At 54.6% G+C, this 57,671-nt stretch carries 50 protein-coding genes and 3 tRNA genes (1 of these 53 running past the window's edge); 15 read left to right on the top strand and 38 right to left on the bottom strand.

Annotation, left to right across the window (positions count from 1 at the left end; genetic code table 11):
- From HP566_RS07030 to doeA, 5 genes are all read right to left on the bottom strand, one after another.
- Positions 1–377, bottom strand: partial view of an aspartate aminotransferase family protein gene (locus tag HP566_RS07030; protein WP_249976551.1) — the start only. The gene continues 1,057 nt to the left of window position 1, outside the view; the window shows 377 of its 1,434 coding nt (coding positions 1–377); it begins with the start codon at positions 375–377; its stop codon lies beyond the left edge, outside the window.
- Positions 378–464: 87 nt separating this feature from the next.
- Positions 465–1,961, bottom strand: a complete 1,497-nt coding sequence (locus tag HP566_RS07025) for an NAD-dependent succinate-semialdehyde dehydrogenase (RefSeq protein WP_249976550.1) — start codon at positions 1,959–1,961, stop codon at positions 465–467.
- 204 nt (positions 1,962–2,165) lie between these two features.
- Positions 2,166–2,642 (bottom strand): Lrp/AsnC family transcriptional regulator, encoded by a 477-nt coding sequence (locus HP566_RS07020; RefSeq protein ID WP_249976549.1) that lies wholly within the window; start codon positions 2,640–2,642, stop codon positions 2,166–2,168.
- Entirely contained in the window at positions 2,639–3,682 is a 1,044-nt protein-coding gene (gene doeB, locus HP566_RS07015) for a N(2)-acetyl-L-2,4-diaminobutanoate deacetylase DoeB (RefSeq protein WP_249976548.1), read from the bottom strand. The genes HP566_RS07020 and doeB overlap by 4 nt, the downstream gene beginning before the upstream one ends.
- Before the next feature lie 26 nt (positions 3,683–3,708).
- A complete protein-coding gene (gene doeA / locus HP566_RS07010; RefSeq protein WP_249976547.1) occupies positions 3,709–4,908 on the bottom strand; it encodes an ectoine hydrolase DoeA in 1,200 nt (399 codons plus the stop codon).
- Between the two features lie 365 nt (positions 4,909–5,273).
- Between doeA and HP566_RS07005 the strand changes: the two genes are divergently transcribed.
- The 4 genes from HP566_RS07005 to HP566_RS06990 all read left to right on the top strand — a co-directional run bounded on the left by HP566_RS07005 (position 5,274) and on the right by HP566_RS06990 (position 9,273).
- On the top strand, positions 5,274–6,209 hold the full coding sequence (locus HP566_RS07005) for a 2-hydroxyacid dehydrogenase (protein WP_249976546.1): 936 nt from the start codon (positions 5,274–5,276) through the stop codon (positions 6,207–6,209).
- Positions 6,210–6,302: 93 nt separating this feature from the next.
- Positions 6,303–7,028 carry a hypothetical protein gene (locus HP566_RS07000; protein WP_249976545.1) on the top strand — a complete coding sequence of 242 codons (726 nt, stop codon included), beginning with the start codon at positions 6,303–6,305 and terminating at the stop codon, positions 7,026–7,028.
- Positions 7,029–7,961, top strand: a complete 933-nt coding sequence (locus HP566_RS06995) for a lysine exporter LysO family protein (protein WP_249976544.1) — start codon at positions 7,029–7,031, stop codon at positions 7,959–7,961.
- An 82-nt stretch (positions 7,962–8,043) separates the two neighbouring features.
- Entirely contained in the window at positions 8,044–9,273 is a 1,230-nt protein-coding gene (locus HP566_RS06990; RefSeq protein ID WP_249976543.1) for a nucleoside recognition domain-containing protein, read from the top strand.
- A 59-nt stretch (positions 9,274–9,332) separates the two neighbouring features.
- Here HP566_RS06990 and HP566_RS06985 read toward each other — a convergent pair whose 3' ends face one another.
- The 4 genes from HP566_RS06985 to HP566_RS06970 form a co-directional block, all read right to left on the bottom strand.
- The gene (locus tag HP566_RS06985) at positions 9,333–11,516 is read right to left on the bottom strand and encodes an OsmC domain/YcaO domain-containing protein (RefSeq protein ID WP_249976542.1); all 2,184 of its coding nucleotides are present in this window, start codon (positions 11,514–11,516) and stop codon (positions 9,333–9,335) included.
- Positions 11,517–11,618: 102 nt separating this feature from the next.
- Positions 11,619–12,935, bottom strand: a complete 1,317-nt coding sequence (gene argA, locus HP566_RS06980; RefSeq protein WP_249976541.1) for an amino-acid N-acetyltransferase — start codon at positions 12,933–12,935, stop codon at positions 11,619–11,621.
- A 148-nt stretch (positions 12,936–13,083) separates the two neighbouring features.
- The gene (locus HP566_RS06975; protein ID WP_249976540.1) at positions 13,084–14,349 is read right to left on the bottom strand and encodes an inorganic phosphate transporter; all 1,266 of its coding nucleotides are present in this window, start codon (positions 14,347–14,349) and stop codon (positions 13,084–13,086) included.
- Between the two features lie 10 nt (positions 14,350–14,359).
- Entirely contained in the window at positions 14,360–15,040 is a 681-nt protein-coding gene (locus HP566_RS06970) for a TIGR00153 family protein (protein WP_249976539.1), read from the bottom strand.
- A 136-nt stretch (positions 15,041–15,176) separates the two neighbouring features.
- On the opposite strand from HP566_RS06970, the gene HP566_RS06965 reads away from it, so the two are divergent.
- Positions 15,177–16,064: a CYTH domain-containing protein gene (locus HP566_RS06965; protein WP_249976538.1), complete on the top strand. Its 888-nt coding sequence runs from the start codon at positions 15,177–15,179 to the stop codon at positions 16,062–16,064.
- A 30-nt stretch (positions 16,065–16,094) separates the two neighbouring features.
- Entirely contained in the window at positions 16,095–16,946 is an 852-nt protein-coding gene (locus HP566_RS06960) for an ion transporter (RefSeq protein WP_249976537.1), read from the top strand.
- 69 nt (positions 16,947–17,015) lie between these two features.
- Here HP566_RS06960 and HP566_RS06955 read toward each other — a convergent pair whose 3' ends face one another.
- The 3 genes from HP566_RS06955 to HP566_RS06945 form a co-directional block, all read right to left on the bottom strand.
- Positions 17,016–17,792 (bottom strand): 5'-nucleotidase, lipoprotein e(P4) family, encoded by a 777-nt coding sequence (locus HP566_RS06955; protein ID WP_249976536.1) that lies wholly within the window; start codon positions 17,790–17,792, stop codon positions 17,016–17,018.
- Between the two features lie 241 nt (positions 17,793–18,033).
- Complete coding sequence (locus tag HP566_RS06950; protein WP_249976535.1) at positions 18,034–18,657, bottom strand: L-threonylcarbamoyladenylate synthase; 624 nt, start codon at positions 18,655–18,657, stop codon at positions 18,034–18,036.
- Between the two features lie 101 nt (positions 18,658–18,758).
- Complete coding sequence (locus HP566_RS06945) at positions 18,759–19,694, bottom strand: PHP domain-containing protein (protein WP_249976534.1); 936 nt, start codon at positions 19,692–19,694, stop codon at positions 18,759–18,761.
- A gap of 180 nt (positions 19,695–19,874) precedes the next feature.
- Here HP566_RS06945 and HP566_RS06940 point away from each other — a divergent pair, with 180 nt between their 5' ends.
- Both HP566_RS06940 and mnmC read left to right on the top strand, forming a co-directional pair.
- A complete protein-coding gene (locus HP566_RS06940) occupies positions 19,875–20,174 on the top strand; it encodes a YciI family protein (RefSeq protein WP_249976533.1) in 300 nt (99 codons plus the stop codon).
- 157 nt (positions 20,175–20,331) lie between these two features.
- Positions 20,332–22,332: a bifunctional tRNA (5-methylaminomethyl-2-thiouridine)(34)-methyltransferase MnmD/FAD-dependent 5-carboxymethylaminomethyl-2-thiouridine(34) oxidoreductase MnmC gene (gene mnmC / locus HP566_RS06935; RefSeq protein WP_249976532.1), complete on the top strand. Its 2,001-nt coding sequence runs from the start codon at positions 20,332–20,334 to the stop codon at positions 22,330–22,332.
- Here the strand turns inward: mnmC and HP566_RS06930 are convergent.
- From HP566_RS06930 to HP566_RS06915, 4 genes are all read right to left on the bottom strand, one after another.
- Positions 22,326–22,601, bottom strand: coding sequence for a YheU family protein (locus HP566_RS06930; RefSeq protein WP_249976531.1), 276 nt, complete (start codon positions 22,599–22,601; stop codon positions 22,326–22,328). The genes mnmC and HP566_RS06930 overlap by 7 nt on opposite strands.
- Positions 22,601–24,634, bottom strand: coding sequence for an NAD-dependent DNA ligase LigA (gene ligA / locus HP566_RS06925; protein ID WP_249976530.1), 2,034 nt, complete (start codon positions 24,632–24,634; stop codon positions 22,601–22,603). Before ligA ends, HP566_RS06930 begins: the two co-directional genes overlap by 1 nt.
- A 114-nt stretch (positions 24,635–24,748) precedes the next feature.
- The gene (zipA, locus tag HP566_RS06920; protein WP_249976529.1) at positions 24,749–26,650 is read right to left on the bottom strand and encodes a cell division protein ZipA; all 1,902 of its coding nucleotides are present in this window, start codon (positions 26,648–26,650) and stop codon (positions 24,749–24,751) included.
- A 457-nt stretch (positions 26,651–27,107) separates the two neighbouring features.
- Positions 27,108–27,989, bottom strand: coding sequence for a LysR family transcriptional regulator (locus tag HP566_RS06915; RefSeq protein ID WP_249976528.1), 882 nt, complete (start codon positions 27,987–27,989; stop codon positions 27,108–27,110).
- 99 nt (positions 27,990–28,088) lie between these two features.
- On the opposite strand from HP566_RS06915, the gene HP566_RS06910 reads away from it, so the two are divergent.
- Entirely contained in the window at positions 28,089–29,258 is a 1,170-nt protein-coding gene (locus tag HP566_RS06910) for a mandelate racemase/muconate lactonizing enzyme family protein (RefSeq protein WP_249976527.1), read from the top strand.
- Here HP566_RS06910 and smc read toward each other — a convergent pair.
- Genes smc through ccmA form a run of 10 tightly spaced genes read right to left on the bottom strand, consistent with a single transcriptional unit; the run spans position 29,255 to position 39,940 of the window.
- Positions 29,255–32,743 (bottom strand): chromosome segregation protein SMC, encoded by a 3,489-nt coding sequence (smc, locus tag HP566_RS06905; protein WP_249976526.1) that lies wholly within the window; start codon positions 32,741–32,743, stop codon positions 29,255–29,257. The two genes, HP566_RS06910 and smc, sit on opposite strands and share 4 nt — an antisense overlap.
- A gap of 33 nt (positions 32,744–32,776) precedes the next feature.
- A complete protein-coding gene (ccmI, locus tag HP566_RS06900) occupies positions 32,777–34,024 on the bottom strand; it encodes a c-type cytochrome biogenesis protein CcmI (protein WP_249976525.1) in 1,248 nt (415 codons plus the stop codon).
- Positions 34,021–34,491: a cytochrome c-type biogenesis protein gene (locus HP566_RS06895; protein WP_249976524.1), complete on the bottom strand. Its 471-nt coding sequence runs from the start codon at positions 34,489–34,491 to the stop codon at positions 34,021–34,023. Before HP566_RS06895 ends, ccmI begins: the two co-directional genes overlap by 4 nt.
- Complete coding sequence (locus HP566_RS06890; RefSeq protein WP_249976523.1) at positions 34,482–35,009, bottom strand: DsbE family thiol:disulfide interchange protein; 528 nt, start codon at positions 35,007–35,009, stop codon at positions 34,482–34,484. The genes HP566_RS06895 and HP566_RS06890 overlap by 10 nt, the downstream gene beginning before the upstream one ends.
- On the bottom strand, positions 35,006–37,012 hold the full coding sequence (locus tag HP566_RS06885; RefSeq protein ID WP_284041351.1) for a heme lyase CcmF/NrfE family subunit: 2,007 nt from the start codon (positions 37,010–37,012) through the stop codon (positions 35,006–35,008). Before HP566_RS06885 ends, HP566_RS06890 begins: the two co-directional genes overlap by 4 nt.
- A gap of 59 nt (positions 37,013–37,071) precedes the next feature.
- Positions 37,072–37,581, bottom strand: coding sequence for a cytochrome c maturation protein CcmE (gene ccmE, locus HP566_RS06880; RefSeq protein ID WP_249976522.1), 510 nt, complete (start codon positions 37,579–37,581; stop codon positions 37,072–37,074).
- The gene (gene ccmD / locus HP566_RS06875; protein WP_249976521.1) at positions 37,571–37,819 is read right to left on the bottom strand and encodes a heme exporter protein CcmD; all 249 of its coding nucleotides are present in this window, start codon (positions 37,817–37,819) and stop codon (positions 37,571–37,573) included. The genes ccmE and ccmD overlap by 11 nt, the downstream gene beginning before the upstream one ends.
- A complete protein-coding gene (locus HP566_RS06870) occupies positions 37,819–38,559 on the bottom strand; it encodes a heme ABC transporter permease (RefSeq protein ID WP_249976520.1) in 741 nt (246 codons plus the stop codon). The genes ccmD and HP566_RS06870 overlap by 1 nt, the downstream gene beginning before the upstream one ends.
- A 13-nt stretch (positions 38,560–38,572) precedes the next feature.
- Positions 38,573–39,271: a heme exporter protein CcmB gene (gene ccmB / locus HP566_RS06865; protein ID WP_249976566.1), complete on the bottom strand. Its 699-nt coding sequence runs from the start codon at positions 39,269–39,271 to the stop codon at positions 38,573–38,575.
- 48 nt (positions 39,272–39,319) lie between these two features.
- The gene (gene ccmA / locus HP566_RS06860) at positions 39,320–39,940 is read right to left on the bottom strand and encodes a cytochrome c biogenesis heme-transporting ATPase CcmA (protein ID WP_249976519.1); all 621 of its coding nucleotides are present in this window, start codon (positions 39,938–39,940) and stop codon (positions 39,320–39,322) included.
- A 272-nt stretch (positions 39,941–40,212) separates the two neighbouring features.
- On the opposite strand from ccmA, the gene HP566_RS06855 reads away from it, so the two are divergent.
- Together HP566_RS06855 and HP566_RS06850 are read left to right on the top strand one after the other, a co-directional pair.
- Positions 40,213–40,620, top strand: coding sequence for a LexA family protein (locus HP566_RS06855; protein ID WP_249976518.1), 408 nt, complete (start codon positions 40,213–40,215; stop codon positions 40,618–40,620).
- A gap of 32 nt (positions 40,621–40,652) precedes the next feature.
- Positions 40,653–41,270 carry an IMPACT family protein gene (locus HP566_RS06850; protein ID WP_249976517.1) on the top strand — a complete coding sequence of 206 codons (618 nt, stop codon included), beginning with the start codon at positions 40,653–40,655 and terminating at the stop codon, positions 41,268–41,270.
- 66 nt (positions 41,271–41,336) lie between these two features.
- On the opposite strand, the gene HP566_RS06845 is transcribed toward HP566_RS06850, so the two are convergent.
- The 3 genes from HP566_RS06845 to HP566_RS06835 all read right to left on the bottom strand — a co-directional run bounded on the left by HP566_RS06845 (position 41,337) and on the right by HP566_RS06835 (position 44,822).
- Positions 41,337–42,659: a sodium ion-translocating decarboxylase subunit beta gene (locus HP566_RS06845; protein ID WP_249976516.1), complete on the bottom strand. Its 1,323-nt coding sequence runs from the start codon at positions 42,657–42,659 to the stop codon at positions 41,337–41,339.
- 12 nt (positions 42,660–42,671) lie between these two features.
- A complete protein-coding gene (gene oadA, locus HP566_RS06840) occupies positions 42,672–44,471 on the bottom strand; it encodes a sodium-extruding oxaloacetate decarboxylase subunit alpha (RefSeq protein WP_249976515.1) in 1,800 nt (599 codons plus the stop codon).
- Positions 44,472–44,564: 93 nt separating this feature from the next.
- Complete coding sequence (locus HP566_RS06835; RefSeq protein WP_249976514.1) at positions 44,565–44,822, bottom strand: OadG family protein; 258 nt, start codon at positions 44,820–44,822, stop codon at positions 44,565–44,567.
- 127 nt (positions 44,823–44,949) lie between these two features.
- Here HP566_RS06835 and HP566_RS06830 point away from each other — a divergent pair, with 127 nt between their 5' ends.
- Positions 44,950–45,930 carry a tRNA dihydrouridine synthase gene (locus HP566_RS06830; protein WP_249976513.1) on the top strand — a complete coding sequence of 327 codons (981 nt, stop codon included), beginning with the start codon at positions 44,950–44,952 and terminating at the stop codon, positions 45,928–45,930.
- A 168-nt stretch (positions 45,931–46,098) separates the two neighbouring features.
- On the opposite strand, the gene HP566_RS06825 is transcribed toward HP566_RS06830, so the two are convergent.
- From HP566_RS06825 to HP566_RS06785, 9 genes are all read right to left on the bottom strand, one after another.
- Positions 46,099–46,175 (bottom strand) — tRNA-Arg (locus tag HP566_RS06825).
- 68 nt (positions 46,176–46,243) lie between these two features.
- Positions 46,244–46,320, bottom strand: a tRNA-Arg gene (locus HP566_RS06820).
- A 66-nt stretch (positions 46,321–46,386) separates the two neighbouring features.
- Positions 46,387–46,479 (bottom strand) — tRNA-Ser (locus HP566_RS06815).
- A gap of 125 nt (positions 46,480–46,604) precedes the next feature.
- Positions 46,605–46,793: a carbon storage regulator CsrA gene (gene csrA / locus HP566_RS06810; protein ID WP_039180068.1), complete on the bottom strand. Its 189-nt coding sequence runs from the start codon at positions 46,791–46,793 to the stop codon at positions 46,605–46,607.
- 193 nt (positions 46,794–46,986) lie between these two features.
- Positions 46,987–48,237: an aspartate kinase gene (locus HP566_RS06805; protein ID WP_249976512.1), complete on the bottom strand. Its 1,251-nt coding sequence runs from the start codon at positions 48,235–48,237 to the stop codon at positions 46,987–46,989.
- A gap of 96 nt (positions 48,238–48,333) precedes the next feature.
- Entirely contained in the window at positions 48,334–50,943 is a 2,610-nt protein-coding gene (alaS, locus tag HP566_RS06800; protein ID WP_249976511.1) for an alanine--tRNA ligase, read from the bottom strand.
- A 245-nt stretch (positions 50,944–51,188) separates the two neighbouring features.
- Positions 51,189–51,647 carry a regulatory protein RecX gene (locus HP566_RS06795; protein WP_249976510.1) on the bottom strand — a complete coding sequence of 153 codons (459 nt, stop codon included), beginning with the start codon at positions 51,645–51,647 and terminating at the stop codon, positions 51,189–51,191.
- Positions 51,648–51,691: 44 nt separating this feature from the next.
- The gene (gene recA / locus HP566_RS06790; protein WP_249976509.1) at positions 51,692–52,753 is read right to left on the bottom strand and encodes a recombinase RecA; all 1,062 of its coding nucleotides are present in this window, start codon (positions 52,751–52,753) and stop codon (positions 51,692–51,694) included.
- Between the two features lie 89 nt (positions 52,754–52,842).
- The gene (locus HP566_RS06785) at positions 52,843–53,376 is read right to left on the bottom strand and encodes a CinA family protein (RefSeq protein WP_249976508.1); all 534 of its coding nucleotides are present in this window, start codon (positions 53,374–53,376) and stop codon (positions 52,843–52,845) included.
- Between the two features lie 243 nt (positions 53,377–53,619).
- On the opposite strand from HP566_RS06785, the gene azu reads away from it, so the two are divergent.
- The 3 genes from azu to fdxA all read left to right on the top strand — a co-directional run bounded on the left by azu (position 53,620) and on the right by fdxA (position 57,441).
- Positions 53,620–54,066, top strand: a complete 447-nt coding sequence (gene azu / locus HP566_RS06780) for an azurin (protein ID WP_249976507.1) — start codon at positions 53,620–53,622, stop codon at positions 54,064–54,066.
- A 318-nt stretch (positions 54,067–54,384) separates the two neighbouring features.
- The gene (mutS, locus tag HP566_RS06775) at positions 54,385–56,961 is read left to right on the top strand and encodes a DNA mismatch repair protein MutS (protein ID WP_249976506.1); all 2,577 of its coding nucleotides are present in this window, start codon (positions 54,385–54,387) and stop codon (positions 56,959–56,961) included.
- Between the two features lie 156 nt (positions 56,962–57,117).
- On the top strand, positions 57,118–57,441 hold the full coding sequence (gene fdxA, locus HP566_RS06770; RefSeq protein ID WP_249976505.1) for a ferredoxin FdxA: 324 nt from the start codon (positions 57,118–57,120) through the stop codon (positions 57,439–57,441).
- The last annotated feature ends 230 nt before the right edge of the window (positions 57,442–57,671 follow it).

The raw sequence follows: 57,671 nt of genomic DNA, 5'->3' as shown, positions 1-57,671 counted from the left end.
TGGGTTTCGTTGGCATCACTGCCGGACATGCCGTAATACACCTTGGACATATTCATGCCCGCAATTTTCAGCACGCGTTCGGAAAGCTCGATTTGCGGCTCGTTAGAGTGGCCCACATAGGTGTGGTAGTAGGAGAGCTCCAGGGCCTGCTTGTAGATCGCCTCGGCCACTTCGGTGCGACCATAGCCGATATTGACGCAGTAAAGGCCAGCAAAACCGTCGATGAACTCGCGGCCATCCTTATCTACGATATGGATGCCCTTACCGCCGGTTATAACACGGCCGGGTGCATCGCCATGGGCGAAGTCACGCAGATGGGTGGAGGCGTGAAAGGTAACTTTGCGGTCGCGTTCAATCAGATCCTGATGCAAGCTCATAACGTTCTCTCTGTACGATAAACCTCCCCAACGTTGGGGAAGGTACTGAAATAATGTAAATCATAGCGGCGTAGGAGGTGATCGTCGCTAGCTTCCCGACACCGAGCCAAGTGCTCCCAGGCAGTAGTACTTCGTCTCCAGGTACTCATCAATACCCGTGGCGCCGCCTTCACGGCCAAGGCCGGACTGCTTCACACCACCGAAGGGGACGGGAGGCCCGGTCATTTTCACCGAATTAACACTGACCATGCCGTACTCCAGGGCGCGCATTAGCTTCCAGATACGGCGGATATCGTGGGTATAGATATACGCCGCCAAGCCGTACTCGGTGTCGTTAGCCAGTTCGATCACTTCATCGTCGGTACTATAAGCGGTAATACCCGCCACCGGGGCAAAGTTCTCTTCCCGCCACACTTTCATTTGCGGCGTTACACCGGTCAGCATCACCGGCATAAAGAAGTTCTCACCGGGCGCCTGGCTTTGATCACCAGCAACCAGTTTGGCACCGCGCGAGATGGCATCATCGACAATGGCAGCAGCTTTCTCGACTGCCTGACGGTGAATCAAGGGGCCAAGGTCCACTTCACCATGTAGCCCATTACCAACGGTCAGTGCCGCCATGCGCTCGGTGAAGTGCTCAACGAATGCATCATGAATCGATTCATGTACCAATATGCGGTTAGCCGCCAGGCAATCCTGCCCGGCTGTTTGAAATTTAGCCGCCACCGCCGCGAAGGCAGCTTCTTTTGGGTCCATATCCGGGCCAACAATAAAGGGTGCATTGCCCCCCAACTCCAGCGATAGACGCTTAACCGTGTGAGCGCTTTGCTCGATCAGTAAACGGCCCACGCGGGTGGAGCCAGTAAACGAGAGCGCCCGAATGCGCGGCTCACCGCATAGAATGTTCGAGACTTCCGCCGGGTCGCCCAAAACGACATTAAAAATACCTGCAGGAATCCCCGCACGTTCGGCAAGTTCCGCCAGCGCCAGCGCTGAAAAAGGCGTTTCATTGGCAGGCTTGATAACCACCGGGCAGCCTGCCGCCAAGGCCGCTGCTGCCTTGCGGGTAATCATCGCCAGGGGAAAGTTCCAGGGCGTAATCATCGCCGCAATACCAACCGGCTCTTTAATAGTGCCCAAGGCGGCATTGGGTATATGGCTGGGAATCGTTTCGCCATAAGTGCGCTTACCCTCTTCAGCGAACCAGCGCACAAAACTTGCGCCATACTCCACCTCACCACGGGCATCGGGCAGCGGTTTTCCCTGCTCCAGGGTCATAATGGTCGCGAGGTCTTCACGATTGGCTTGAATCAGGTCGTACCAGGCCAGCAACCGCTCGCAGCGTTCATCTGTACGCAGTGCACGCCAGTGCACAAAAGCAGCCTCTGCGGCATCTACCGCAGCGGTAATTTGTTCTGCTTCCAGCAGCGGAATATGGCCAATGGCTTCGTTGGTGGCAGGGTCATACACCGCTTCTTCGCGGCCACCTACTCCGTGGGTCCACTTACCGTTCACATAAGCGTACTGCCGAAACAGGCGCGGATCTTCCAGGCGCTTGGCGAGCGTGGTCGATAATGTGGTCATGGCAACCTCCCCTGTTTGAAGCCAATAGCGGGCATCAAAACGTTGTACGTTACAAATGATCGGCCTATCGCCAACCTGATGAGTTGTACCCAGGGTAAGGGAGATGCCGCACGAAGTGTTTTTGAAAGTGGCGCTTTATAACAGGAGTTTTTTTGCCAAAACGACGTTTACAGGTAGTTTTTTTGGGACATAGGGCAGCAGCCGCTACTGTATCTCGCCCATATCAATACCAATGGGCTGTCTTTTAACCGTCTTTGTCACGATATAGGTGAAGTAGCGCTCAATCCCCACTTCCGATACCAGCCATTTGTCCATCAGCCGCTGATAGCTATCAATGGTTCGTGCCTCAAACTTCACCAGGTAATCCACACCACCGCCAACGGCCACACACTCGGTGACATCAGGTGTTTGCATCACTAATGCTTCAAAGCGGGCAAAGCTTTCGGCATTATGCTGTTTCAGCTCGATCTGCACCCATACAGGATTACGCGGCACCAATACCTCAGCATTGATGCGCGCGCTGTAGCCCTGAATAACCCCCGCCTTTTCCAGCCGCTTCACCCGCTCCCAGCAAGGACTGACCGAGAGGTTGATGGCTTCAGCCAGCCTGGACTTGGTAATCCGCCCATCACGAGACAGGATATCGAGGATTTTCAGATCATAACGGTCAAGTTTCATCATGCCTTAGGAGACGCCTCCAGGCGTTCAACGATATCGGCAATCACCGCCAGGGTATCTCCCATATTAATTAATGAAGGTGCACGACGGGCCATTAAAATACCGTCCCGCTCCGCTTTATATGCAACTGGCGCGGTGCCACTACGGGTCATATCGTACACATAGGCGATGGTTTGGCCTCTCTTTACCTCATCGCCCAGCGCTACCAGCAGCTCCAACACTCCGGAGTGCTGGCTCTGCACATAACAACTGGCATCCGGCATATCCAGATACATCTGCCCACCCACAGGCATTTCCACCTCGCCTGCCACCAGGCCATAGTGGATCAGGAAGTTGTGCACACCGCGTTCGGCAATGGCCATGCTTTGGGGGGTTGAGGTGCCACCGCCACCAAGCTCGGTGGCCACAAACACTTTACCCTGCCGCTCGCAGGCGGTGTCGAACAGCTTCTCCGCATCCAGCTCAAACATCACCATGGCATAGGGGGCGCCAAAGGCTTTTGCGCCGTCCAGGGCCGCCTGCTGCTGGGCTTTATCATCCAGCACATGGGAGGCGCCAAACGGTAAAATATCCAACGTACGGCCACCGGAATGCAGATCAAGGACGACATCACTCATCGGTACTAATACACGGGTAAAGTAGTCGGCAATTTGCGACGTCACCATGCCGTTAGGGTCGCCTGGAAAGCTGCGATTGAGATTTCCCTTATCCATTGGAGAGGTGCGCTTGCCCGCCATCACCGCCGGGGTGTTCATACACGGTACGATAATCACCCGACCGGTTACATCCTCGGCCTTCAGCGTGGATGACAGCTTTAGCAGGGAGGTAATGCCTTCATACTCATCACCGTGGTTGCCGCCGGTCAGTAGCGCCGTGGGACCCTCACCGTTTTTAACCACGGTGACAGGAATCATCACAGCTCCCCAGGCAGACTCATCGGTTGAGATGGGCAGTTTTAAAAAACCGTGTTGCACACCATCAGCGTCGAAATCAACGGTGGCGGAAATAGGGCTGGGCCGCAGTTGGTTCGGTTGAAGGGTCATGATGCATTCCTTATATTGGCAAACGGCTACTTGACGAACAGCTGGCGCGGAAAATTGGCCAGGGTTTCGCAACCATCTTCGGTAATTAAAATACTTTCCGTAATTTCCAGCCCCCAGTCGTCAACCCATAGGCCGGGCATAAAGTGAAAGGTCATGCCGGGCTGCAGAATGGTTTCATCCGAGGGACGCAGGCTCATGGTTCGCTCGCCCCAGTCGGGCGGGTACGAAATGCCTATAGGGTAACCGCAACGCGCACCACCGCGGTCAAAACCGTATTTATCCATGGCGGCCCCCAACGCCATGGCAATATCCGCCGTCCGATTACCGGGTTTCGCCACGGCCAGGCCGTTTTCTATCCCTTCCAACAGGGCAGATTCCGCACGAATAAAGTCAATGGGCGGCGTGCCAAGGAACACCGTACGTGACATGGGGGCATGATAGCGCTTGAACACCCCGGCAATTTCAAAGAAGGTGCCCTCCCCATTACGGAAGGGGGTGTCATCCCAGGTCAGGTGTGGCGCTGCTGCATCTTTACCGGTAGGCAGCATGGGAACAATAGCAGGGTAATCACCACCAAATACCTTGCCGCTCTCATCCACAAAACCTTCGATCCCCACACGGTAGATTTCCGACACCAGCTTGCTTTTGGGCAAACCTGGTTCGATGACTTCCAAAATGCGCGAATGCATACCCTCCACGATTTTAGCAGCCACCCGCATATAAGCGACTTCTTGGGGAGACTTAATCGCCCGGCACCAGTTCACCAGCGAATTGGCATCCATAAAGCGTGCGTGAGGCAGCTCGCGAAGCAGGCTTTGGTACGCTTTTGCGGAGAAGTAGTAGTTATCCATCTCCATCCCTACCACACCAGTGTGCCAGCCGCGGTCAGGCATAATCGACTGCGCCAGATATTCCATCGGATGCATATCGGGGTTCTGAACGTAATAATCCGGGTAGTAGGTAATATTATCGGGGTGAATCCAGCAGGTGCGCAGCGCGCCGTTGGCATCCATTCGGCGGCCAAACCAGACAGGCTCGCCTTCAAGTCCAACCAGCACGCACTGGTGGACATAAAACGACCAGCCATCGTAACCGGTCAACCATGCCATATTGGAGGGATCACTGACGATCAACACGTCAATGCCTCGACCAGCCATTTCTGCACGCACCTTCCACAGGCGGGTAGCGTACTCTTCGCGCGTGAAGGGCAGGGAAACCTCAGTCATCGGGCAACTCGCCATCAAAGATCACTAAGAACCAGCGTACTACCCACCTTAGGCACACTACGCTGGGCCACAGGATCGACCTGGCCACCGCCGCAGTAGGCCCGCCAATGTCGTCTTAAGCCGATACTAGCACCGACCCTCGGTTGCCGGTCAAAGCCTTTATCGCAAAAGCTGCATGAAAGCATTGTAAAGGGTACACCCAGCACCGCTTTAACGCGCCAGACCAGAGGCATTCCCACTACGTGTTGCAGTTGAGCAGTGGTTAGCGCGACTCTCTGAGTGGGCAAGCGTATCCCTTGCAGCACTCACCCAACCTAACCCATGATAGCGGTTAACTCAGAACAGGTGACGCAATAGGAGGCAGCATGAAAATAGTGGTGCATATTAACGACGCCGCAGAGTGGCAGGCAGCGCTTTCCGAGGCATTGCCAGAAGCAACCGTGGTCACCAGCGATGCACCCGCAGAGGAGCGCAAAAATGCCGACTACCTTGCAGCCTGGAAAGCACCCGCCCACCTGCTGCAGGAACAAGCCCAGTTAAAAGGCATTATCAACCTGGGTGCTGGGGTGGATTACCTGCTGAAAACACCGGGGTTGCCCAAAGAGGTACCCATTGTAAAACTCCGTGATGCTGGCATGGGTGAGTTGATGGCGGACTATGTCCTCTACGGGGTCTTACACTTCTACCGCAGTATGGACCGCTATGCGCTGCAACAAACAAACGCCAACTGGCAACCCCATTCAGTTGTCGAAAAGTCCCAGTGGCCAGTGGGTGTTCTCGGCCTGGGCGCCATCGGTAGCTTCGTGGCCAGCGCCATTCAACAGGCAGGTTTCCCCGTTGTCGGCTGGAGCCGCACCCCGAAAACGCTTACTGGCGTTCGCTGTTTGCATGGTGATGATGGGCTGGATGAGTTGCTGAGCCAAGTGCAGAGCGTGGTGACAATTCTTCCTGATACTGCCGCCACACAAGGCATTCTCAATGCTGAACGGCTGAGCAAACTACCACAAGGGGCCAGCGTCATTAACCCAGGCAGGGGCAGCTTGATTGACGAGCAAGCGCTGCTGGATGCGCTAGGTAACGAAACACAAACAGGCCATCTGCGGGGCGCATTGCTGGATGTGTTCAGCGAAGAGCCGCTGCCGTCCCGTCACCCGCTATGGCAACACCCCCGTGTCATTGTGACCCCCCATATGGCAGCCCCTACGCCATTGAATGACGCCATTGATCAGGTGATCTCGTACTTGCGCGCCTTTGAGTCGGGAGAAAAACTGACCACCATAAATCCTGATGCAGGCTACTGACCTGATCAGACACGCTCGCTATACTGCTGGCGACTGGGAACCAAGCGCTGGCTAAAGGCTCTTAGGACAACATGACAAATGGAGAAAGAGCCTTTGCGTAACGTTTCGGTACGTTCCACGAAAAGTAAGGTAATCAGTGCAGCCTTCGCTACGGCTGCGATGGCATTTTGTAACGTTGTAACTGCCAATGATACGCCGGATGACGCCACCCAAGCGCTACCGGCTCCACACCCTTTTGAAGCTCAGTACCGGCTTGCTATACGTGGTTGGCCAAATGCCAATATCACCCACACCCTTAGCAACGAAGGGCTGCACTGGTTAAGCGACATGAGCTTCTCGGTGGCCGTTGCCCGTGGCCAGGAGCGCAGCCGCTTTGTTTTGGATGACACGACCACCCGATCACTGCTTTATAGCAGTAGCTATTCGCTCTTTGGCGTTGGAGACAGCTACCAGTTGAATGAGGGCGATATCAGCTCCCTTGACAGGCAAACAGCCCTCTTTGACCTCTCACGCCGTGCAGGCCATGAGAGCTGTACGGAAAGCGCTCCCTGCAATATCGAATTCGTTGACCACCGCGGACGCGATGAGCATTTTCTTTACTATGTCAACGAGCCCGGCACCATTCGCGTGCCGGCAGGCGAGTTTAACGCCAACCGCGTGACACTAATTGATGGGGAAAAGCCCGACCGTCATCTACAAATTAACTTCCATCCACAATGGCCTGGCTTGATTCTGTCAGCGGAGTATCAAAAAGAGGGGCGGCGCCAAACCCAACTCACCATGACCCAGTTTAACCCCACCGGGGGTGATGCACCTTAAATGTTCTCAGGTCTACTGATTGTTTTACTGCCCCTGCTGTTGGGCTATTTAGTCCGCGTTCGCTCCCTTCGCCTGATGAACGTTATCAACCGAGCCGTAACCGGCTCGGTGTACGCGATTTTGCTGTTTATGGGCGTAAGTCTGGCCGGGCTTGAGAACCTGGGCAACCAACTTTCGCGTTTGGGGGGCAATGCCCTGCTACTGTTTAGTATTACCACCGTGTGCAATCTTACCGCGTTGTGGTGGCTTTCCCGCCGGGCGGCCCTAAGGGCTGGCGGTTCCCCGGTGGTTAAAGATGCCCCTACCAGTAAGCTGGCTGCCATGCAGGGGTCATTAATGCTGGTAGCCGTAGTGGTCGGTGGCGTGATGATAGGCCTATTATTGGGCCCGCTCACAGGGGAGGTACTATTTACCACGGCGGATAAGCTGGCCGAGTGGGTGCTCTATGTGCTGCTGGTGCTGATTGGCTGCCAGCTGCGAAACTCCGGCATGCCTCTCAAGCAAATTCTGCTAAACCGGCTTGGGCTTGCCATTGCCATCACCCTGGCACTAAGTTCCCTGTTGGCAGGCTTGATAGCTGCCCCGCTGCTCTCGCTCACCTGGAACGAAGGCCTGGCCATGGCCTCAGGGTTTGGCTGGTACTCGCTTTCCGCCATTTTAATTGGTGACCAGCTTGGGCCATTGATGGGCGGGGTGGCATTTTTCAACGACCTTACCCGAGAGTTGCTGGCGTTTATTTTGATCCCCTTAGTGATTCACCGCCATACTGCACTGGCGATTGGCTATGGTGGTGCAACCTCCATGGATTTCACACTGCCGGTCATTCAACAGCACGGCGGTGTGGCCTGTGTACCCATCGCGGTCGTTAGCGGCTTTATCCTTTCGCTGCTCTCCCCGCCACTTATCCTGTTCTTTCTATCTCTTTCGGGTTAGCCGTAACGGCCACTCCTTGGGTAGGATAATGGGAAACTGACGTTATCCCATGGTTATTCACTATTCAGGATGCCCGCCCACCATGCTAAATGGAATTTGGTTAGGTTTTTTTATTGCCGCCTTTGTGGCTTCCCTATGGCAATGGCTGATCGGCGGGGATAGCGAAGTATTTGCCCGTTTAGTGCACTCCCTGTTCGATATGGCAAGGGTAAGCGTCGATATTATCCTGGTGCTGCTCGGCACCATGACACTTTGGCTGGGGTTTCTTTCCATCGCTGAAAAAGCGGGCATGATTCGTTTATTGGGGAGGATACTTGACCCGCTGTTTTGTCGCTTGATGCCGGAGGTACCCCGCGGCCATCCCGCCATGGGCCTGATCAGTATGAATTTCGCGGCAAATATTCTGGGGTTGGATAATGCCGCCACCCCCATTGGCATTAAAGCCATGCACTCCCTGCAAAGCCTTAACCCCAGCCGCGATACCGCCAGCAACGCGCAAATTCTGTTTCTGGTGCTTAATACCTCCTCATTGACACTCTTACCGGTAACCATCTTTATGTACCGTGCCCAGCAAGGGGCCGCAGAGCCTACTCTGGTGTTTTTACCTATTCTGCTGGCGACCACGGCATCAAGCCTCGCTGGCCTGCTGGCCGTCTCCGCTATGCAGCGTTTAAAGCTCTGGCAACCCGTAGTACTGGCTTACCTGCTCGCAGCAGCCATCGTACTGGGTCTTTTGCTTACCACCTTGGCGGGTATGTCCGCTCAAGCACTGGCAGCGGCCTCTACGCTTGTCGGTAATCTGACACTGTTTAGCATTGTGATGATGTTTTTAGTGGTGGGGGCGCTACGCGGGGTAAAAGTGTACGACGCCTTTATTGAAGGCGCGAAAGAGGGCTTTAGCTTTACCGTTACCCTATTACCCTACCTGATTGCCATGCTGGTTGCGGTAGGTGTATTGCGCTCTAGTGGCGTGCTGGATGCGGGATTGAGTGGCATTCGTTGGCTGGTAGATGGATTCGGGTGGGATACACGTTTTGTGGATGCATTGCCAACCGCCTTTGTAAAACCTCTTTCCGGCAGCGGTGCCCGCGCCATGATGATTGAAACCATGGGCACCTTCGGCGTCGACAGCTTCGCAGGACTGCTCGCGGCTACCATGCAGGGCAGCACCGAGACCACCTTTTATGTGCTAGCCGTCTACTTTGGTGCCGTAGGCATTACCCGAATCCGCCATGGCCTGGGGTGCGCGCTGGTCGCGGATGCGGCAGGCATCACCACCGCCATCGTGGTGTGTTACTGGTTCTTCGGATAGCAGAATGAATATAGAATAGCCCTCTGTTGGTCCATCAACGCGAACAGAGGGCTAAGGGCTTATATCACCGCGCTGGCCGCACGGGCCGCATGAAGCTTTTTGTAGCTCTCAATCAAACGCAGGTGTCGGTTGAGCCCTTCCAACTGCATATTAGTCGGGGTCAGCCCATGGAAGCGTACCTTACCGCTGACCGAGCCAACCACCGCTGTCATTGTCTCCTCGCCAAACATGCGCTGGAAGTTGGGCAGGTAATCGTCAAGCTCCAGTTCATCATCCAGGGTAATCTCTAACACGGCATTGACTGCCTGGTAAAACAGACCACGTTCGACAGTGTTGTCATTGTACTGCAGGAACATCTGCACGCAGTCCAGCGCCTCTTCATGGCGTTGCAGCGCCAGATAGATCAGGAGCTTCAGTTCCAGAATGGTCAACTGCCCCCACACGGTATTCTCATCAAACTCAATACCGATCAGTGTAATGATATCGGCGTGGTCATCCATCTGGCTCTCTTCCAGCCGCTCCACTAGATCAGTGAGCTGGCCGTCGTCCAGGTGGTGCAGGTTGAGAATATCCTCGCGGTACTCCAGCGCCTTGTTGGTGTTATCCCAAATCAAATCCTCAATGGGATACACCTCTGAGTAGCCCGGCACCAGAATACGGCACACCGGTGCGCCCAGATCTTCATGCACGGCCATATAGACTTCGGCCCCCAGGTCTTCGAAGATGCCAAACAGTGTTTCGGCCTCTTCGTCATTGCTGCCGGAGAAATCCCACTCGCAGAACGCAAAGTCGGGCCTTGCACTAAAGAAACGCCAGGACACAACGCCCACCGAGTCGATAAAGTGTTCGACGAAGTTGTTGGGTTCAGCGACGGTTTGCGAGTTAAAGGTTGGCAGCGGCAGATCATTCAGACCTTCAAAGCTGCGCCCCTGCAGCAGCTCCGTCAGGCTGCGCTCCAGCGCCACCTCAAAGCTGGGATGAGCACCAAAGGAGGCAAACACCCCGCCAGTACGCGGGTTCATCAACGTGACGCACATCACCGGAAACTGCCCGCCCATGGAGGCATCTTTCACCAGTACCGGAAATCCCTGCGCTTCCAGGGCATTAATACCTTCCACGATACTTGGGTACTTAGCCAATACGTGGTGGGGTACATCCGGCAAGGCCAGTTCCTGCTCCAGTATTTCCCGCTTTACCGCCCGTTCGAAAATTTCCGAAAGGCACTGCACCTGGGCTTCTGCCAGCGTATTACCGGCGCTCATGCCATTACTCAGGAACAGGTTCTCGACCAGGTTGGAAGGGAAGTAAACCGTTTCTCCATCCGACTGACGCACAAACGGTAGTGAAACAATGCCGCGATCCACCCGGCCGGAATTGGTATCAATCAGATGCGAGCCACACAGTTCGCCTTCCGGGTTATATACCTCCAGGCAGTGCTCATCAAGAATTTCAGCGGGCAACTCATCGTTGGGGCCTGGCTGAAACCACTTTTCATTGGGGTAATGAACGAAAGGACTGTTAGCAATTGCTTCGCCAAAAAACTGATCGTTATAGAAGAAGTTACAGCTTAACCGCTCGATAAACTCGCCCAATGCCGAGCACAGCGCACTCTCTTTGGTGGCGCCTTTGCCATTGGTGAAGCACATGGGCGAGGCCGCATCACGGATATGCAGCGACCACACGTGAGGGACGATATTCCGCCAGGAGGCAATTTCGATTTTCATTCCCAAATCTGCCAGCATCGCACTCATGTTAGCGATGGTTTGCTCCAGGGGCAGATCTTTACCAGGAATATAGGTGCTGCTGCCCTCCGGTGCTCCCATCAATAGCGCCTGGGCGTCTTCATCGATATTTTCGACCACCTCAATCTGAAACTCGGGGCCGGTTTGCACCACTTTCTTTACCGTACAACGATCGATAGAGCGCAAAATACCTTCGCGGTCCTTGGCGGAGATATCCTCCGGTAGCTCTACCTGGATTTTGAAAATCTGCTTGTAGCGGTTTTCCGGATCAACAATGTTATTCTGGGAAAGGCGAATATTCTCAGTGGGAATATCCCGTGCATTGCAGTACACCTTTACAAAATAAGCGGCGCACATGGCCGAGGAAGCCAGAAAGTAGTCAAAAGGTCCTGGCGCCGAACCATCGCCCTTATAACGAATCGGCTGGTCTGAAATAACCGTAAAATCGTCGAACCTGGCCTCCAACCGGAGGTTATCAAGATAGTTGACTTTAATTTCCATGAGCGGGTGTCCGGGGTAATGTATGTGCCTGAGCATTAAAATATAGGCTGGCAGGCGAATTGCGGCCCATTATCCAGTTTTTCACCCGCTTCGTCTTGGGGATTATCCTCCCAGTGTTTTCACCAGCACCTTGGATTTACGGGCGTGGTTATAGGTTTCCCGTTTGAGGGGTGGAAGATCCTCCAGGCTGGCGGTGCGAAAGCCGCGCTCCACAAACCAGTGAGCCGTATGTGTGGTAAGCACAAACATCTCGGATAGCCCCTGCTGCCGGGCACGGCGCTCTAACGCCTCCACCAGGCGCTCGCCCCGCTCACCGCCACGGTAATTGCTGTGTACCGCAACACAGGCCAGCTCACCCACAGTGGTGCCAGGAAAGACATGCAGCGCGGCACAGCCAATCACCATACCGTCACGCTCGATGACCATGTAGTCGTCGATTTCATGCTCCAGACGCTCTCGGGAGCGGGCCACCAGCATGCCACGGTGTTCGAGTGGTTCGAGCAGTTCCAACAAACCTGCCACATCATTGAGCGTGGCTGGGCGTAATTGCTCGTAACGGTGCTGGGTAATCATGGTGCCCACACCATCGCGGGTAAACAGCTCTCCAAGTAGCGCATCGTGGTTGCGCCAGGAAAGCAGGTGGGTGCGTGCCACCCCTTTACGGGCAGCTGTACAGGCAGCGTTAAGATGGCGGGCTAATTCGCTTCCAGGGGCAGCGCTTTGCAGGCGCGGTTCGGCCTCAGCAGGGGAAAGCTGGCGTAACAGTGCCCCTTTTTCATCCTCCAGCCCATCCGATTCGCCCAGTAAAATCAGCTTATCAGCCTTAAGCGCTACCGCAGCGTGCTGGGCCACTTCGGAGGCATCCAAATCAAAGACTTCACCGGTGCTGGAGAAGCCCAGTGGCGGCAGTAGCACCAATGAGCCTTTTTCCAATAACCCTTCAATGGCGTTGGCGCGTACCCGGCGCACCTCACCGCTATGGTCAAAATCGACACCTTCGCGCACGCCTAAGGGTTTGGCGGTCACCAGATTACCCGAAATGACACTGAGCTCTACGCCATGCAGCGGCGTGCTGGGTAGCCCCAGTGACAACCGGGCTTCAAGCCATAGCCGCTGATGGGCAGCCACCTGCTCCACATGGGCCATCACCGAACGGTCAGCCACCCAGCGGCCATCCACGCGGGTTGGCTCCACACCAGCGGCGGTTAAGGCTTCATGTACCTGAGGACGAATACCAAACACTACCACCAGACGCACACCCAGCGTATGCAGTAGCGCCAAATCCTGGATGAGCTGCTCTCCTCGGCCAGACGCCATCGCTTCACCTTCGATGAGGATGACAAAGGTTCGCCCCCGGTGTGCGTTAATATAAGGGGATGCGTTACGAAACCAATCAACAAAAGGGAAGCGTGTGTCCAAGGGCCGCTCTCCGGCAGCAGGTGAATAAGAGTAACGAGATTACTTTAACAGAGCACAAAAAACAGCGGCACCTTCTTGTGCAAAGAAGGTGCCGCTGCGCTATAGGTTAAGCCATGGCGTACTACTACAGCAGGGTGAGCCCCGTCTTTTAACCAAACATACCTTTAAACATAAAGAAGAAGAGAATGGCAAGGCCAGCCCCTGCGGGCAGCGTGATTAGCCAGGACATCACGATCGTAACGATGACCTGAAGATTGAGTGCTGCCATCCCACGTGCCAAGCCTACCCCCAAAACAGCCCCCACCAGAGTGTGGGTGGTGGAAATGGGCAAGCCGGTGCCCGAGGCCAGCACAACGGTTGTTGCTGCCGCAAGGGTGGCGGCAAAACCACGGCTGGGCGTCAACTCTGTAATCCCCGTACCCACCGTCGCGATCACTTTATGACCATAGGTAACCAGACCGGCCACAATCCCACCGCCGCCGAGCACGAGCACCCACCAAGGCACCAGAGTGGCACCGTTAATCATGCCTTCACTACGCACCACACTGATCACCGCAGCCAGTGGACCAACGGCATTGGCAACATCATTGGAACCGTGAGCAAATGCCATTGCACAGGCAGTGAACACCATCAGAACACCAAAGACGCGCTCAACATTGGCATAACCAAAATGATCACTCGCACTCTGCACATAGCGAATACGGCGCTGCATGACAAAGCCAAGCACTGCAACCGCTACCCCAATGGCCACAGAGAACAGGAAGCTCTGCGCAAAGGTAAGGTCCAGCCCAACATGCGTTAAACCTTTCGTCAAAGTAACCATCGCTACAATAAAGCCCACAAGGAACGTGTAGGCAGGCACATAGCGCTTGGCGGCCAGAAACGGGTCTTTGTTCTCGAAAATCAGATGGTGAACGGATTTAAACAGCACGAAAGCAATGGTGCCCGCCAGCAAGGGCGATACAACCCAACTGGACGCGATGGTACCAACACTTCCCCAGGCAACCGCCTCCATCCCAACACCAACAGCACCAAATCCCACAATGGCCCCCACGATAGAGTGGGTGGTGGAGACAGGCCACCCTTTGGCCGATGCCACCATGAGCCAAATGGCCGCCGCCAACAACGCCGACAGCATGCCATAGACCAGTAGCTGGGGTTCATCCACAAACAAATCAGGGTCAACGATACCACCACGAATCGTTGCGGTTACTTCACCACCGGCGAGCCAGGCCCCCAGGAATTCAAAGACGACAGCAATCAAAATCGCCTGTTTGATGGTGATCGCTTTGGACCCTACCGAGGTCCCCATGGCGTTCGCCACATCATTGGCACCGACCCCCCACGCCATAAAAAAGCCGAAAAGACAGGCCAGGATAATAAAAACCTCACCGTGCTGGGCAATAATCAGCATTAAGTTCCCCTTAGCGCGCTGTCAAAATCTGCAAACGGCTACCCACGCGCTCAGCGCGGTCAGATAATTCGCCCACCCACTCAATGATCTTGTAAAGAAAGATCACATCCACTGGCGGCAGTTGGCTTTCAAGCTCAAACAATTGGCGGCGAATAGCCACCTGTTGAGCATCAGCCTGATGTTCTAGGGTATGCAGTTCGCGGATCATTTTCTGCATGACATCAGAGACATTACGCCCAAAACCTGACTCCAATAGCTCTTTGAGCTCTTCCAGCGCCTGTCGGGCTTGCGCGACGCATGCCACACTCGTGGCGATATAATCGCGCATTAACCCAGCCAGTTCGTTGGGCACACGCATTTTACGCCCCAGCATAATGCCCGTAATATCGCGCACCTTATTGGCAATCTTGTCCTGTACACTGATCAGATCAAGCAGGTCAGAACGAGACACGGGCAAAAACATGGTATTGGGTAGATTGAGCCGCAATTCCGTCTTGAGTACATCCGCCTCATGCTCCAAACGGGTAACGGTTTCGCGCAGTTCAGCAGCGCGATCCCAGTCACCGGCAAGCGATGCCTCAAAGAAAGGTAATAATTGATCGGCGCATTCATTGGCCTTAACGATGTGGGCCAGCAGCGGCTGGAATGGCGAGCGGCCAAACATCGAGGAAAAAGGGTTGGAGGTAACCATATAGCCTTTAAGCCTGTTTTCGTGAAGCCTGGAAATGGCGGCGCCAGTATAAAGAGTGCGCCCGCCGCCGTCATGAAAAGTTCATAATGTCATTAAAATTTAACCTAAATGTCACAATTTAAAGGTAGCTAAGATCATGGAAATCGCATCACCAATAGAAGTGGAGCTTAAGTTGGCTCTCGCCACTGAGTATCTGACGATACTCCTTAGCCACCCTATACTGGCTGCCGCTCCACATCTGGAACAGCATTTATCCAACACCTATTTCGACACACCTACCGACGACCTGGCCAATGCAAGGGTTGCCGTTCGATTACGCCAGGCGGGTGATGTGATCGTGCAGACCGTCAAAACGGCAGGCCAGGGCGGTGGTGGCATGTCCAGCCGACAAGAGTGGGAGTGGCAGGTTCCCTCCCTGCACATTGATCAGCAAGCCCTAAGCGAACTGCCCCCCTTTCAGGGTAGGCTTGGAGCCGCTATTACACATCTAACTCCCACCCTGAATACTGACTTCACCCGAAGAGGCTGGAAAATTGAGTGGCAGGAAAGCCTTATTGAAATGGTCCTGGATGAAGGCGAAATCGTAACTGGCGGCGCACAAGTCCCTATCTGTGAGTTGGAGCTGGAATTAAAAATGGGCCAGCCAGAAGCCCTCTGGTCGCTGGCCCTGCATTTGGCGGAACAGGTACCACTGCGCCCGTCCGACACCAGTAAAGCCGCACGCGGTAACTCACTGGCCGCCAAACGGTGGCCACTCCCCACAGCAACGACTGCCATGGAGTGGTTACACCGGGCAACTGTCGCACTGGATGCCTATCACGACAGTGGCCAGCATGAGCACTTACGCGTTGCCCAGCAGGCGCTAAGCCAGCTCGCAATACACCCGCAATTAGATGATGACCTGCGCCCTGTTGCGCAGCAGCTTCCTAAAGAGCTCAGCGCACATGGTCTGCCAAGTGCCGCCTACGGCCATGCCGCGTTAATGCTCGCCCATCGCCTGGCGTCTCAAACCGCGCTACGCTAGTGAGCGTTCAGCCCACTTTTGGATGACACCATGAGCACTCATTTGGCGCCCGGCGCAGAGGGAGTACGCACGCGGCTTTTCCATATTATCTTCGAGTCCGACACGCTTGGCGCAAAGGCGTTTGATCTGGCCCTGATTGTGGCCATTTTAATGAGTGTGGCAGTGATCATGCTGGGCACGGTGGAAGCGTACGCTGCGCACTATGGGCATATTTTCTTCTATTTGGAGTGGGCATTTACGTTGCTCTTCAGTATTGAGCTTGTCGTGAGGATTTACTGCTTAGAGCGCCCATATCTCTATCTCAAAAGCTTTTACGGCTTAGTGGATCTTATTGCCATCCTGCCGACCTGGCTGGTGCTCCTGGTGCCAGGGGCCCATGCATTGGTGATTGTTCGCCTGCTGCGGGTACTACGTATTTTCCGCATCCTGCGACTGATGGAGTTTGTGGGTGAAGGGCGCTTATTGCTGGATGCGTTAAAGCGCAGTCTGCGACAAATCCTGCTGTTCTTCAGCAGCATTCTGATGGTAGTGACGCTGTTTGCTGCTTTGATGTATACCATTGAGTCACCGGAGTCAGGCTTTACCAGCATTCCCATTTCGATTTATTGGGCCATTGTCAGCATGACCACCGTAGGTTACGGCGATATCGTGCCCGCCACTCCATTGGGGAAAGCCATCACAGTGGTATTAATGCTGATTGGCTACTCAATTATCGCTGTGCCCACCGGAGTCTTTTCTGCCCAGGTCATTCGCTCGATACGCCAGGATCGCTACTCGGAGGAAGCCTGCCCTGGATGTGGGCATGACCGACATGAGAAGCGCGCACGCTACTGTCTTCGCTGCGGTACGTGGTTGGATGAAGAGAGTGAAGCCCCCACGTAAAACGACCAGTGACAATGACCCAGGCAAGTAGCCTGGGCACATTTGTAGCCTGCGTAGATGTACGCCACCTTATTCCTCTTCGAAAGGTGCTTCCCAAGCCTCCAGATCTGCCTCACTCCAGCTTCCATAGGTTGCATTGGGGAAAACAATCCAGTCGTGGCCAAAGCGCTCTGCATGGTCATTCACCAGCGCACGCTGCTCTTCCAGGTCGGCTCCCGCAAATTCACCTGCAAAGTCATGCAGCGTATCACCCAATTGCATAACAAGAGTATACTGATCGGCCACGATAGCGCGACGCTCAGTCTTGGGTGGTCCTAACAGCATCACACGCTCTTCAGAAACCTGGGGAAGCTGCAATGCTTCCAGAGTATCCAAAGTGTGTTGTTTATTTTCTTCGTAACGATCAGACACATAGTAGATCGCTACCCCCTGCTCATCAGCGTATTCCAGAAATTCCTTCGCACCAGGAATCAGCGTTGGCTCGCCTTCACGCTCCCAATGCAGCCACGTATCCCAAGCAGTAAAATCGTGACAGGCCTGCATGTCACGAACCAATAAGGCACTGTTATCAATGACGGTCTCGTCCAGGTCAGTAATAATGGCTAAATCCGCACTGCCATCATACTCTTCGATCTGCTCTGCAAGGCGATAGGTAGCCAGCTCAAACCCTTGGCGTTGTAAAGCAATAATTTCGGCTGACTGCTGCTGATAACGCAAACCCATCGCATATTCTGCCTGCGCACACCCAGCATGGTCATCAGCCATTGACTGACCAGCCAGTGGCAATAGTAAACAGCCTGTCATAGTCGCCACGGTAACAGTCTTACGATAATTAAGCGTTGTCATTAAGCAGTCTCCTGTGTTTGCCAATCCCATTAAATACGAGCCTTATGCTCGCCAATCAATCACACCTTGTTATAGTAAATGCAAATTTTCATCATATTTTATTTTTATTGATCAATCAAAATAATATACCGGCATTATCCATTCACGGCGTGTTCTTATCTGCCAACTTTGCTTTTCCATGACTATAAAAAAAGCCCTGGGGACTAAAAATCCCCAAGGGCTTTTAAGGTGAGAGTAGCGATTAGCTGGTAAACGGCGAAATATCCCCGCGGCCCTCCCGAACGATTTTGGGCGGCAGTTCACGTAGATCAATCACACTGGTCGGGTCCAAGTGGCAGGCACCGCCATCAATAATCAGATCGAGGTGGGCACCAAAACGTTCGCGGATCACCTCAGGTTCGCTCATAGGCAGTTGCTCGCCAACCGGGATCAGCGTCACACTCATCAGCGGCTCCCCCAAGGCTTGCAGCAGCGCATGGGTGATACGGTGATCAGGTACTCGGACACCGATAGAGCGACGCTTAGGATGTAGCAGTAGGCGCGGTACTTCGGTAGTGGCGTCCAGAATATAGGTGTACGGACCGGGGGTATGCGCCTTTAGCAGCCGGAACACGGCATTATCCACTTTCGCGTAGGTACCGATCTCAGACAGATCAGAGCACACCAGCGTAAAGTTGTGCTTATCATCCAATGAGCGCAGCCACTTTATTTTCTCAATCGCTTTCTTTTCGCCCAGATGACAGCCCAACGCATAGCCAGAATCAGTGGGGTAGGCGACAACTCCGCCCCGACGAATAATTTCCGTCGCCTGATCAATCAGACGCTTTTGTGGATTTTCTGGATGAATCTGAAAATATTGGCTCATCGCTTGCTCCTGCCCGAGGGCACATAATCTTCCATTGAGTTACGCATCGTCCCCACTCTGCCTATCAGCATAGCTGACACCCTTGGCAGCCTCCTACCCACTTAGCCGGAATAACTGGTAAGTACTCCACCAGGTGCGTTGCGCAGGTGTGCTAACCGTGGGTGCTGCCAGATAGGCGGCGCGGCAGTACGCGGAATTAAGCTCATACTACCGGGGGCGGCATGGCTACCGGGAAAATGAAAGTCACTGCCCATAGAGGCATATAACTCACGTTCGACTAACTGACGCGCTAAATCACGTGTACTGTCCGGGTTTTGCTGGCCACTCACCAGTTCAACTCCCTGGCCACCCGCCGCTCGGAAGGTATCCATTAACAGGCCACGTTTGCGACGGGTCAGACCATGCCGCAATGGATGCGCCAGTACTGCCACGCCACCAGAGGCCACAACCCAAGCCACCGCCTCACTGATTTCCGGCCAAAGCGCTTTTACATCACCTTTTTTGCCACTCCCCAAATAGCGCTTGAATGCCCCAGCCCAGTCGGCCACCAGACCATCGGCAACCAAGGCACGGGCAAAGTCCGGCCGCCCAAGGGGACGATCGCTGCCTGCCTGCTCGCGGGCTTTTTCAAGTGCATTACTCAACCCTGCTTTCTCCAACCGCTCAGCAATCACTTCCGCACGTTTAATACGTGCCGTACGCTGCTGTTCCAAGCCTGCCACCAACGGGCCCTGCAATCCGCCGGGCATTAGTGCCACCACATGGATATTAATCCCTTGCCAACGAGTGGACAGCTCACAACCAGGGATAAGACATATCCCCATCTGCCGGGCTGCAATGCCAGCCTCTTCCACCCCATCCATGGTGTCGTGGTCGGTCAGCGCCATGTGGGTAAGCCCCCGCTCGGCACACAGGGTAACCAGCTGCGATGGGGTTAGTGCACCATCTGAGGCGGTTGAGTGCATATGAAGATCCACCGGATAACGCTGATCGACATCAAACGCATAGGGAAGAGATATAGCAGGAAGTAGAGGCATAGGCATGACGCCGTGTGGCGAGTTTGTCAGAATAGGAGTGCCATATACGAACAGGTACCCTGTTTCCCGTAAATGGCTCACAGGCGCTCGCCATGGTGCGCGCTTATGTGGGTGCGGTCAATTCTGCAGATGGCCTAACAGGCTAAAAGCGCCCCCCTACGCATTCAAGGAGTTATCCCCATGCTATATGCGATTATCAGTGAAGATGTCTCCAACAGTTTGGAGCGTCGCCTGGCAGCCCGCCCGGACCACTTGGCACGGCTGGAGGCACTACGCAACGAAGGCCGGTTGGTCTTGGCAGGCCCTCATCCTGCCATTGATACAGAAAACCCAGGCGAGTCAGGATTTAGCGGCAGTTTGGTCGTGGCCGAATTTGAGAGTTTAAATGCCGCACAGGCCTGGGCAGACGCCGACCCCTACATCATTGCCGGGGTATATGCCAAGGTAATTGTTAAGCCATTCAAAAAAGTTTTGCCTTGACCAATAGGGGCGAGTATGAAGGGTCCGCCCGCTTTTTCACAGAGCCTGTGGAAAACTCTGTGCAAACCCGGCGGACGCTTTTCCCAAAGCCAGAGATAACGCCCTGATTAACAAATTGATCATTTTTTAACCAATCTTCACTACCACGGATATTCGCGTGACCCAACGCCTCACTGCTTTGCCTCCGCTCGCAGCGTTAAACGCGCCTTCGCTCACCTGGAACGACGCCGCCCCCCACTCAGACACCTTCGATGACGTCTATTTTTCCAGGGAAGACGGCCGTGCTGAAACCGAGCATGTCTTTTTAGCGGCCAACCACCTTCCCGAACGCTTTGCGGACTGGCAGCATACTCGCGCGTTTGTCATCGGGGAAACCGGCTTTGGCACGGGGCTCAATATGCTGTGTGCCTGGGCGTGCTTTGAACAGCTGGCACCGTCAACCGCCAGACTTCATTTGATATCCACAGAGAAATACCCTCTCGACCGGGTTTCATTAGCCCGTGCGTTAAGCGCATGGCCATCCCTGGCGCGTTATGCACAGGTACTGTGCCGCCAATGGCCAGACGCAGTCAGCGGTATCCACCGACTGCATCTTAGCGAGCAAGTAACGCTTGACCTGCACTTTGGCGATACCACTGAGCGGCTAAATCTGCTGGATGGTTGGGTAGATGCGTGGTTTTTGGATGGCTTCGCCCCTTCCAAAAACCCGGATATGTGGCAACCCGAGTTGTTTGAGGCCATGGCAGCCCGCTCCCGCCCCAACGCGACCTTTGCCACCTTTACCTGTGCCGGCATTGTCAAACGTGGCCTGAAAGCGGCTGGATTTGAGTGGCAAAAGGTACCTGGGTTTGGACGCAAACGTGAAATGCTGGCGGGCCAGATCCAAACCCCACCTGCGGATACCCGACGCAGGGCAACGCCGTGGTTTACCCCTCCAGCAGCCAGCAAGGCTAACCATGTAGCGGTGATTGGCGCGGGCATAGCGGGCAGCAGCGTGGCGGCAGCGCTGGCCAAGCGTGGTATTCAGGTCACAGTAATTGAACGCGAAGCCATCGGTGCGGGCGGCTCCGGTAACCGGCAGGGGGCACTGTATGTCAAGCTGGCGGCCGAAACCAATCATCAAAGCCGCTTCTATCTGGCGGGCCTGCTTTACAGCCAGCGCTGGCTTAACCAGGTATCCTCCACAACACCGCTGTGGCAGCCCTGCGGTGTGGTTCAGCTAGCGTTAAATGGCAAAGAAGCTGGCCGTCAACAGCGATTTATGGCTCGCCATCCGTTACCGGCGGCGGTGGTATCGGCTCAGGAGCGTACGCTCAGTGGGCTGGCAGGCGTTCCGATTGACGCTGACCATGGACTATTTTATCCCCAGGCAGGCTGGGTAAAACCCAAGCTTCTCTGCGAACGGCTACTTCGCCACGCCCAGATAGCGTTACACCAAGGGGAAGTGGCGCGGCTACGCCGGGTGGGTTCTGTCTGGCACCTTGACCTTGCCGACGGTGATACCATCACCGCTGATCAGGTGATCATCGCCAATGCGACGCTGGCCAATCATTTTGCACAGACCGCTCAATTGCCACTACAGCAGGTACGTGGTCAGGTTAGCCAGGTGAAGCTTCCCGAAGGCGTAGCAACGCCTCAGCGAGTTGTTTGTGCTGGAGGATATGTGTCGCCTCCCCTGGATGGGGTGATGACCTTTGGCGCCAGTTTTATACCCAATAACACCACCACGGATGTCACAACCGAAGACCATCAGCGCAATATTGACGAGTTGCGCCAAACACTCCCCCGATGGGTGGCCGCCCTGGAAGCAGCAGGATGTGTACTGGACGCAAATGCACTTGAGGGGCGCGCTGCCGTTCGTGCAGCAAGCCCCGACAAAAGCCCCTACGCGGGGCCGGTACCCAATGCTGAAGCATGGCAGCGCGACTACGACGCGCTGCGTAAAGATGCCTCTTTAGTACCCGCTACCCAGGGAGAGCACTATCCAGGACTATGGATATCATCTGCCCATGGGTCGCGGGGGTTAGCCAGCGCACCACTGTGTGCCGAGGTCATTGCTTCACGGATATGCGACGACCCACTGCCGTTAGAACTACCACTCGTGGATCATCTTCACCCTGGGCGGCGGGTTATTAGCACGCTGATACGCACTCAATAATCGCCCTCCTCCTCATCGTCTGCGATATCTCGCCCAAAGGCTCGCCACTGGGCGAGGGTCATAACCTCCGTCATTTCGAGTTCAAGGTCATGGGCAATGATCAATTCATGGCGTTCCAGCTGCTTTTTCAGCTCGATTACCCAGCCATGCATGCCTTCCCCCGAGGTATCGGTGGTATCGTAGCCCTGGCGTGTCACAAAGGCCTCCAGCAGGGCATTAAGGGTTTCTGGCGGCAGCATTCGTGCAGGCACTTCAATAAAGCGGCTCATTAGCTCTGCTCCCAGTCAGCTAAACGTGTGATAAACGTGGCTTCATCAATCACTTCAACGCCCAGTTGCTCAGCCTTGATGAGCTTGCTGCCTGCGGCTTCTCCGGCCACCAGGCAAGTGGTTTTCCTGGATACACTACCCGCCACCTTAGCCCCTAGCGCCTGCAAGCGCGCCTTGCCTTCATCGCGGGTCATCGTATCCAGCGTACCGGTCAATACCCACGTTTGCCCTTCAAGTGGCGTCGGCCCTTGGGTGACCTCGCTCTCTTGCCAGGTGATGCCTGCTTCCAGCAGCGCTTGCAGCGTCTCAATATTATGCGGCTGTCGGAAGAAAGTGTGCACATGAGCAGCCACAATGGGCCCCACATCACTCACCGATTCAAGAGCTGTTTGATCAGCGTCTTGCAGCGCTTTGAGAGCGCCGAAATGGCTGGCCAGATTTACTGCCGTTGCTTCTCCTACCTCACGAATACCCAGCGCATAAATAAACCGTGCCAACGTTGTCGATTTGGCTGTTTCAAGGGCATTGACCAGATTGGTGGCTGACTTTTCCCCCATACGCGGCAGGCTTTGCAATTGCTCGACGCTGAGATAAAACAGGTCTGCTGGGGTTTTCACCCAATCCAGATCAACCAGTTGTTCTATCAGCTTTACTCCCAGGCCATCCACATCCAGCGCCTTACGGCTGGCAAAATGCTTAAGCGCCTCTTTGCGCTGGGCAGCACAATAAAGCCCACCTGAACAGCGTGCCACCGCTTCGCCTTCCAGACGTTCAATCTCTGAGCCACACACTGGGCAGCTGTCCGGGAAAATAATGGCGCGAGCATCCGGTGGACGTTTTTCGGTATCGACCCGCACTACCTGGGGAATAACGTCGCCAGCACGACGAATGGCGACCGTATCCCCCATCATCACCCCCAGGCGCTCTATCTCATCGGCATTATGTAGCGTCGCGTTTGATACCGTCACCCCCGCTACCGTCACCGGTTCCAGGCGTGCAACCGGTGTAATGGCTCCCGTCCGGCCCACCTGAAACTCTACGTCATTTAGTGTGGTGACCTCCTCCTGGGCAGGAAATTTAAAAGCTACCGCCCAACGAGGAGCACGGGCAACAAAGCCAAGCTCCCGCTGGTGACGAAGATCGTTAACCTTGATCACCACCCCATCAATGTCATAACCCAGTTGGTCGCGTTTTTCACCCAGTTGCTCGCAGTAGTCTGTCACAGCATCAGGGCCGTGCAGGATGGTCAGCTCAGCGCTGGTGCGAAAGCCCAACGTGGATAGCCGCGCCATCAGTGCACTGTGGCTGGCATCACCCATATCCGGCTCCAGGCGCGCTGCCTGGTAGGCGTGGAACTCCAATGGACGGGTGGCGGTAATACGTGGGTCTAGCTGGCGCAGGCTGCCAGCCGCCGCATTACGGGGGTTGGCAAATACCTTGCTGCCTTCTTCCCTAGCACGTTCGTTCAATGCTTCGAAACCTGTGTGGCGCATAATAACTTCGCCGCGCACTTCCAACAGGTCAGGAATACTGCCCCCCATTAACTTGAGCGGCACTGAACGTAGTGTGCGCAGGTTCGAGGTTATGCCCTCTCCTGTGCGCCCATCCCCACGTGTTGCACCAATGACCAGCACCCCCTGTTCATATACCAGCGATACGGCGGCACCATCCAGCTTGGGTTCGCAGCTGAATTCGATATCGTCAGGTTCACACTCCAAACGTTCAGCCACACGCTCGGCAAACGCAATAATATCCTCACGACTGAACGCGTTATCCAGAGAGAGCATGGGAATGGCATGGGCCACTGCCGGAAAACCTTCCGCAGGGGCGGCTCCAACACGCTGGGTAGGCGAATCGGCTGAAATCAGCGATGGGTTTTCAGCCTCTAACCGCTTTAGGCGCTGTAGTTTACGATCATAATCCGCATCAGTGAGTTGGGGTTCATCCAGTACATAGTAACGGTAGTTGGCGCTATCAAGATCGGCACGTAGCTGGCTAATCTCTTCCAGCAATTTTGGGTCAGGCTGACTCATGCAGATGTATTCCGTGATACAAGGAAAATGCGGTTAGTGATCTTAAAGGCAATCATTCAGTAACAAAAACACCCGCCTTCTTTAGGGAAGGCGGGTGTTTGATTCACGCTCGAATTAGCGAGCCTGCATATGACGATGCAACCGATGACGACGCTCGAATTCATGTACCCGCTGTCTGGCGAACTCGATCGTTTGTGCCGTCATCACACTGTGGTTTTCATCTTTCAGTTCACCACCCATGTGACGCACCACTACCATGGCAGTTTCCACCATGGCTTCAAAGGCTGCTGAGCTATCCGTTGCACCGGGCAAAGGCATCAGGAAGGTGATCCCCGGCGTTACGAACTCGTCCATCTCTTCAATGGGGAAGGTTCCCGGCTTGAGCACATTAACCATTGAGAACTGGAGCTCGCTATCATCACTTTCCGTTTCGAAACGATGGAAAACACCCATTGTGCGGCTATAGCGGAGACCACAAGCCATCATCAGCTCAAGTAGTTTCCCCCCCTCAAAACCTTCAGGATCACGAGAGAGAACGCTAATAACCACCATCTCATCGGCATGGGTCAGTGTTTCTTTGGCATGCTCACCGTTCACATCATGGCGTAACGCTTTTTCCAGAGTGGGGTGGGCACGTACAACACTATCCTGAGCAACGTATGCCGGGGCGGAGTGCTCCTGCTCATCTATGTTGTCATAAATCTCGTTGTCATAAGCCTCAGCATAACCGTCACGCTCATAGTGGCTATAAACGCCAGCTGCTACCGTTTCATGGGATTCCTGTACAGTAGCGCGCTGAGCAGCCGCCGCATTAGCGGCTGCTTCACGGGCTTCAGCACGCTCTTGCGCAATACGTGCTCGCTCGGCCTCCGCGGCCTCTTTCGCTTCGCGGCGCTGCTCTGCCTCAAGCGCTTTGCGCTCAGCCTTCTGTTTGGCTAGTGCCTCAGCACGTTTGGCTTTTTCCGCTTTTTTGATTGCTCTTTGTTTACGGCGCTCAATTAACTTGCGCTTGAAGGAACGGCCAATCCCTTCAAAATCGACCAGCCGGTACTCATCAATCTCATCGTCATTGAGTTCACCGTGGTCACCAGCGATGTCCGAACGTAGCTGGCGGCGCTTCGGCTTCGGTGCATCCGAAGGTTGCTTGGCGAATACGGCGTCTTCCGGCTCAGCGCGCAACACAGGTTCCTGGGACTCTTCACTTCTGGTTTCCGGCGTTTTATCGGCAGAAACTTCATCTTCCGCCGCTGAGAGTAGTATTGCGGCGGTTTCAGCCTGAACGGAAGGAGTCTGCTCGACACTAACGTCAACGTCCGCTGCCGCTACCTCTTGCTCTGAAGCCTGAACATCGGCGACCTTACCACTAACCGTGCCACTACTTTGAGCGGGCTGCTCAACCGCTACTTGAGTAGGTGGCTGCTTAACAGTGGTGGACTCAGAGTTTGAGGTGTCAGCATTAACGGCTACGACGGGCTCTTTGGCTGCCTCCGCAGCCATCGATATACTCGGCTCTCTACGCTCCTGCTCACACGCTGTAGACTCAGTGGGCTTATACTCTGCAGGCGTGGATGATGCAGTAAATGCAGCTTTTGCTACATTCAAGACAGGCTTGGCAAATGAAGTGGACTGTTTTTGGGGCTGAGCCGCTGCAACTGGTTCGGCTTTCAAATTTGTCGCTGTCTTTTGCTTGGGAACAGCCTTGGAGAAAGAGCGTCTGAAATCAGATAGCACTTTGGATGGCCCCGGATGCTCCTGGCGCTCTAACTTGGGCTTCTGCCCCAAGCCACTATAATCAGCGGGCTTGACGACCCTGGCGCCACCATTAGGTAGCTCCCAATTAATTTCTGCTTCTTTCGCTTCGTCGTCAAACTCCCCCAGCTTCGCTTTAGGCAGATCTCTGACTGCCTGGTCAAGCCGGGGTACACGCCGCTGACGCTGAAGCCTTCGCACACCGTCGACCACGATGAGCGATACCAACGCCAGTCCTAGAATGATTAACCACTCTCTTAATTCCATGTCGAGCATTCCATGGGTCATTTTACCGGTTGCTAAGGCGCTATGCCTGAAGACGGAAACCTTCTAATGGTAGCTATTTACCACCAAGCATAGCGCGGTTGCTACGAAAAGGGCCACTTTTTGCTAATTTTCGCGCTATAACATCGCCTTGGACGATTTTTAGGCCAATTTTCCGACTATATCAATAGCGAAAAGTGCCATTTTAGCGCTATTAACCTCAAACGCTGCACCGTAACACCGCTTTTACCTTGTTATTGAGGAGACCCAGGCTCCTCCTCTCGGTTCACTTTCTGCGTTGGTACAAGGGCAATCTTTAGCTCGAATACCTGAGTCGCTTGAACGAAGTCAGACTGCCAGCAGATGCGATAATGGTAACTGGACTACGAGTATATTGAATAACTACAGCACATTTTAGCCAATAAGCCAACCATCGCTAAACAGTATGCTAGTGAATGTTTTAGTTTCTTGCGAGTTTCTTCCAAAAAGAATCTGCAAAGGTACTGCTTAGTATACGTGGACGAGTTAAGTGTATTTGCACAGGAATATCCCATTCTTCACTTAAGGCTCGCACTAACTTATCTTCAACAACCTCTTGTTCAGAAAGGCTTTCTGGTAACCATGCAAGCCCTTTATTCTCTAATGCCATAGACATCAAGACAGCTGCCAGGTGACTACTAAAGCGTGGCTCAGGCATAAAATAATTAGTACTGTATTTTTTTAAGCGATGGCTAACAATGCGTCCAAGTCCTGATGCTTCAGCATATGCCAAATAGGGAAACGCTTCAAAATCTTGCTCCCCAGCCAACTCTCTGCCGACCAGTGGAATTAGCCTATCCTCTCCAATGCAGATACTTTCAAATTGTTCTGCGGATAATAATGAGGGCACTAAAGGATCTCGATGACTAAGTAAAAAGTGAGCAGATCCCTGTAGCAGCATTTGCTCACAGGCCGCCATCGTGTCTGAGTGCAGCTGGACAGCTTCAATAGGGGTACCCTGCTCTGCCTGACGCACCCAGCGGGGGAAAAAAGTGAACGAAAGCGAGTGAGTAGCAGCAAATTGCAAGGTACGATCGGCCTTGCCAGCAATTTCCTGAGCTTCTGTCCGTAGTCGGTAAAGACGTCCTATCGATTCAAAGGCGCTTGCCTGAATATGTTTACCTGCTTCCGTCAAGGTAGTGCCCTGGGGCGTACGAATAAACAGGCTCGTGCCAACCCACTGCTCCAACGCCCGAATCCGACGACTAAACGCCGGCTGGGTAATATGCCGCGCCTGTGCCGCCCGGACAAAACTGCCGTGCTCGGCCAGCGCCGTAAAATCTTCTAACCAGACCAGTTCCATAGGCAATGCCGTTTCAGCATGGGATTATAGAAGTAATAGCATTGGGCGCATGGCGTTGTCACCTTTATGGTAGTGCTATCACTTACCCAGGAGCACACCATGCGTATTGTGGAAATTCGTGAAAAGACGGTTTCGATTGCTTCCCCCATTGCTAACGCCTATATCGACTTCTCGAAGATGACCTGCTCAGTGGTTGCAGTGATTACCGATATCATTCGTGACGGTAAACCTGTGATTGGTTATGGATTTAACTCCAATGGTCGCTATGGTCAGGGTGCGTTAATGCGCGACCGTTTTATTGACCGTGTATTAGAGGCTTCCCCGGAAAGTCTGATCGACCAGACCAATAATAACCTGGATCCGTTTGCCATTTGGAAAGCACTGATGACCAACGAAAAGCCTGGAGGCCACGGCGAACGGTCCGTGGCGGTAGGCACAATCGACATGGCTATATGGGACGCAGTCGCCAAGATTGAGGGTAAGCCACTCTATCGTTTGTTAGCGGACCGCTACCGTGATGGTAAGGCTGACGACAAGGTATGGGTCTATGCTGCCGGTGGCTACTATTACCCAGGCAAAGACCACGCGAAACTACAGGACGAGATGCGCAGCTATTTAGACCGTGGCTATAACGTGGTCAAAATGAAGATTGGTGCCGAATCGCTGGATGAGGATCTTCGCAGAATTGAGGCGGTTCTGGACGTGGTGGGCGACGGTAGCCGACTGGCGGTGGATGCTAATGGCCGTTTTGATCAGGAAACCGCTATCGCTTACGCGGAAGCGCTGAAACCCTATGGACTCTTCTGGTACGAAGAGGCGGGTGATCCCCTGGATTATGCCTTGCAGGCAGAGTTGGCCAACCATTACAGCCTGCCGATGGCAACAGGTGAAAATCTGTTCTCTCATCAGGATGCACGCAACCTGCTGCGCCATGGTGGTATGCGCCCAGACCGGGACTATGTACAGTTCGACTGTGCGCTCTCCTATGGTCTGGTTGAATATATGCGTACGTTGGATGTCATGAATGACCAGGGGTGGTCATCCCGTCGTGTTGTTCCCCATGGCGGACATCAAATGTCGCTCAATATTGCCGCCGGGCTGCACTTGGGCGGTAATGAATCTTACCCGGATGTGTTCCAACCCTTTGGTGGTTTCGCAGACGGTATACAGGTAGAGAACGGCTATGTCGCGCTGCCGGATATCCCAGGGGTGGGTTTTGAAGCAAAATCCAAATTGCATGCCGTTATGCGCGAATTGGGCGAAGGTTAATCGACCAGCGCTGCCGCTTCATCAATGCCCACCGATACCAAACGCGAAACACCGGGCTCCTGCATGGTTACCCCCATTAGACGCTCGGCGGCTTCCATGGCAATTTTGTTATGGGTGATATAGATGAACTGCACGTTTTCGGACATCTCTTTAACAAGCCTGGCATAACGCCCAACGTTAGCATCATCCAATGGGGCATCAACCTCGTCTAACATGCAGAACGGAGCGGGATTAAGCTGGAAAATGGCGAATACCAGGGAGAGGGCTGTCAATGCCTTTTCACCACCAGACAACAGGTGAATAGTGCTGTTCTTTTTCCCTGGTGGACGCGCCATGATGGCGACCCCTGTTTCCAGTAAATCGTCTCCGGTAAGCGTCAACCAGGCGGCGCCACCGCCAAATACTCTGGGGAAGAGTGTTTGCAAACCGGTATTCACCTGGTCAAAGGTTTCCCGAAAGCGTACGCGGGTTTCCTGGTCAATACGCTTGATGGCCCGCTCCAGCGTTTCCAACGCCTCACTTAACTCTGCATGCTGAGCTTCCAAATAGTTACGCCGCTCGGCCTGCTGGTCATACTCTTCGATGGCGGCGAGGTTAATGGCCCCCAGGCGCCTAATTTTATCCGACGTGCTTTCCAGCCGTTCCTGCCAGACCGACTCACTGGCATCACTGGGCAACTGCTCGGCCAGTTCATCCACATTATGGCCAAGCTCTGCCAACTGCTCATCCTGGGTCGCGGCTCTTAACGCCAGCGCCTGAACCTCCATACGGCGCTGCTGTAGCTGCTCGCGGCTCTGCTCTAAATTACGTTCGTGTTGTTGGCGGGCCAATTCATCATTGCGCAATTGCTCCGCCAGCGCCTGAGCCTGCTGCCGAACATCGTTAAGGCGACGTTCCTGCTGTTCACGCTGGTGCAGCAGCTCTTCAAGTTCTTCGGCAGCCTGCTCATCCGGCTCTACCAGCATTTCCCGCGACTCTTCCAGCTCAGCAATACGCATGGCAAGGCGCTCTTCGGTATCGCCACTACGGGTTTGCTGGGCACGCAGGCTGTCTCGCTCGGCACATAAACGTTCACGCTCTAACGCCAGTGCCTGCTGGCGGGCCTTTAAGGGGGCATGCTGCTGATTGAGCTGTTCACGCTGCTCGCGCTGGCGGCTACGTTGCTCAGCGCTAGTTTCACGGGACTCCGCAGCAATTTCCAACTGCTCCATCGCCGTATGCCAACGGGCACGCTGTTCTTCTAAAGTAAGCGTTAACTCCGCCTCATCCTGCTGTAACTGAGCGAGTTCGTCATCCAACTCAGTCGCACGGCTCTCGAAGTGTTCAAGCCGCTGGGCAAGTCGCTGCTCTTTTACTGCCAGTTGCTGTAGCACAGTGGCGTGGTCGCGTTCCTGCTTCGCCTGCTGCTCACGAGCATGCTCCAGGTTTTCAATCGCCCCACTGGTCGAGGTGCACTGCTCATCTAACCGCGCCAGCTCGGCCTCATCCTGCTTAAGCTGGGCAGCCAGTTCGTCAAACCGACGGCGGGTAACCAGTAAGGCATCAACGCCGCTGCCATTGGCCTGCTGATGTAGCCAGCCGCGACCACGCCAAACGCCGTCGCGACTGACAACACTTTCCCCAGGAGCCAGAGTCGCAAGCAACTGTTCTGCGTCTTCACGGGTTTCAGCATAGTGAATACTCGCTAACCACTCCCTCAGCGCACCCGCTCCGGTTACTAGCGCACTCAGGCGGTTAGCCGTAGCGGGCTGCTCGGTTTTATCGATCAGGCACCAATCGGTGGCTAATGCATCAGGTAAGGTTTTAAGCTGATCCCCCCCTACCAGACGAGCGTTTAACCAAGGTGCGAGCAACCAGGAGGTCACCCGTTCCCACCCGTCAGCAACGCCTATGGTTTCCCCCAGCCGTGGCGCATTTTCCAGGCCATGGACCGCCAGTGTTTCGCTTACATGCGCGTCATGGTCAGCCAGGGCTGCATCTATGAGCGCTTGCAACGAGGCAAGCTCACCCTGGGTTTGGCTTAGCTTGCCGCGCTGTTGGTCGCGGGCCTGGATGGCTTGCTGATAGCTGGCCTTGGCAGTGCTGTAACGCTGCTGCCATTGCTCGCGTTCGACCTGGAAGTTGTCTGCATGCTGCTCAGCTTCTTCGCGCTGGGCCTGACACTCAGCATGTTCACTGCGCAGTATAGTGATATCGGCCAGTTCACCACGCTGCTGACGGCGGCGTTGGTTTTCAGCCTGTAAACGTGCAATACGCTGCTCCAAGTCGCGCAGCTGGTCTTGGCTACGATCGGCGTCACGACTGGCATCACGCCAATGGCTTTCGGCATCCACCCACGTCTGCTCGGCAGCCTCCAGTGCGGGGGTGGCATCCGCAAGGGCCTGCTCCAGAAGTTCCAACTGTTCTTCAAGCGCTTCATGCTCTGGGAGCAAATCATCCAGACGTGCCTCTACCGTGGCAAGCCGCTCCCGATCGCCCTCACTGACACGACGCTGCTCATCCAAATCGCGGCGGGCAGTGGCAATATCACTTGCCAGTTGCGCTTCCCGGCTGCGGCGATGGGCTTGATCCTGCTCCAGCCGCGCGATTCGCGTGGTGGTTTCATAGAATTGCTGCTGATGGCGATCAAGGACTTCGGCCAATGCATCATGCTGTTCGCGGGCCTGCTCCAGGCGAGTCTCACATTGACGAACACCAAAGACATCTTTTTCAACCGCAATTTCAAGCTCGCGCACCCGGCTTTCCTGGTGGGACTGCTCCGCGCGAAGTGTGCGGCCGCGCAACAGCGCAAGCTCACCTTTAAGCCGGTACTCCTGCTGTTTTAACTCTTGGTAGCGTTTAGCTGCTTCAGCCTGACGCTTTAGGCGTTCCAGCTGTTTATCAAGCTCTTCACGAATATCGTCAAGCCGCTCCAGGTTTTCCTGGGTGCGCCGCATACGATTTTCGGTTTCCCGGCGGCGCTCTTTATATTTGGAAATCCCGGCGGCTTCTTCCAGCGTAGCGCGTAAATCATCCGGGCGGGCTTCAATCAGCCGGGAAATCATTCCCTGGCCAATAATGGCATAAGAGCGCGGGCCTAGCCCGGTACCCATGAACAGATCAGCAATATCCCGGCGTCGGCATTTTTGGCCATTAAAGAAGTAGTTCGACTGGCCATCGCGTGTCACTAACCGCTTTACCGCAATTTCCGAGTACTGGGCATATACGCCGCCCATGCCACCATCGCGGTTATCAAACTTAAGCTCGATGGACGCTTGCCCGATAGGCTTACGACCTGTTGACCCGTTAAAGATAACGTCGGCCATGGATTCGCCACGCAGGGTTTTGGCAGAGGACTCCCCCATTACCCAGCGCACGGCGTCGATAATATTTGACTTGCCGCAACCGTTCGGCCCCACGATGGCGGTCATATTGCCATCGAAGGGAACCGTCACTGGGTCAACAAAAGACTTGAACCCAACAAGGCGTATGGAGGTTAAGCGCATTGCGACCCTTTCAAGCGGCTACTTTCGTGACGGTTATTCAAAAACGCGGTTAATAACGACATTTTCCGCGTCGTCTTCACTTATAGGCCCGACACTAACGCTCTCCAGGTCTCCAAACAGGTCCCCCGGCTGAGGCGTTGCCTGCCCTGAAGGGGAAACACGCACCATCAGACGTGCTTCGCGGACCTGGGATATCTGTGCCTGGGGCGACATGGCGACACTATCATCCAGCACAACGGTGATGGGTAGCTCCGATACCTGGGCACGTACCACGGCCAGAGGTGGCAGTTCCCCTTCCGTATCACGAGCAGTAATAAATACCGCCGCATTCTCATCGACACTGCCAGACAGTGACTCATCCAGAGAGACCGTTACTCTTACGCCCTGGCTTTGGGCAGCCTCGACGTTAGCGGTTTCCGGCTCAATACCGAGCCGCTCCTGGGCAACGCGAATGCCATCACGCAGCGAAGAGGCGGTATTCGGATCCTCAATATTGGCTACCGCTCGGCGCCAACGGTCTATGGCAACTTCATAATCACCGTTATCAAAAGCGTGAATACCCAGCAAGCCAAGCACCGTCGGCTGACGGGGATCTTTCTCTAAGGTTTCATCCACCAGCGCCTGAACATCTGGCGTTAGTTCTCGCTCAGCCATAAAAAAGCGCAGTTGGGCCAGTTGGGCGAGTAACGGAGGAATACGGCCATCTATTTCAATCAAACGCTCCAGCGCATGAGCGGCCTTTTCCGACTGCCCCGTGTCACGATAGAGCGGAAAAAGCGAACTCCACACATTGGGGTTATTAGGCTGTCGTTCAGCTTCAGCCTCCAGACGTTCAAGATACATGGCAAGTGAACCATCGGGGTCGTTTCTGACTTCCTGCTGTATCGCATAAAGCGTTAAATCCCCCTCTGCGCCCTGCTGCTGATACCAAAACACACTGACCACGACCACAGCCACCATGAGCAGGGGCACGATGAGCTTACCAGCAGAGGCTGCTTTTAGCGGATGTCTGGCTTGGACTACTGTATCCTCCAGCAAGCTGCGCTCAAGCTCCAGGCGGTCTTCCTTAAAGCGCTCGTCGTCAATGTCTCCCCGCTCACGGGCGGCTTCCAAAGAAGCTAAACGACGCTTGAATATCGCCACATTCTGCTCAGCAGACGTATCGTTTGTTTCGAAATGGTATTGCTGATTATGCAGCAAACGGGCGCCTCGCATAGGGGCTATCAGCAACCATAAGGCAGGTAATAACAGCAGGGCTATCGCAATCCAGAGCGGTGTCATGAAGACCTCTCGCGGTTGATCAGGGCATCCAGGCGGGCGCGCTCTTCGGCCGTCAGGGCTTTGGCAGATGCATTACGGCGGGCGCGCACCATCAGCACCACCACTATCACCCCTACCAGCACCAGACCAATGGGCAGCCCCCACAGCAGGTAGGTACGGTTTTCCAGGCGGGGGTTATAAAGGATGTAATCCCCAAACCGTTGCACCATGTGATCGACAATCTCGATATCCGACTGGCCATCCTGTAGCAGTTGATAAACACGCTCTCGCATATCAGCGGAAATCGGTGCATCAGAATCATCAATTGCCTGATTTTCACACAGTGGGCAGCGCATAGAGGCCGTTAAGTCCCGATAGCGCTTCTCCATCACCGGGTCATCAAACTCTCTCACTTCAATGCCCCCCGCGATAGCACCCCCTGAAAACATCAACAGCAAGAGCACTGATAGCGTACGAACTAACGCCATTTTTCCACCTCCGGCAAAATATGTTCGCGAACATCTTCAGGCGATACATAGCCTTTATGGTGATAGCGAATAACACCGTCGGCATCTACCAGAAAGGTTTCTGGCGCTCCATAAACCCCCAGCTCAAAGCCTAAATCGCCTTCAGGGTCAAAGATGTTAATTTCAAAGGGATCACCAAACTCGCTCAGGAATTCCAACCCTTTCTCACGGGTATCCCGGTAATTAATACCCACCATGCGAATGCCCCGGTCGGCGAGTTCCAGCAGTTGTGGCATTTCCTGTTTACAGGCAGGGCACCACTCGCCCCAGACGTTAACCAGGGTAACTTCGCCGGTTAGCAGTGTCTGATCCACCTGACGGTTGGCATCACGCAACGTACTGGCTTCAAAAGCGGGAAACTCCCGCGCCATGAGCGCCGAGTCCCTGTCAGAAGGATTGCGACCCAAGCCCTGATAAAGAAACAGGGCAATGCCGATAAAGCCAACCGGCAGCAGTAAAAGCAGTAGGCGTCGCGTCATGCCGTTGCCTCCTTCACTGCCGCCTGGGTGGTACCGGCTGAGGATGATTGACGCGCAATGGCGCGGCGGTAACGCTTATCGATAACAGCCAGAACTCCACCCAGCGCCATCAGTAAACCACCCAACCATAACCAGCGTACAAAGGGTTTGTACTGGATACGCATGGCGTAACTATCGTCCCCCAGATCCTCCCCCATGGCGACATACAGATCGCGGAACAGCCCTGGGCGCAGGGCCACTTGGGTCATTGGCATTCCTGTGGCGAGATACAGCCGTTTCTCAGGGTGCATGACAAAGCTGCGCCCCGACTCCCCCCGCTGTACCTGAATCACTGAGGTATCGGCCAGAAAGTTTGGCCCACGACGGCTGGTAAGCTCCGTCATGGTGAACTGGTAGCCAGCCACCTCTACCGTAGTACCCGGCGACATACGGACATTGCGCTCGATATTGTAGTTGGAGACGATTGCCACCCCCACGATTGTCACTGCGATACCCACATGGCCGAGCACCATGCCCCAGTATGCCAGTGAGAGCTTACGAAGCCCTGCCAGAAATGAGCTGGCGTGGCGTGTTTTGTCGAATACATCACGCACCATGGGCAACACTATCCACAGCGCAGAAATAATGCCTAAGGCGACCCACAGATCCCACTCGCCGCTATACAGCAGTGGCACCGCACCACCAAGCACCAGCGCCACAGCCCCTGACACCCATAACTTGCGGGTCAACTCACTGGCCGCCATGCTTTTCCAGCGGGCGATGGGCCCCAAGCCCATAAACATGCACATCACCACCGTGAGCGGCACAAAGAGAGCATTAAAGTACGGGGGGCCGACACTGATTTTACCCAGCCCCAGCGAATCCAGAACCAGTGGATAAACCGTTCCTAGCAGCACAGTAACGGTCATGATCACTAACAGAATATTGTTAATCAGCAACAGTGAGTCCCTGGACAGCCAGTTAAAGCCTACTTTGTGACTCACCCGTGGGGCTCGCAACGCAAATACCAGTAACGAAAGCGTCACGGTAATCGCCAGCAGCATAAGAATGAAAAAGCCGCGTGATGGGTCGTTGGCAAACGCATGGACTGACGTTAGCACTCCTGAGCGCACCAGGAAGGTACCCATCAGTGAGAGCGAGAAGGTGGATATTGCCAGCAGTACGGACCAACTCTTGAATGAGCCACGCTTTTCCGTAACGGCCAGAGAGTGCATCAGGGCAGTCCCTGTCAACCAGGGAAGCAAGGACGCGTTTTCAACCGGGTCCCAAAACCACCAGCCCCCCCAGCCAAGCTCATAGTAGGCCCACCAACTTCCCAATGCGATGCCTACGGTAAGAAATGCCCAGGCCACGTTAGTCCAGGGGCGCGCCCAACGGGTCCAGGCTGAGTCCAGCCGCCCCCCCAGCAGCGCCGCAATGGCAAACGCAAATACCACTGAAAACCCCACATATCCCATGTACAACATCGGGGGATGCACAATCAGCCCAAAGTCCTGAAGCAATGGGTTCAGGTCAGCACCATCCTGGGGCATATTTGGCAACAGACGTTCAAACGGGTTGGAGGTCAGCAAAATAAAGAGCAGGAAACCCACGCATACCATGCCCATGATGCCCTGTACCCGCGCCACCATGTCACGGGGCAAATCACCGGAGAAAACCGAGGCCACATAGCCCCAGCCAGCCAGCATCAGACTCCACAGCAGCACAGAGCCCTCGTGGTTTCCCCACACAGCACTGAATTTGTAGTACCAGGGCAGCAGTGAGTTAGAGTTATTCGCCACGTTGGCCACGCTGAAGTCATCCAGCATGTAGCTGGTGGTCAGGCAGAGATAGGCAATGGCAACAAACAAAAACTGTCCCGCTGCCATTGGACGACCGTAAGCCATCCAGAGTGGCCGCCGCGTGGCAGCACCCGCTAGCGGCATAATAGCCTGCACTATCGCCATCAGCAGGGCGATAATGAGGGCAAAGTGGCCAATTTCAGGAATCATCTTAATGAACATGTGCGCTCCAAGTTAGCACTGGGCAAAACAGCATGCTGCGCAGTTGGCAGCCTGAGCGGTTAGTATTCGCTAGCTTGTGGAACACCTTCCTGCTCCAGGCGCGCGCCAACCTTGGCCGCCTTTGCCTGGAAATCAGCCGGAGAGTACCCTGCCTCCTCCAGCGCCTGGGCTACCTCAGGTGGCATATAATTTTCATCGTGACGAGCAAGCACCTGATCGGCACGGAAACGCCCATCTGCCTGCAACTCTCCCACCACCACGACACCTTGCCCTTCCCGGAAAAGGTCAGGAAGAATACCGCTGTAGTAAACCTCTAAATCATCCACATAGTCAGTGACCTCAAAAGTAACATCGAGGCTTTCCCGATCCCGGGACACCGATCCCTCTTTCACCATGCCACCGGCCCGGATCTGGCGTTCCACTGGCGCATCCCCTTGAGCAATCTGTACCGGACTAAAAAACAGATTGATATTTGAGCGCAGCGCGTACAGGGTTAATCCAACGGCAATGGCCGTTAATGAAACCAACCCCAAAATGACAAAGAGTTTCTGTTTACGTTTAGGCGTCATCACGAACGTCTCCTTGAGCAGGTGTAACCGGTGCCTGCGCTGTACGGTGCGAGTAGTTACTGGCTTGCTGTTTTTCGCGGCGAGCACGGCGCTTCAGGCCACGAAGCAACTGACGGCGTTCCAGCCGTGCATGCCACACAATCACGATTATTAACAGCGCAGTAACGCCCCAGGCGGCCCATACATAGGGTCCATGACCACCCATGGCGAGAAATTCATTAAGCGAGGAAAAAGCCATCAGCGCGCCTCCCCAACCAATTCACGCACCCAGCGCTTATTGGCTTCACGGCGCAGAATCTCACTGCGCGTACGCATGAGGATTAGCGCGATAAAAAAACTGTAAAACCCCAGCACCATGATCAACAGCGGTGCCCACATTTCCATTGGCATGGCCGCACGGCCGGTAATCGAAAAAGTGGCAGGCTGATGCAGCGTGTACCACCAGTCAACAGAGTATTTAATAATCGGAATATTAATCACGCCGACCATCGCCAGGACCGAGGCGGCACGGGAACCACTATCGCGGCTACTAAAAGCACCACGGAGCGCGATGACACCAAGGTATAAAAACAACAGAATCAGCATGGATGTCAGTCGTGCATCCCACATCCACCAGGTGCCCCAGGTGGGTACGCCCCATACCGCTCCGGAAAACAGTGCCACGAAAGTCATCGCCGCCCCTAAGGGAGCCATCACCGAAGCCGCCATATCAGCAACCTTGATTTTCCATACCATAAACACCAGCCCAGCGATGGCCATGGACACAAAAATGGATTGGGCTAAAAAGGCAGCAGGGACATGTACGTATATAATGCGAAAGCTATTACCCTGCTGGTAGTCTGCAGGTGCAAACGCCAACCCCCAGAGCGTGCCTGTGACCAGAAGCAGAGTGGCCGCCCCCCAAAACCAGGGCTGTAGCTTGGCACTAATACTGTAGAACCACTTGGGTGATCCCAATTTATGAATAAAGGCCCACATGGTGTTCCCATCCTTAACCGTTAATGCTGATGCGCAGAGAGGCGGCAATGGCCCAGGGAGCCAACATCAGGGCAACTGCCAGCAAGGCACCTAAAATTGCCAGGTGAGCCATCACCCCATCGCCCATGATCGCGGCCTGTACCGCTCCTGCGCCAAAAATTAGTATTGGAATATAAAGCGGCAGTACCAGCAGCGACAGCAGTACCCCTCCCCGGGCTAACCCTACAGTTAGCGCTGCGCCGATGGCACCTATTAAACTCAGACTGGCCGTGCCTACTGCTAATGAAAGGGCCAACACAGCATAGCTGCCCGCCGGCAACGACAGCATAATGCCCAATACAGGCGCCATCAGAGCTAACGGCAAGCCAGTCAGCAGCCAGTGGACAGCTACTTTTGCCAACCCCAGCGCAGCCAGCGGCTGCGGTGCCAGCAACAACTGTTCCAGGCTACCATCCTCATAGTCACTGCGGAACAGGCTATCCAGAGAGAGTAACGCCGCCAGCAGTGCAGCTACCCATAGCAAACCCGGCGCAATAGCCGCCAATAACTCTGGGTCTGGTGAAATGCCAATCGGAAAGAGCGTAATAACCAGAGCAAAAAACACCAGCGGATTAAGCACCTCACCACGCCGCCTGAGCATTAGCGTTAAATCGCGCTTTAGCGTGGCGTTAAGCGCAACAACAAGCCCCCCCTTCGGGTCATGCATGGACATTACCGGGGCATCAATGGTGGCATTTGAGCTATGCAACGCTATCTCCTTCTACCCCAACTGCACTCTTCTGAGCACTGGTGAAGCGGTTAACTCATGATGCGTGGTAACGAGTACACATCCCCCTGCATTGGCATGCGCGACCAATTGCGCTTCCAGCGCCCCTACGCCATGGCGGTCAATCGCCGTGAAAGGTTCATCCAGTACCCACAATGCCCGTTGAGTAAGCGTTAGTCTTGCCAATGCGATACGCCGCTGCTGACCGGCGGAGAGTTGCCCGGCAGGCACGTCTTCAAACCCACTGAGTCCAACGTGGGCCAAGGCTTCCTCCCGTGCTGACTCCGAGCCTTGCTCACCACTAAGCGCCTGATACCAAGCAAGATTTTCTAAAGGGGTAAGGCCTGCTTTAACCCCGGGGGCATGCCCTAAATAGAGCAGGTTAGCGAGAAAATGTTCACGCACCTCATGCATCGGCGCGCCCCCCCAATAAAGCTCGCCGTGATAGTCACTCAGTTGACCCGAAAGAATTTTTAACAGCGTCGTCTTACCACTGCCATTGGGCCCTTCAATACGTACAATCTCGCCGCTGTGGATATCAAGATCGAGCCCCTCAAACAACCAACGGTCATCACGTTCACAGGCCAGTTGTCGGGCTTGTAGGCACAGGCTCAAAAGTCTCTCCAGGCACAATGATTTTGCGTCGAACTCTACACGGAAAGGCAGTTACCTGCCAGTCACACTCTGCGGTCTTGGGTCGCAGCATGACTCACATCAATAACCTCGGTCAGCCCCCGAGCACCGGGCAAGGTAAATTCAGCACTGGCACTGTATGCAAAAACAGGCTTATACTACAACCACTGTATGAAAAAACACCTCAGTATATAAACACAGTTTGATAATCTACCACACGCCTAGGGAGCGGGCGCTGCATTGGAGAATACAGAATGACAATGTCGATGCCAGCATCACGACAGCACCATAACGTAACGCTACACGCAGCACCTGTGCCGGTAACTGCACCAGCAGCCCGTCCCCATGCCACCCAGCATATGACACGTCGCAACACCTATGCGCTTAAAGTTCGCGGCGATCGGATGCGTGACAGCAACCTCTTTGATGGCGATGTTATTATTATCCGTCGTTACCAGCATGATACTCAGCAGGAAACGGCTATGGTCACTATCAATCAGCGCGAAATCGCTTTAAAGCAGCTATCGATTAGTCGGCTAGGCATACATTTATGGCCCGAAGATGCAGCGACTCCTGCACTATTCCTGCATAATTGTGATATTCAGGTGTTAGGGATGGTAATGGGCATTGAGCACCACCCCACCCCCTCCCTGCACCATTAAGTTATGCCCGTATCATCACATTGGAGCACTGATTGCGTTATCGAGTCCCCCGCTTATCCACAATGGAACGGCATACTGCTGATATCGAGGTTGAAAAAAGCCTATTCCTCGCCTGGGTATGCCATGCTCCCGACAAAGCCGCCTTCGACGCGTTATTGAGCGCTGCCAAAGCGGCCCATCCCAATGCAAGCCACCACTGTACGGCTTTTATTGCTGGCCCGCCTGGAGAACAAACGCTGATTGGCTTTTCAGATGACGGAGAGCCGGGAGGAACAGCAGGTCGGCCCATGTTTCAGGCTCTTTTGGGTAGTCGCCTTGGAGAAGTCGGCTGTGTAGTGATCCGGTATTTTGGCGGCACCAAATTAGGCACTGGCGGCCTTGCTCGCGCTTATGCCCAGGCTGTCAATGCAGCGCTTGAGACGCTGCCCACCCGGGAGGTAGTGGAAAGAGACAGCTACCTGCTGAGTATCGGCTTTGCCCAGGAAGCGTTAGTACGCACCTGGTGTGATGAACAACATATCCCCATTCTCCAAGCAGATTACGATGGCAAAGGCGCATGTTTAACCATCGGCTGGCCCAGTGACTGTGCGCTTGATCTGACTGCGTTGGAAAACCGTCTTAAAATGTCCATCAACATTGCAAAAGCCTAATAAAAAAGCGCGGCTTACACGAGCACCCGCTCGGTAAGCCGCGCTTTGACTGCGGAATCTTCACGCTCAGCTCAGGTACTTAATCATCACCCCCGCCGCCACAGCCGACCCGATAACGCCTGCTACATTGGGGCCCATCGCATGCATCAGCAGAAAGTTGTGGGGGTTAGACTCAAGCCCTACTTTATTAGCCACTCGCGCTGCCATGGGCACTGCCGATACCCCTGCCGCTCCAATGAGTGGATTAATAGGCATGCGGCTCACCAGGTTCATCAGTTTTGCCATCAAAACGCCTGCGGCAGTGCCAATACCAAAAGCGACGATCCCCAGCCCCAAAATACCCAGCGTTTCAAACGCCAGAAAGCTCTCAGCCATTAGTTTTGAGCCCACCGACAAGCCAAGAATAATCGTTACAATATTGATCAGTGCATTTTGAGCGGTATCCGACAAACGCTCAACCACACCGCACTCACGCATCAGGTTACCGAAGCAGAACATGCCCAACAGTGGCGCCGCATCAGGCAGGAAGAGTGCCACCAGAATTAACAGCATCAGCGGGAAAACAATTTTCTCCAGCTTCGATACCGGACGCAGCTGTATCATTGCGATCTGGCGCTCTTTCTCGGTAGTCAATAAACGCATTATGGGGGGCTGAATCAGCGGCACCAACGCCATATAGGCGTAGGCAGCCACCGCAATAGCACCCAGCAGCTCAGGCGCCAGCATACTCGACACATAAATGGATGTCGGCCCATCGGCACCACCAATAATACCAATAGCAGCTGCCTGATTAAGTGAGAAGTCCATCAAGCCCATGGAAGTTAACCCAACGGCACCAAACAGAGTGGCAAAGATACCAAACTGGGCGGCCGCCCCCAGGAATAGCGTGCGGGGATTTGCCAGCAGAGGGCCAAAATCTGTCATGGCCCCCACCCCCATAAAGATAATCAACGGGGCAATACCTGAGGCAATGGCTACACGGTAAAAGCTGTAGAGCATGCCATCGCCATAGCCAACGTTAATGGCGATATCCTTGGCAGCACGCAACTGGTCGGGCGCTGCCGCATCGTGGGCAATGACTTTCAAAGACTCCCGCCATGCCTCCACACCTGCCAACGGGTCAAGCGTTGCTCCTAATGCTGCTGCCAACTGCTGCAGCACTGCAGGCCTTGCCACTTCAATCGCTTGATCAAGCGCTGAAATGGCAAGCCCGGCTTCAGGAATGTTGGCAAGGATGCCGCCAAAACCAATTGGTACCAGTAACAGCGGTTCAAATTTCTTATAAATGGCGAGGTAAAGCAGCAATAACCCCACCATGATCATTACCGCCTGGCCAAGCTCAAGGTTATATAGCCCCGAGCCTTCCCATAGGGTGATTAATTTTTCCATTACCGAATGCCCTTAAAGCTCGATCAGCGAATCGCCTACGGCTACGCTGTCGCCCTCGCTGACGTTGACCTTAGACACGGTACCGGCACTGCTGGCGCGCACTTCGGTTTCCATTTTCATGGCTTCCAGAATAATCACGACATCACCTTCGGCCACCTGATCACCCGGGCGCACATTCACTTTAAAGATATTGCCAGCCAATGGAGCATTAATGCTTTCGCCACTACTGACAACGCTGGCGTCCGCTTCCTGCGCCGTGGTGGCCTGCTCCTGCACCGCACCAATATCGCCACCTTCCGATACTTCCACAACATACGCCTTGCCGTTGAGCTTGACGGTATAGGTTTCCGGACCACCAGCGGCCACAGCCGCTTTGGTGGCAGCTTGCACAGGTAGCTGGGCCTGTTTAGCCTGAGGCTCTGGCTCAAAGGCATCCGGATTATCGCGATTTTTCAGAAACTTCAGACCAATTTGCGGGAATAGAGCGTAGGTCAGCACATCATCCACCTCCCGCTTATCATCAGCGAGGCGAATGCTCTCGGCACTGGCTTTTTCTCTCAGCTCGGCAGCCAGTTTGTCCATTTCAGGTGAGAGATTATCTGCAGGACGACAAGTAATCGGCTCACCGCCCTCCAGCACGCGCTTTTGCAGCTCGCCGTTGAAAGGAGCAGGCGCAGAACCGTACTCACCTTTCAGCAGCGCCTGGACTTCCTTGGAAATCGACTTGTAGCGCTCCCCCATCATGACGTTCATCACCGCTTGGGTTCCTACAATTTGCGATGTTGGTGTCACCAGCGGTATAAAGCCCAAATCTTCACGCACCCGGGGAATCTCGCCAAGTACATCATCCAGCTTGTCGCCCGCACCCTGCTCCTTTAGCTGACCTTCCATATTGGTCAGCATGCCGCCAGGCACCTGAGCGATCAGAATGCGCGAATCAATGCCGCGTAGAGAGCCCTCAAAATCAGCGTACTTTTTACGCACCTCGCGGAAGTAACCAGCAATATCTTCCAACAGCTCAAGATCCAGACCAGTATCCCGGCTGGTGTCTTTCAGCATGGCCACGACCGATTCAGTGGGACTGTGACCATACGTCATCGACATGGAGGAAATTGCGGTATCGACGTTATCGATACCGGCCTCTACCGCCTTGAGTATCGTCGACGTGGACAAGCCAGTTGTCGCGTGGCAGTGCAGGTGAACCGGAATGGATAGCTCTTTTTTCAGGCGTGTCACCAGATCATACGCCGTGTACGGCGTCAGAAGCCCCGCCATATCCTTGATAGCCAACGAGTCAGCGCCCATTGCCGCAATGGTATTCGCAAGATCTACCCAGCTATCCAGGGTATGTACCGGACTCACCGTATAAGAGATCGTCCCCTGGGCGTGCCCCCCCACCTGACGAACGGCTTTAATTGCACGCTCAAGGTTGCGCGGATCGTTCATGGCGTCAAACACACGGAACACATCAACGCCATTGTTTTTGGCACGCTCAACGAATTTATCAACCACATCATCAGCATAGTGGCGATAGCCGAGCAGGTTCTGGCCCCGCAACAACATCGCCTGAGGCGTATTCGGCATCGCTTCTTTCAATGCACGAATACGCTCCCACGGGTCCTCCCCCAAATAGCGAATGCAAGCATCAAACGTAGCGCCCCCCCAGGTTTCTATAGACCAGTAGCCGACTTTATCGAGTTTTTCGGCAATGGGCAGCATGTCGTCCAGACGAAGTCGTGTGGCAAACAGCGATTGATGGGCGTCGCGAAGGACAACATCAGTGATTCCCAGAGGACGTTTTGTTTCATTCATGGTCGTGGCTCACAGTTCGTATGTTATAAATTTGTAGTAAATTTAGCAAAAAAGACTATCGATAGGATGGAAAATTAGCTACAAAAAAGCAGGTTATTGGCGGCGCGAGGAACGGTAACGATGCACTGCAGCACTAATCACGGCCATCACCTCGTCACTCTGGCCAGTTATTGCAGGGGATTTCACACTGTTCCTGCCAACAGGCGCTGCTGGAGGAGTTGGCTGGAAGCGGTCAATCAGTTTTGACATCAGCACAACACTGATCACCAAAACCGTAAGAAAAACAAACACAAACCCCATACCCAATCCCATAAGAGCCAGCCCCTCATGGAGCAACTCCATATCCTGCATACCGCATTCTCCTTGTTCGCAATGTTTATCGGTACACCAATAGCCTCTAAAGTCGCTTGGCGCAGTGAGGGTAATACACTAACCTGCCACATCCAGAATAGATTGCAATGGCGCCATAGTGGAAGTCATGGTTGTTAATTTACTACAAGCCGGTAAAATTGGCCTAGCCCCCATGGAAGGCGTTATTGACGCCCTCACACGCGACTTACTCACCCGTCAGGCCGGTTTCGACTGGTCAGTTACCGAGTTTGTCCGAGTCGTGGATACGCGACTGCCAGCACGCGTGTTTTATAAGCACTGCCCAGAACTCACTGATCGCACCGTTGCAACGCCCAGTGGCGTGCCGGTTCACTTGCAACTTTTAGGCTCAGACCCACGGGCCCTGGCAGAAAATGCCCGTCAGGCACTCGCACTGGGCGCCCTCAGTATCGACTTGAATTTTGGCTGCCCTGCCAAGCTGGTTAATCGCCATGATGGTGGTGCATCGCTATTACGCCAACCTGAACGCGTCTATCAGACTGTTAAGGCTGTCGCAGACGCTCTTAATGGTGCAATACCAGTCACAGCAAAAATACGCCTCGGCTTCTCTAACCGACGACTGGCTATTGCCTGCGCCCAAGCGACTCAAGCCGGAGGTGCCGCGCGCCTGGTAGTGCATGGCCGCACACGGGATGAAGGATATCGCCCACCGGCACACTGGGAGTGGATAGGAAAGGTACGCCATCAGGTATCCATTCCTGTCGTGGCCAACGGTGATATTTGGACACTGGAAGATTACTGGAAAGCACGCACGCTTTCTGGCTGCCACGATGTCATGCTTGGACGCAGTGCACTTGCCGACCCTTGGCTTGCGCCCCGTATACGCCACTGGCAGCGCACTGGTGAGCGACTTGCTGAAACCACCTGGGAGATGCGGGCCAACGTACTTAACGAGTACGCGGCACTTCAACGCCAACACCTGCCGGATCGGGTCGTGGTCTCTCTGGTCAAACAGTGGCTGGCTCAGATGCGCCAGGGCAATAGCGAAGCTGACCAGCATTTTCAGCGGCTGAAACGCCTGACCGATCTCGACATATTACTCAACAACCTGCTTACCCACGCGGCATAACGGTAGACCACCCCAGCGACACTCTCCCACCGTTGTCATGACAAAAAAAGCGCCCTACCGACGAAATACGGGGGCGCTTGACACGATCGCAAAACCAAAGCGCGAGCCACTTTGATCAGGCTAGGAAACAGAAAACCCGCTCTCATTGGAGAGCGGGTTCTTAAATTCTGGCGCGCCCGGGAGGATTCGAACCTCCGACCACCTGATTCGTAGTCAGGTACTCTATCCAGCTGAGCTACGGGCGCTTAGTAGATATGTTATTTCATCTAACTGATGAAAAACATTTTAACATCAAGCACTTCTGATTAAAAGATGGCGCGCCCGGGAGGATTCGAACCTCCGACCACCTGATTCGTAGTCAGGTACTCTATCCAGCTGAGCTACGGGCGCTTATCTTATCGCATTACCAGTAATTGCATTACTGCAATGCTAAATTACTGCTCGATATTATGCAGTTGGCGGAGAGAGAGGGATTCGAACCCTCGATAGGGCTATAAACCCTATACTCCCTTAGCAGGGGAGCGCCTTCAGCCACTCGGCCACCTCTCCTCAACGGCACGGCGCGAATATTACCGATTATGACAACTGGTGTCCAGTCCTCCTCCGATTTTTTTTCGCGCCAACCGGACGTTACCGCTTAAACACCCCTTAATGGGCGTGGCGTTAGCAGCCATTTACTCAGCTTCGCTTTCGCTATTACGTTCACGCTGAATGCGCTGATAGATCTCTTCACGGTGAACCGCAACATCTTTAGGCGCATTGACACCAATACGGACTTGATTACCTTTCACACCCAACACTGTGACGGTGATTTCATCACCAATCATCAGCGTTTCGCCAACACGGCGGGTTAGGATGAGCATGGCTGATCTCCTTCTCAGACGTTTTATACAACGGGATGTGTCCGCCAGAGGCGATACCACGCTATTATGCGGCATGGCACCGCTCATCACCAATGGCTCTGGCTCCATGACACCTTAACCTCCCGTTGAAAGAAAGCTCACCACCACACGGCAGCAAGTACCCCTTCAGCGTAGAAGGTTTAAGGCACAATTGTTATTCAGACTCGATATCTGCCTTATCCAGGCCAAATGCCTTGTGTAAGGCATTCACCGCCAGTTCCATATGTTTTTCATCAATGACCACGGAGATTTTAATCTCAGAGGTAGAAACCATGCGGATATTCACATTTTCATCGGCCAAAACACGGAACATTTTAGAGGCAACACCTGCATGAGAGCGCATTCCCACACCCACCAGCGACACCTTGGCAATATTATCATCACCGCGCAACTCGCCACCGCCTAAATCAGGAATCACGCTCTCTTCGAGCAGTTTTTTGGTTGCCTTATAATCACCTTTGGCAACAGTAAAGGTGAAGTCAGTGTAGTCACCTGCCGGGGCAACATTCTGGACGATCATATCAACTTCGATATTCGCGTCGGCGATAGGGCCAAGAATACGCGATGCAACACCAGGAACATCGGGCGTGTTCAAAAGGGTGAGCTTGGCTTCATTTTTGGTAAAAGCGATACCGGAGATCAGCGGTTCTTCCATAGAGTCCTCGTCTTGGTCTGCATCTGCAACAATCAGGGTGCCAGGGCCTTCTTCAAAGCTCGACAACACCCGCAAGGGTACGTTGTACTTGCCTGCAAACTCCACAGCGCGAATTTGCAACACTTTGGAGCCCAGGCTGGCGAGTTCAAGCATTTCTTCGACAGTGATGCTTTCAAGGCGCTGAGCCTTTGAACAAACGCGAGGGTCAGTGGTGTAAACACCGTCCACATCGGTATAGATTTGACATTCGTCAGCACCTAGTGCCGCTGCCAGCGCGACACCCGTTGTGTCAGAACCTCCGCGCCCCAGCGTGGTAATGTTGCCGTTCTCATCAACTCCCTGGAAGCCCGCCACTACAACCACTTTGCCAGCATCCAGGTCAGTTTTAAGGTCGTCGGTTTCAATACGCTGAATACGCGCCTTGGTATAAGCGCTATCCGTATGAATACCTACTTGGGCACCCGTGTGAGACGTGGCAGACACACCGATCTGCTGTAGTGCCATTGCCAGCAGTGAAATAGTGACCTGCTCGCCGGTAGACAGCAGCATATCCATTTCACGTGGTGCAGGATCTTCGTTCAGTGCATGGGCCATGTCGGTCAAACGATTGGTCTCACCGCTCATCGCGGAGACCACCACCACGACCTGGTGACCTTGGTCGCGAAAGTCCTTGACCTTTTCCGCCACGGCCTTGATACGGTCGACAGAGCCCACCGAAGTACCGCCGAACTTCTGTACGTATAGTGCCATATGCCGTTTTTCCTATTCGTTCGGGAATGGAGGGTGAATGTTGTTCTTGCGATTTAGCAAAAGGCCGGTAGCAAATAATGCCACCGGCCTTCGTGTTTAGTTCAGCGTGCTTTTCAGCCAAGCAGGAACGCTGCTTAACGCATCCGGCAGAGCATCAGGTTGGCTACCTCCCGCTTGTGCCATATCAGGGCGGCCTCCACCTTTTCCGCCCACCTGTGAGGCAACGTGATTAACGAGTTCTCCCGCCTTGACCCGGCCAGTCAGATCCTGGGTAACCCCAGCGATCAGACTGACTTTCCCAGCAGCTTTATCCACTGTGCCCAGCATAATAACCCCTGAGCCCAGCTTATTTTTCAGCTGATCAAGTACGCCACGCAGATCCTTGCCAGAAACACCTTCAAGCTGAGTGACCAGCAGCTTAACACCATGCACCTCCTGTACCTGGCTAAGCATGTCACTACCAGCAGCGCTGGCTAGCTTAGCTTTAAGCTGCTCCAACTCTTTTTCGAGGGTACGGTTACGCTCGACCAGCGACTCAACCCGCGCTTCTACCTGCTCAGGTTTGGTTTTCAATCGCTCACCCAGTCGCTGCAAGCGGGCTTCCTGTTCATTAAAGTAGGTTAGTGCATTCTCACCAGTGATCGCTTCAATACGGCGCACACCGGAGGCGATACCCACTTCGCTAATAATATGACAACAGCCAATGTCACCACTTCGTATTACGTGGGTACCACCACACAGCTCAATCGAGAAGTCATCCGCACCAATCGTTAGCACGCGCACATTCTCGGCATATTTTGCTTCAAACAGTGCAGCAGCCCCTTTGGCTTTTGCCTGCTCCAGGCTCATTTGCTCGATTTTCGTCGGCGCATTGGCAAGTATCTGCTCATTGACCAGCCGTTCAACTTCCGCCAGTTGTTCAGTGGTCATCGGTTCAAAATGGCTAAAGTCAAAGCGTAGGCGTTCCGCATTGACCAACGACCCCTTTTGCTGAACGTGGTCGCCCAATACCATGCGCAGCGCTTTGTGCAGCAAGTGGGTCGCGGAGTGATTACGAATTGTTGCTGCTCGCAGGCTTGCATCCACCTCGCCACGCACATTTGCTCCAACATTGAGCGTGCCTTCCACCATCACCCCCTGGTGGAGGTGATGACCTCTCTGCTTCTGGGTATCCGTCACCTGGAACCGGCCGCCACTGACGTGCAGGTAACCGGTATCACCTACCTGTCCACCTGACTCGCCATAAAACGGAGTGCGGTCAAGCACAACGGTACCCTTTTGCCCCGCTTCCAGCGCCGCCAGTGCATTACCCTCACCATCCACAATGGCCGTAACAGTCGCCTCGTCTTCAAGGTGGTCATAACCGGTAAAACTGGTTTCCCCCTCCAACTCAATGGCAGCACTGTAGTCAGCACCAAACTGGCTGGCGGAACGGGCACGCTCACGCTGAGCTTCCAGTTCCCGCTGGAACCCCTCTTCATCCAGGGATACTTCCCGCTCGCGGCACACATCCGCAGTCAAGTCATAGGGAAAGCCGTAAGTATCGTAGAGCTTGAACACGGTTTCACCGGGTAGTACATCGCCTTCAAGCTCTTTAAGGACGGCGTTCAGTAGTCCCATACCGTGATCCAGTGTACGCGCAAACTGCTCTTCCTCTTTCAGTAATACACGGGCGATCTGTTCGCTGGCTTCGCGAAGCTCGGGGTAGGCGCCCCCCATTTCAGCATCCAGCGCGGCAACCAGTTTATGGAAGAACGGTTCAGAGGCACCCAGCTTGTGCCCATGGCGGATCGCCCGGCGAATAATCCGACGCAGCACGTAACCGCGGCCTTCATTTGATGGAAGCACACCGTCGGCAATCAGGAAGGCGCAGGAGCGAATATGGTCAGCAATAACACGCAGTGATGGTGTCGTGGTGTCGGCATATCCTGTCGCCTTGGCAGCGGCTTGCAGCAGGTTCTGAAACAGGTCGATTTCATAATTGGAGTGCACGCCCTGCATAACAGCCGCCACACGTTCCAATCCCATGCCAGTATCAATAGAAGGCTTGGGTAAAGGGTGCAGCGTTCCCGAGGCATCACGGTCAAACTGCATGAATACGAGATTCCATACCTCGATATAGCGGTCACCGTCTTCCTCTGGGCTTCCTGGCGGGCCTCCCCACACCTCTGGGCCATGATCAAAGAAAATCTCGGAGCTAGGGCCACAGGGGCCGGTATCGCCCATCTGCCAGAAGTTATCTTCGTCCAGCCTGGAGAAACGCTCAGGGTCAACACCAATCTCATCTTTCCAGATGCGTTCGGCTTCATCGTCACTGACATGCACCGTCACCCAGAGCTTCTCTTTGGGCAGACCCAGCGTTTCAGTCAGAAACGTCCAGGCAAAGCGGATGGCATCACGCTTAAAATAATCGCCAAAACTAAAGTTACCCAGCATTTCGAAAAAGGTGTGGTGGCGCGCAGTATAGCCAACGTTATCCAGGTCGTTATGCTTACCGCCGGCACGCACACAGCGCTGGGCAGAGGTCGCTCGCACATAAGGACGCGGGTCACGACCCAGGAACACATCCTTGAACGGCACCATGCCTGCGTTGGTAAACAGCAGTGTCGGGTCATTACCCGGCACCAGAGAGCTGGTAGGCACAACAGTGTGTCCCCGCTCTTCAAAAAAGGATAAAAAAGCCTGTCTGATCTCTGCGCTTTTCATAGGGTATCCGTGACAAGAAAGCGTGATGCCCCAGGGCGCTGTCGTCGCCACCCACTGGGGATGCAAAGGGTCTATTATAACGTAGTTGTCAAACGACTAAAGCCGCAGTTAGTGGCAGAATGCGAAACGGCTGAAGAGAACCTGAAGAAGAGGCGGTTGGCAGGACAGTCCTGAGTGGGTTAATAGACAGTCCTGAGCTAATTGACAGCAGCCCTGAGCGGTTGGATAAAAAGCCCTGAGCAAACTTATAAGCAGGATAGCGCGTAGCGGATTTGCTCAAAATCAAAGCCGCGAGCGGCAAGAAAGCGCTCGCGCTTGGCACGCTCTTTGGGGCTATCACCCGAAGAGGAAAAGCGCCGTGCCAGTGTGTCACGGGCAAGCTCAAACCAATCCACGGATTCACACTCTGCCACAGCAGCAAGCGCTTCCGTTACTGTCCCTTGATCCACTCCCCGCTGACGTAGCTCGCCTCGGATACGGATGACACCCTGCCCACGTGCAATGCGCGAACGCACAAAACTTTCCGCCATGCGGGCATCTGACTGTACGTCCTGCTCAATCAACTCATCCAGACAGGCAGTGATATCGTCATCGTCAAAGGATTTCTGGTGCAGTTTACGCGCCAGCTCGGCACGCGAATACTCGCGCCGGGCCAGCAGCTGAATAGCGACATCACGCGGCGTGGCCTCACTTGTGGCAAACATGAGGCTCACTCAGCGTTTGGGGCATCAACAGCATCCCAAGCAGCTCACAGCAGATCATCATCACCATCAAGAGCTACATCAGTTGCAGGCGCTTCCTCTTTCTTCGGGTCAGGTTTGGCAAGTAACTGAGCACGGATCTGAGACTCAATTTCTTCCATAATGTCCGGGTGCTCTTCCAGGTACTGCGCTGCATTCGCCTTGCCCTGGCCAATCTTACTGCCTTTGTAGCTGTACCATGCACCTGCTTTATCCACCAGGTTACACTGTACCCCCAGGTCGATGACTTCGCCTGCGTGATAAATACCTTTGCCGTACAGAATTTGGAACTCAGCCTGACGAAAAGGCGGTGCCACTTTGTTTTTAACCACTTTCACACGGGTTTCATTACCAGTGACCTCATCCCCCGACTTCACTGAGCCAGTGCGGCGAATATCCAGGCGCACGCTGGCGTAGAACTTAAGCGCGTTACCACCGGTAGTGGTTTCAGGGCTACCAAACATGACCCCGATCTTCATACGGATCTGGTTGATGAAAACGACCAGACAGTTGGCGTTCTTGATATTACCGGTAATTTTGCGCAGTGCCTGGGACATTAAGCGTGCTTGCAGGCCAACGTGAGAGTCCCCCATCTCGCCTTCAATTTCAGCCCGGGGGGTTAGCGCCGCCACAGAGTCAATGATAATCACATCCACACCACCGGAACGCACCAGCATGTCGGTGATTTCCAGTGCCTGTTCACCCGTATCCGGCTGGGATACCAACAGGTCATCCAGATTGACGCCCAGTTTCTCGGCATAGCTTGGATCCAGCGCGTGCTCAGCATCCACGAAGGCACACACCTTGCCCTGTTTTTGCGCCTGAGCAATCACAGAGAGTGTTAGCGTGGTTTTACCCGATGATTCAGGGCCGAAGATTTCCACCACCCGGCCAAACGGTAGCCCACCAATACCAAGTGCAATATCCAGCCCAAGCGAACCAGTAGAGACTGACGGCATTACAACGCGGGGCGCATCACCCAGGCGCATCACCGTGCCTTTACCGAACTGACGATCAATCTGGCTGAGTGCAGCGTTGAGTGCCTTAGTGCGGTTGTCATCCTGAGCCATTCAGAAATTCCTCGTAACAAGCTGTATAATTAGCCAGTAGTATGCCAAAGATTGGCGGCTAAACAAATCCTCAGCGCTATATTTAATGATTATTTATTTTCGCTGTTTTTAGCTTGGGTGGTTAAACGAGCCACTAACCCTGCCAGCGACTCGCGCACCGCCTGTTCACGCACTTCCTGACGGCCACCAGGAAAGTGAAAGCATTCGGCCTGTTGATGTTCGGCATTACCCCAGGCCAGCCATACGGTGCCCACAGGCTTGTCCACCGTTCCGCCACCGGGTCCCGCCACGCCGCTAACGGCCACGCCCAACTGTGCCCCACTGTCACGGCAGGCACCGGCCACCATGGCCCGGACCACGTCACCGCTAACGGCACCCTGTTCCGCCAACGTGTTTTCCGGTACCCCGAGCAGCCGAGTCTTGGCGGCATTAGAATAGGTAACGTATCCAATCTCGAAGTAGTCCGAGCTACCGGACACCGATGTGATGGCACTGGCCACGCCTCCCCCGGTACAGGATTCAGCAACGGTAAGCGTCACACCACGCTCACGACAGTATCGACCAAGACGCTCGGCCAGGGTGCTCAGATCGGGATTGGCTAGAATGGAAGCACTATGGGCCATGGAAATACTCCTCGAAACTGTTCGCGCTATGTTTATCCATCATACCACCTCTCCGCCTGTTGACTCTTTCGCGACAGCTGGAGCCTACACCCGCCCTCGCACCTCGCGGGCAGTATTCGGGCGCCCCTGACACCCGCCCTGCACTGCGGTAAATTGCCGCATTTCCTGCGATGTCGGTCGCAGTCTGTTTTCCAACGCTTTAGGATTGAATCTCATTATCGAAAACGTAGGAGGGGTTACACCATGCTTCGCTGGATTGCCGTCGCTTTACTACTCTTGGCCAGTTCTTCGGCTCTCGCCGCCGAGTGCGAAGTGGATATTGCTGCCACCGACCAGATGACCTTCGATACCGACGCCATTGAGATCAGCAAGAGCTGTGACACCTTCACCGTCAATTTGACACATGAAGGCACCATGCCCGTGAGCTCAATGGGGCACAACTGGGTATTGGCCAAGGAGAGCGAGGTAAATGACCTCGCTACTGCTGCCATCACTGCCGGGGCCGACCAAGGCTACCTGCCGCCCGACGATGAGCGCGTCATCGCCCATACCGATATGATCGGTGGTGGTGAAAGTACCTCGGTCACCTTCGACGTGGCCAAGCTACAAGAAGACGAGGAATATCTCTTCTTCTGTAGCTTCCCAGGACACTCCATGATGATGCGTGGCAGCGTAACCCTGGTCGACTGACCGGCAACAATCACCTACTATCAGGGAGCGCCCGGCCGCTCCCTGACTTATATCATCAGATTACCGTTCCTACCCTAACAACGCGATATTTCCCCTCTATCCTTCTTGTGCCGCCTGCCGAAACCACCCGGTCAGTTCCCGGCCCACTCCTAATCATGGCATGGCGCCGCCGCCAACGCTCCACCGAAAACCCCACTGACACCGCCGCGCAAAAGCGCGGAGTTTTGCGTAGAATATCGCCTTTGCCTACGATGCGCTGAAGCTACCAAGGTCGCACCCGGCGCATCATCTCAACCGACGCAACACCACGGGATCACCATGAGCCAGGCCAATCCTTCTCACACCCCGATGATGCAGCAGTTCCTGACAATCAAGCGCGAACACCCTGACGTGCTGCTGTTCTACCGCATGGGCGATTTCTACGAGCTATTCTTCGACGATGCCAAGCGCGCTGCTGCACTGCTGGATATTACCCTGACCCAGCGCGGCCAGTCAGGTGGCAAGCCCATCCCCATGGCAGGTGTGCCCTACCACAGCGCAGAAGGCTATTTAGCCCGCCTGGTAGCCGGGGGCGAATCGGTGGCCATTTGCGAGCAAATTGGCGACCCGGCTACCAGCAAAGGCCCGGTGGAGCGTCAGGTAGTGCGTATCGTGACGCCCGGCACACTGCACGATGAAGCCTTGCTGGATGCTCGCCGCGATAACGTACTGGTGTCCGTAGCTCCGGGCAAAGAGAGCTGGGGCCTGGCATGGCTAGAGCTTTCCAGCGGCCGCTTCAACGTGCTGGAAGTGGAAAGTGAAGCCGAAATGCTGGCGGAGCTGACCCGCCTCTCCCCTGCCGAGTTATTGGTCCCCGAAAGCCTGACACTGCCCGACACCTGGTCACAGAAGCGCAGCCTGCGCCGCCAGGGGGAGTGGCTGTTTGATTTGGAAAGCGCTACGCGTAGCCTGTGCGACCAGTTTGAAGTTAAAGACCTGCGTGGCTTTGGCTGCGCACATTTGACCACGGCGTTGATAGCGGCGGGCGTACTGATTGATTACGCCCGCGATACCCAACGCTCGCGCCTGCCTCATGTCACCGCGATCAGTGTGGAGAACCGCGATGATGCGGTGGTGATTGATGCGGCAAGTCGACGCAATCTTGAAATCGATATCAATCTGGCGGGCGGCAGCGACAATACCCTGGCCAGCGTGCTGGACACCTGCACCACCGCCATGGGCTCACGGCTGTTAAAACGCTGGCTAAACCGCCCGCTGCGCCAAAGGGATATCGTGGAACGGCGTCAGGCAGGTGTTGCGCTACTATCCATTGATGCAGCCTATATGGCTCTGCGTGAAACCCTGGGCGATGTTGGCGATGTGGAACGCATTCTTGCCCGGGTGGCACTGTATAGTGCTCGACCACGGGACCTGGCACGCCTACGTGACGCCTTGGCCACCCTGCCAACGCTTGAGCAATTGCTGGGCGATATTGACAGCGGCAGCGCCCTGGATAGCCTTAAGCCACACATCCGCCCCTATCCCGAGATGGCCGACACGTTAACCCGTGCACTCGTAGAGAATCCGCCGGTCGTTATACGTGATGGCGGTGTCATCGCCGAGGGCTTTGACGCCGAGCTGGATGAACACCGTGGTATGGCCGAAAATGCCGGTGACTATCTGGTTCAACTTGAGCTACGGGAGCGCGAGCGCACCGGCCTTGCTAATCTAAAGGTGGGCTACAACCGTGTGCATGGCTACTTTATTGAGCTGCCGCGCTCCCAGGCACAGCAGGCTCCCGCTGACTACATTCGCCGCCAAACGTTAAAAAATGCCGAACGCTTTATCATTCCAGAGCTGAAAGAGTTCGAAGATAAGGCACTATCCGCCAAGTCTCGCGCGCTTACCCGGGAAAAGTGGCTATATGACCGCCTGCTCGGGGAGCTGAATGCGATTCTGCATGCGCTACAGAATACCTCCCGGGCACTGGCTGAACTTGACGTTTTATGCGCCTTTGCGGAACGAGCTGACGCGCTTAACTGGGTACGCCCCCTGCTGAGTGATGCTACCGGCATTGCCATTGTTGCGGGTCGTCATCCGGTAGTGGAGCATGTAAGTGACAAACCGTTTGTGCCCAACGATGTCACACTGAATCCCAAACAGCATATGTTGATTATTACTGGCCCCAATATGGGCGGTAAATCAACTTATATGCGTCAAACCGCTCTTATTGCCCTGCTGGCCCATAGTGGTAGCTTTGTGCCCGCCGATGGCGCTGAAATAGGCTCCATTGATCGTATTTTTACGCGTATTGGCTCTTCGGACGATCTGGCTGGCGGACGCTCAACGTTTATGGTGGAAATGACGGAAACCGCCAATATTCTGCATAACGCCACTGAACACAGCCTGGTATTAATGGATGAAATTGGCCGGGGCACCAGCACCTTTGACGGCCTCTCCCTTGCCTGGGCCAGTGCCGAGCATCTGGCAACCACGCGTGCTTTAACGCTGTTCGCCACACACTACTTTGAAATGACCGCACTCCCTGACCAAGTGGAAGGTGTTGCCAATATCCACCTGACAGCTACCGAACATGGCGACAGCATAGTCTTTATGCATCGTATTGAGGCGGGCCCAGCCAGCCAGAGCTATGGCTTACAGGTAGCACAGTTAGCCGGTGTACCCACCCATGTTATTGCCCGCGCACGAGACAAACTGGTGGCGCTGGAACAGCGCGATGTTGACCAACAGCCGCTGCGCCCCATTTCTGCCACTGGCGTGGCCCCGCCTCAGCAAAATGACTTATTCGCAAGCGCCCCGCACCCTGTCGTTGAAGCGCTCGAAAACGCTGATGTGGATGGTTTAACGCCCAGGGAGGCCCTGACACTGCTATATCAATGGCGCGAACTGCTGTAATCGCAGGCCTTAGCTGCATGTGACGCTTGCCGCGGGATAAGGGCACCTCTAGAATGTCGCCCATACTTTTTTAGCTTATAAAAAACGGCTGATTTATAACCATTCACGATTGACCATGACCGGGAACGCTCTCGGTCCTGCAAGAGGGATAGCAAGATGACGTTTGTCGTTACCGAGAACTGCATCCAATGCAAATATACCGACTGTGTAGAAGTCTGCCCGGTCGACTGCTTCTATGAAGGCCCCAATTTTCTGGTAATTCATCCAGACGAGTGCATCGACTGCGCGCTGTGTGAGCCGGAATGCCCCGCTGAGGCGATATTTTCAGAAGATGAACTGCCCGAGGGCCAAGAGCAGTTTATTGAGATTAACGCGGAGCTGGCCGACGTATGGCCCAATATCTCTGAGAAAAAGGATCCGCTTCCGGATGCCAAAGAGTGGGATGGGAAAACAGGCAAGCTTGAGAAACTGGAGCGTTAACTTCCCCTGTCCGTAATCACCTACCTCAAAACCAGCCCAAGCGCTGGTTTTTTATTATCGGCTCCGGTTACTTTGGCACTCTTCCTCGCGCCCTGTGGCGCACGCCTCGGCGATAGTGTCACGGGTCGCGTAGGTGTCCAGCCCAACCCCTACGGCACTGCCGATACTGGTGAGTTTGGCGGCCAGCCCCACGCGCGTTATCGCTTCGGACACTGAGGGTATCTCAAACT

The sequence above is a fragment of the Vreelandella olivaria genome, from assembly GCF_023507745.1.
GTDB lineage: Bacteria > Pseudomonadota > Gammaproteobacteria > Pseudomonadales > Halomonadaceae > Vreelandella > Vreelandella olivaria_A.
This window is presented reverse-complemented; position numbering and strand designations above follow the sequence as displayed.

Excerpts from the sequence above, each read along its gene's own strand:
- HP566_RS07025 (WP_249976550.1), bottom strand. The coding sequence starts at position 1,961 with ATGACCACATTATCGACCACGCTCGCCAAGCGCCTGGAAGATCCGCGC.
- HP566_RS07020 (WP_249976549.1), bottom strand. The coding sequence starts at position 2,642 with ATGATGAAACTTGACCGTTATGATCTGAAAATCCTCGATATCCTGTCT.
- doeB (WP_249976548.1), bottom strand. The coding sequence starts at position 3,682 with ATGACCCTTCAACCGAACCAACTGCGGCCCAGCCCTATTTCCGCCACC.
- doeA (WP_249976547.1), bottom strand. The coding sequence starts at position 4,908 with ATGACTGAGGTTTCCCTGCCCTTCACGCGCGAAGAGTACGCTACCCGC.
- HP566_RS07005 (WP_249976546.1), top strand. The coding sequence starts at position 5,274 with ATGAAAATAGTGGTGCATATTAACGACGCCGCAGAGTGGCAGGCAGCG.
- HP566_RS06995 (WP_249976544.1), top strand. The coding sequence starts at position 7,029 with ATGTTCTCAGGTCTACTGATTGTTTTACTGCCCCTGCTGTTGGGCTAT.
- HP566_RS06990 (WP_249976543.1), top strand. The coding sequence starts at position 8,044 with ATGCTAAATGGAATTTGGTTAGGTTTTTTTATTGCCGCCTTTGTGGCT.
- HP566_RS06985 (WP_249976542.1), bottom strand. The coding sequence starts at position 11,516 with ATGGAAATTAAAGTCAACTATCTTGATAACCTCCGGTTGGAGGCCAGG.
- HP566_RS06975 (WP_249976540.1), bottom strand. The coding sequence starts at position 14,349 with ATGCTGATTATTGCCCAGCACGGTGAGGTTTTTATTATCCTGGCCTGT.
- HP566_RS06970 (WP_249976539.1), bottom strand. The coding sequence starts at position 15,040 with ATGGTTACCTCCAACCCTTTTTCCTCGATGTTTGGCCGCTCGCCATTC.
- HP566_RS06965 (WP_249976538.1), top strand. The coding sequence starts at position 15,177 with ATGGAAATCGCATCACCAATAGAAGTGGAGCTTAAGTTGGCTCTCGCC.
- HP566_RS06960 (WP_249976537.1), top strand. The coding sequence starts at position 16,095 with ATGAGCACTCATTTGGCGCCCGGCGCAGAGGGAGTACGCACGCGGCTT.
- HP566_RS06955 (WP_249976536.1), bottom strand. The coding sequence starts at position 17,792 with ATGACAACGCTTAATTATCGTAAGACTGTTACCGTGGCGACTATGACA.
- HP566_RS06950 (WP_249976535.1), bottom strand. The coding sequence starts at position 18,657 with ATGAGCCAATATTTTCAGATTCATCCAGAAAATCCACAAAAGCGTCTG.
- HP566_RS06945 (WP_249976534.1), bottom strand. The coding sequence starts at position 19,694 with ATGCCTCTACTTCCTGCTATATCTCTTCCCTATGCGTTTGATGTCGAT.
- HP566_RS06940 (WP_249976533.1), top strand. The coding sequence starts at position 19,875 with ATGCTATATGCGATTATCAGTGAAGATGTCTCCAACAGTTTGGAGCGT.
- HP566_RS06930 (WP_249976531.1), bottom strand. The coding sequence starts at position 22,601 with ATGAGCCGCTTTATTGAAGTGCCTGCACGAATGCTGCCGCCAGAAACC.
- ligA (WP_249976530.1), bottom strand. The coding sequence starts at position 24,634 with ATGAGTCAGCCTGACCCAAAATTGCTGGAAGAGATTAGCCAGCTACGT.
- zipA (WP_249976529.1), bottom strand. The coding sequence starts at position 26,650 with ATGGAATTAAGAGAGTGGTTAATCATTCTAGGACTGGCGTTGGTATCG.
- HP566_RS06915 (WP_249976528.1), bottom strand. The coding sequence starts at position 27,989 with ATGGAACTGGTCTGGTTAGAAGATTTTACGGCGCTGGCCGAGCACGGC.
- HP566_RS06910 (WP_249976527.1), top strand. The coding sequence starts at position 28,089 with ATGCGTATTGTGGAAATTCGTGAAAAGACGGTTTCGATTGCTTCCCCC.
- smc (WP_249976526.1), bottom strand. The coding sequence starts at position 32,743 with ATGCGCTTAACCTCCATACGCCTTGTTGGGTTCAAGTCTTTTGTTGAC.
- ccmI (WP_249976525.1), bottom strand. The coding sequence starts at position 34,024 with ATGACACCGCTCTGGATTGCGATAGCCCTGCTGTTATTACCTGCCTTA.
- HP566_RS06895 (WP_249976524.1), bottom strand. The coding sequence starts at position 34,491 with ATGGCGTTAGTTCGTACGCTATCAGTGCTCTTGCTGTTGATGTTTTCA.
- HP566_RS06890 (WP_249976523.1), bottom strand. The coding sequence starts at position 35,009 with ATGACGCGACGCCTACTGCTTTTACTGCTGCCGGTTGGCTTTATCGGC.
- HP566_RS06885 (WP_284041351.1), bottom strand. The coding sequence starts at position 37,012 with ATGTTCATTAAGATGATTCCTGAAATTGGCCACTTTGCCCTCATTATC.
- ccmE (WP_249976522.1), bottom strand. The coding sequence starts at position 37,581 with ATGACGCCTAAACGTAAACAGAAACTCTTTGTCATTTTGGGGTTGGTT.
- ccmD (WP_249976521.1), bottom strand. The coding sequence starts at position 37,819 with ATGGCTTTTTCCTCGCTTAATGAATTTCTCGCCATGGGTGGTCATGGA.
- HP566_RS06870 (WP_249976520.1), bottom strand. The coding sequence starts at position 38,559 with ATGTGGGCCTTTATTCATAAATTGGGATCACCCAAGTGGTTCTACAGT.
- ccmB (WP_249976566.1), bottom strand. The coding sequence starts at position 39,271 with ATGTCCATGCATGACCCGAAGGGGGGGCTTGTTGTTGCGCTTAACGCC.
- HP566_RS06855 (WP_249976518.1), top strand. The coding sequence starts at position 40,213 with ATGACAATGTCGATGCCAGCATCACGACAGCACCATAACGTAACGCTA.
- HP566_RS06845 (WP_249976516.1), bottom strand. The coding sequence starts at position 42,659 with ATGGAAAAATTAATCACCCTATGGGAAGGCTCGGGGCTATATAACCTT.
- oadA (WP_249976515.1), bottom strand. The coding sequence starts at position 44,471 with ATGAATGAAACAAAACGTCCTCTGGGAATCACTGATGTTGTCCTTCGC.
- HP566_RS06835 (WP_249976514.1), bottom strand. The coding sequence starts at position 44,822 with ATGCAGGATATGGAGTTGCTCCATGAGGGGCTGGCTCTTATGGGATTG.
- HP566_RS06830 (WP_249976513.1), top strand. The coding sequence starts at position 44,950 with ATGGTTGTTAATTTACTACAAGCCGGTAAAATTGGCCTAGCCCCCATG.
- csrA (WP_039180068.1), bottom strand. The coding sequence starts at position 46,793 with ATGCTCATCCTAACCCGCCGTGTTGGCGAAACGCTGATGATTGGTGAT.
- HP566_RS06805 (WP_249976512.1), bottom strand. The coding sequence starts at position 48,237 with ATGGCACTATACGTACAGAAGTTCGGCGGTACTTCGGTGGGCTCTGTC.
- alaS (WP_249976511.1), bottom strand. The coding sequence starts at position 50,943 with ATGAAAAGCGCAGAGATCAGACAGGCTTTTTTATCCTTTTTTGAAGAG.
- HP566_RS06795 (WP_249976510.1), bottom strand. The coding sequence starts at position 51,647 with ATGTTTGCCACAAGTGAGGCCACGCCGCGTGATGTCGCTATTCAGCTG.
- recA (WP_249976509.1), bottom strand. The coding sequence starts at position 52,753 with ATGGCTCAGGATGACAACCGCACTAAGGCACTCAACGCTGCACTCAGC.
- HP566_RS06785 (WP_249976508.1), bottom strand. The coding sequence starts at position 53,376 with ATGGCCCATAGTGCTTCCATTCTAGCCAATCCCGATCTGAGCACCCTG.
- azu (WP_249976507.1), top strand. The coding sequence starts at position 53,620 with ATGCTTCGCTGGATTGCCGTCGCTTTACTACTCTTGGCCAGTTCTTCG.
- mutS (WP_249976506.1), top strand. The coding sequence starts at position 54,385 with ATGAGCCAGGCCAATCCTTCTCACACCCCGATGATGCAGCAGTTCCTG.
- fdxA (WP_249976505.1), top strand. The coding sequence starts at position 57,118 with ATGACGTTTGTCGTTACCGAGAACTGCATCCAATGCAAATATACCGAC.